Consider the following 54,900-nt stretch of genomic DNA (forward strand, 5'->3'; position numbering starts at 1 on the left):
TGCCCTGGGCCTGTTCCACAACTGTGGCATCCCGCTGATGCTCAAGCGCTTCCCCAACTACATGGCGGTGCTGGAAGAGGCCTATGCCAGCGTCAACGAGCAGGTGCGGGTGGTGGACGTGGAGAACCGGATATTCAACACCAATCACGCCGTGGTGGGCTATTTCATCTCCCGCTCCTGGCGCCTGCCGGAGCACGTCGGCCAGGCCATCGCCAATCACCACAACGCCCAGTCGGTCTTCGACGAGGACTCGACCACCGATATCCAGATCAAGAATCTGCTGGCCCTGCTGAAGATGGCCGAGCACATCTGTGGCTGCTATCGCGCCCTGGGCGGCCAGGACGAGGATCACGAGTGGCAGGCCATCGCCCCGCGGGTGCTGGATCACGTCGGCCTGTCCGAGTACGACTTCGAGTCGCTCAAGGAGACCATCCTTGAGATGGGCAGCGGTCGGATCAATTACTAGATTTGGTTAAAAGGGCCTGCGCTCGGCCAGGCGGCGTTGAAAACCAGCTCGGAATGCTCATTTACCCTTTGTAAACTCCGCTTCCTCGCTGTTTTTCGCCTTGCCTGACCTTCGCTCGGCGCCTTTTAAGCCAAATCTCTGGAATAAGCCTCCTGGATCCTCATGCCCGAATTACCTGAAGTCGAAACCACTCGCCGGGGCATCGCGCCCCATGTCGTCGGTCAGCGCGTGCGCCGGGTCATCGTCCGCGATGGCCGGCTGCGCTGGCCGGTACCCGAGGACCTGGATGTGCGCCTGTCCGGGCAGCGCATCGAGGCCGTCGAGCGACGGGCCAAGTACCTGCTGATCCGCGCCGAGAGCGGCACCCTGATCGGTCACCTGGGCATGTCCGGCAGCCTGCGCCTGGTGCCGGCCGACCAGCCGCCGGCCAAGCACGAGCACGTCGACATCGAGCTGGAATCCGGGCTGTCGCTGCGCTACACCGATCCCCGGCGCTTCGGTGCGTTGCTCTGGACCCAGGATCCCCACGCCCATGTGCTGCTCAGCAAGCTGGGCCCTGAGCCCCTGACCGAGGCCTTCGACGGCGGTCGGCTGTTCGAGCTGTCGCGCGGACGCAGCATGGCGGTCAAGCCCTTCATCATGGACAACGCCGTAGTGGTGGGAGTAGGCAACATCTACGCCGCCGAGGCACTGTTCGCCGCCGGCATCGATCCCCGCCGGGCGGCCGGCAGTGTGTCCCGGGCGCGCTACGAGCGCCTGGCCGAAGAGATCAAGAAGGTGTTGGCGCGCTCCATCGAGAGTGGCGGCACCACCCTGCGCGACTTCATCGGCGGCGACGGCGCGCCGGGCTATTTCAAGCAGGAGCTGTTCGTCTACGGCCGCAAGGGCGAATTCTGCAAGGTCTGCGGGACTGGCCTGCAAGAGATCCGCCTGGGCCAGCGCGCCAGCGTCTATTGCCGGAAGTGCCAGCGATGAAGGGCCTGGCTGGGCTGGCCGTGCTGGCATTGCTCAGTGGTGAACTGGCCTGGGCCGATGCCGACAACGGCCGCAATCTCTTCCTGCGGCGCTGCCACAACTGCCATTCGGTGGGGCCCGGCGCCCAGTCCGGCTTCGGCCCCCAGCTCAACGACCTCTTCGGCCGCCAGGCCGGCAGTCTGGCCGGCTACAACTACTCCGAAGCCATGCGCCAGGCCGGTTTCGCCTGGGATCGCGAGGCCCTGGCGGCCTTTCTGCGTGATCCCGAGCAGAAGGTGCCAGGCACCAAGATGAGATTCTGGGGCATCGGTGACGCCGAGGATCTAGGCGACATCGCCGACTACCTGCAGACCCAGCATCACGCGCCCTAGACCCTGTCCTAGTGGTCGCCACCGCCGGCCCCCGGCTTGGCCGCGAAGGGCGGCTTGGCCAGCCAGATGATCAGGAACAGCCCCATGAAGATCCAGCCGAGCAGGGTAAAGTAGTCCACCGTGGAGAGCATGTAGGCCTGACCTTCCACCACCTTGTCCAACTGCGCATAGGCCTGCTGCGATGGCCCGCCGAGGGCGTCCAGGTAGTGTTGGGTGGCCGAGCTGTAGACGGTGACGTCCTCGGTCAGCTGGGCATGGTGATGGATGGCGCGACGCTGCCACAACCAGGTGGTCAGGGACGAGGCGAAGCTGCCGCCCAGCACTCGCAGGAAGGTCGCCAGGCCGCCGCCATCCGCCAGTTCCGACGGCTTGAGGCTGGACAGCAGGATGCTGGTGGTGGGCATGAAGAACAGCGCCACGCCCAGGCCCATGAAGGTCTGTACCTCGGCGATGTGGCGATAGTCCACCTCGTTGTTGAAGGTGGCGCGCATGAAGCACGACGCCCCGATCACCAGGAAGGAGCCTCCGGCCAGCAGGCGCAGGTCGGTCTTGTGCGCGAACTTCCCTACCAGCGGCGAGAGGATGACCGGCAGGATGCCGATGGGCGCCGCGGCCAGGCCCGCCCACACCGGGGTGTAGCCGAGCTGGGTCTGCAGCCACTGGGGCAGCAGCAGGTTGATGCCGAAGAAGCCCGAATAGCCCAGCACCAGCGCCAGGGTGCCGAAGCTGAAGTTGCGATAGCGGAACAGCCGCAGGTTGACGATGGGATGCTTGTCGGTCAGCTCCCAGATCACCAGGGCGGTGAGGGCCACGGCGGAAAAGGCCGCGCCCAGGCAGATCAGGTTGGATTCGAACCAGTCCAGGTCGTTGCCCTTGTCCAGCACCACCTGCAATACGCCCACACCCAGCACCAGGAGGATCAGCCCGACATAGTCGATGGGCTGGTGCACCAGCTTTTCCGGCTTCTTGCCCAGCTGGCTCCAGACCACCAGGGTGGCAAAGATGCCGATGGGAATGTTGATGAAGAAGATCCACGGCCAGCTGTAGTTGTCGGTGATCCAGCCGCCGGCGATGGGGCCGATGATGGGCGCCACCACCGTCACCATGGCCAGTAGCGCCAGGGCCATGCCGCGCTTGGCCGCTGGAAAGATCGCCAGCAGCAAGGTCTGAGCCATGGGGTAGAGGGGGCCAGCGACGAAACCCTGCATGGCGCGGAAGATCACCAGCTCCGGCATGGAGGTTGCGATACCGCAGAGGAAAGAGGTGATGACGAAGAGCACCACGGCGGCCATGAACAGCTTGACCTCGCCGAAGCGGCGCGCCATCCAGCCGGTCAGCGGCAGGGCGATGGCGTTGCTCACGGCAAAGGCGGTGATGACCCAGGTGCCCTGTTCCGAACTCACCCCGAGGTTGCCGGAAATGGTGGTCAGGGCGACGTTGGCGATGGTGGTGTCGAGCACCTGCATGAAGGTGGCCAGGGACAGGCCCACCGTGGCGAGCAGCAGGCTCGCCGGGCGAAAGGCGTTATCGCTCATGACGGATTACCAGAAGGGGTGGACGGGGAGGCTCGCTGGGAGCCTCCTTGGCTGTCAGCGCTTGGCTACACCGGCGGCGCGGGCGGCTGGACCGTTGTTGTGGACGATCTGCTGGATCAGCTGATCGGCCTCGGCCAGCTGGTGATCGTAGACATCGGTGCTGTAGCGCGGCTGCTGCGGCGTGGTGGTGGGCAGGCGGGCGCCGTCCTGGTCGTGCAGGTCGACGTCGACCACGGTCGACAGGCCGATGCGCAGCGGGTGCTTGTCCAGGTTGTCGCCTTCCAGGCGGATCCGCACGGGCAGGCGCTGGACGATCTTGATCCAGTTACCGGTGGCGTTCTGCGCCGGCAGGAGCGAGAAAGCACTGCCGGTACCCACGCCCAGGCTTTCCACCACGCCACGATAGCGCACGTCGTCGCCATAGAGATCGGAATGGATTTCCACCGGCTGGCCGATGCGCATCTCGGCGAGCTGGGTTTCCTTGAAGTTGGCGTCGATCCAGATCTGGTCCAGAGGCACCACGGCCATCAGCGCCGCACCGGGCTGCACGCGACTGCCGACCTGCACCGAGCGCTTGGCGACATAGCCGCTGACCGGCGCCACCAGGGTGCTGCGGGCATGGTTCAGATAGGCCTGGCGCAGCTGGGCGGCGGCGGCCTTGACGTCCGGGTGCGAGGCGATCTCGGTGTCGTCCACCAGCGCCTGGTTGGTGTCCAGTTGCTGCTGCGCGGAAGTCAGGGAGCTCTGCGCCGACACCAGGGTGTCACGGGCGTGGGCCAGTTCTTCCTTGGAGATGGCGCCGCCCTTGGCCAGCTGCTGGCGGCGGGCGTAGTCGGCGCGGGCCCGTTCGACCTCGACACGCCGGGCGGCCACCTGGGCCTTGTAGCTGTCGACGTTGCTGTACAGGCCGCGCACCTGGCGCACGGTCTTGGCCAGGTTGGCCTCGGCGCTCTGCTGGGACACGGCGGTGTCGCTGGGATCGAATTCCACCAGCGGCTGGCCCTGACGAACGTAGTCGCCATCGTCCACGGCGATGCGGGTCACGGTGCCGACGACCTGGGGCGTGATCTGCACCAGGTTGCCGTTGACGTAGGCGTCGTCGGTGCTGGCATGGAAGCGGCCATAGAACAGGTGGTAGCAGTAGACGCCCACGCCGGCCAGGATCACCACCAGCAGCAGGAGCAGCAGGAAGAGTTTGCGTTTGCCGGAGCGCTGCGGCTTCTGCTCCTGGGCATTGTCGTTGGGGGTTGCGGCGGAATCGGCCATGGTCGGGCTCTCGGTATCAGTGTGTGGCCGCGGCGGCGGGCGCCGGCGGCAGTGTGGACGGTTGGAAGCCGCCACCCAGGGCCTGCATCAGCAGCACGCCGCTGTCGATGCGATCGGCCTGGAGGCTGGCCAGCTGGCGCTCGGCCTGCAGCAACTGCTGCTCGACGGTCAGGGCGTCGAGGTAGTTGCCGATGCCGGCGCCATAGCGCTGCATGGCGATGTCGAAGGAGCTCTTGGCGATGTCGCGGGCCCGTTGCTGCTCGACGATCTGCTGGTCCAGCGAGCGCTGGCGGGTGATGGCGTCGGCGATGTCGCCCAGCGCCTGCACCAGGGTCTGGTTGTACTGGGCCACCGCGAGGTCATAGTCGGCATCGCGGCTGGCGAGATCGGAGCGACGGCGACCGCCATCGAAGATCGGCAGGGACAGCGCCGGACCCACGTTGAAGAAGCGCGCCGGACCGCCGAACAGGGCATCGCCGAGGATGGCCTTGCTGCCGGCGGCCACGGTCAGGTTGAGGTTGGGATAGAAGTTGGTCTTGCTGGCGGCGATGTCCTTGCTCGCGGCCTCCACCCGCCAGCGGGCGGCGATCAGGTCCGGGCGGCGACCGGCCAGTTCGGCGGGCAGCTGGCCGGGCAGATTCACCGCGGCAGGGGCGATCAGCTTGGGTCGGGGAATCTCGGCGCCGCGGTCGGGCCCCTTGCCCAGCAGTACGGCGAGGCGGATCTGCGCCGTACGCACCTGCTGTTCGGCGGCGGTGTGGGCCGCGGCGGAGCTGGCCTCCAAGCTCTGGGTCTGCTGCAACTGGTAGTCGCTGTCGAGGCCGGCGTCCACCCGGCGCTGGGCCAGGTCGAGCATGCCGCGGGTACGCTCCAGGTCCTGCTGAGCCACGTCCATATTGGCATAGGCCAGGCCGAGCTGGTTGTAGGCGCGGCTGACGTCGGCGGCCAGCGTCAGGCGGGCGGCCTGGCGATCCACCTCGCCGGCGCGGGCGCGACCGAGCGCAGCTTCCCAGGCGGCGCGCTGGCCACCCCAGAGATCGAAGCTGTAGCTGCCGCTCACATCGAACTGGCGCAGGGTGCTGTAGCGCTCGCCCTGGCCGACGGGGTCATCCGGCCGTGCCAGGCGCGAGCGGGTCACGCCGCCGTTGGCGTCGATCTGTGGATAGCGATCGGCATCGGCGGCGAGCACGGCGGCATCGGCCTGGCGGCTGCGCGCATCGGCTTCCTGCAGCGAGGGGCTGTCGCGCAGGGCCTCGCGGATCAGGTTGTCGAGTTGCGGATCGCCCAGCCGGGTCCACCAGTCGGCGCTCGGCCACTGGGCGGGAGAGAGGCGATCGCTGGCAAAGGTGGCGTCGCCCTTGAGCGTCGCCGGATCCACGGCGCGTCCCTGGGTGTGCAACCCCTCGGACGACACGCAGCCGGCCAGCAGCAGGGCGGCGCAGAGGGCGGTCAACGGCAGGCGAAAGGTCATGGGTCAGAGGTCTCCAGAGGTCTCCGGCAGCAGGCCGGAGGGGCTGAGCAGGCGGCGCAGCAGGCGTTCGAGGTCATCCAGCTCTTGGCGATCCAGGCAGTGGGTGAGGTCATTGAGGGCATCCACGCCGATCTGCATGAGTTCACTGCTCAGGGCCTGACCCTGGGCGGTCAACTCCAGCCGCACCTGGCGGCGATCGCTCAGGCTGCGCACCCGGCGCAGCAGGCCCTTGGCTTCCAGGCGATCGAGCATGCGGGTCATGGCGCCGCTGTCGAGGGACAGGCAACGACTGAGTTCGGCGGGGGTGTCGGTCTGGTCGCGAGCTAGCAGCAGCAGCACCTTGAACTGGGCAGCGGTGATGTCGTAAGGCGCCAGGTGGCTGTCCAGCACGCGATCCTTGTATTGGTTCGCCAGGTGGATCAGATGACCTACGGAGTTGCGCAATGGAAAGTTGCTACGGTCGAAATGTGACATTGCAGTATCTGCCCAGGCAATCAAGCGCATCCAGAATACTGCCTAGGCAGTGAAATATTCAGACACCTTTGCGCAGGGGAGAGTTGCGCATTTTGAAACAATTGGAAAAGTCTATGGGCGGCCCCTTGTCCCGTGGCGGTCTGGACGCTGATCATGGTGGCAACTTCACCTTGAACCGACCGATGATCTCTTCCTTCGATCTAGACCGACTGCGCGGGACCCTGGTGCCCCTGCACCGCGACCTGCCCGCGGCTGACGACCACCTGGGTTATCGCGCCCATTACCGCCTGGCGGACAGCCGGGCGCGACCCGAGGTGACGGTGGCCTTGGGCGCGCTCGCGGCCGGCGGCTATCAGCTCGCCGTCCAGGGCTGGTGGCCGCGCGAGCCGCGGGGCAGCCTGCTGATGCTGCACGGCTACTACGATCACATGGGCCTCTATGGCCATGTGGTGGACTGGGCCCTGTCGCGGCAGCTGGCAGTGCTGGCCTGCGACCTGCCTGGGCATGGGTTGTCCAGTGGCGCCCGCGCCAGCATCAAGGACTTCGCCGAATACCAGACCGCCCTGACGGCGCTGATCGCCGAGGCCCGGCGCCTGGACCTGCCCCGGCCCTGGCACCTGCTGGGCCAGAGCACCGGTGGCGCCATCCTACTGGACTATCTGCTGCGCGGCGAGCCTGCCCCCGAGCTGGGCGAGACGATCTTGCTGGCGCCTCTGGTCAGGCCCCACGCCTGGCGCCAGAGCCTATGGACCTATCGCCTGGTGAAGCCCTTCGTGCGGGCTCTGCCGCGGCGCTTTTCGGTGAATTCCGGCGATCCGGCCTTTCTCGACTTCCTGCAGCAGGACGGCCTGCAGCCCAGGGAACTGCCGGCCCTATGGGTCGGCGCTCTGGCACGTTGGATTCCGCAACTGGAAGGGGCACCGGCCAGTACCCGTAGCCCGCTGGTGATCCAGGGCGAGCAGGATTTCACCGTCGACTGGCGGCACAACCTGGGGGTGCTGGAGGCCAAGTTCACCCAGCCCGAAGTCTTGCGCCTGCCGGAAGCGCGGCACCATCTGGTCAACGAGACCGAGGCCCTGCGCCAGCGCTACTTCCGCTGGCTGGACGAGCGTCTCGCCTGAGCCGTCTTACTGCCCGCCACTGCCCAGACCGGCGCGCAGCGCGGCCACGGCGGCCCGGTAGTAGGCACTGCCATTGGGCGAACTGGCGAAGTCGGCGAACTGACCGAGTTCGTTGTCGTTCAGAGTGCGGTAGACATAGAGCAGGGTGTTCTCCAGGTCACCGGCATTCATCTGCTGGATGAAACGCTGGCGCTGCTGCTCGATCATGCCGCCGGACTGCTGCTGCCCCATCAGGCCCGGCAGCATCGAACTCAGGCTGTCGGCGGCGAGGCCCGCCAGGGCCACGCTGACCTCAGCGCCGGCTTCACGCACGGGCAGGGCAGTGGCCAAGCGCTTGGCCTGGGCGCGCCGGGCCGGGCTGGCCTGCACCTGGGGGACGCCGTTGGCATGCTTGGCCAGCTGATCACTGCGGGTGGCGGCGATTTCCGCGGCGACCACCTTGCGCCCGACGGGCGACTGGAAGAACTGCAGTGCGGGGCCTTCGGCGGGCAGACTCTGGCGCAGCGCGGCCAGGGCCCGCTGGTCGATGGCCGCGGCGGTATAACGCTTGTTGCTGTTGTCCACCAGGCTCTGGTAGAGCGCCGGCGGCAGGCTGTTCTGATAGCGCTGCTGGGCGGCCTGCAGGGCGTCGCGGAAGTGGCCGCGCTGCTCGGGCCAACCTGCGGCCTGATAGAGACTGACCGTATCGTCGGCCAGGGCGGGCAGGCTGATGGCGAAAAGCAGGGAAGCGAACAGAACGCGCATGGACACCTCGGGCAGCGGCACGGAGCCGGAAAGTCCGCCATTGTCGGCAACCCCAGGCTGGCTGTCGAGGCGCTCATCCCGGGCATTCGTCGCCTGGTCAAGGCAGGCGCGCAGCCGTGGCCGACTTCTCTTACACTCGGCATCCCGCCGGCCTGGTCCGGTTCCTACGGTTCCCGCGATGGCTCTGCACCCCGAGCATCCCCTGCTGCAACGTATCGTCGACGATCTCGCCAGCCATGGCTGGTCGCGGCAGAGCATCTTCCTGCCGCCGGACCTCACCGCCGAGCTGGCCGCCGAATGCCGGCTGCGCCATGCCCGCGGCGAACTGGAGCGCGCCGGCATCGGCCGTGGCGACAGCCCGCTGATCCGTGAGGGCGTGCGTGGCGATCACATCGCCTGGCTGGAACCGGACGATGCCCATCCGGGCGTGCAGCGCTACCTGCACCTGATGGATACCCTGCGCGAGGCCTTCAACCGCACCCTGTTCCTGGGCCTGGAAGACTACGAGAGCCACTTCGCCCTCTATCCGCCGGGGGCCTTCTATGCCCGCCACCTGGATCGCTTCCGCGACGACGACCGGCGCATGGTCTCCCTGGTGCTCTATCTCAACGACGCCTGGTTGCCGGAGCAGGGCGGCGAGCTGCGCCTCTATCTGGACGAGCAGCGCCAGCAGGATGTCCTGCCCCTGGGGGGCAGCCTGGTGTGCTTTCTCTCCGGGCAGTTGCCCCACGAGGTGCTGCCGGCCACCCGCGAGCGGCTGTCGCTGACCGGCTGGTTCCGCCGCCGTGGCGAGAATCCGCTGCAGGCTTAGGGCTTGTCTGAAAAGTCGCCGAGCGAAGGCTAGGCAAGACAAAAATCCGTGAGGATACGGATCGGACTCGCGCTCGAGTTTACGAGTGGTAAATGAGCATTGCGACGGGGCCGCCTAGGCCGGGCTGGCGACCCAGCGGATTTTTAACGCAGCATGGCTGAGCGCAGGCACTTTTCAGACAAAGCCCAGGGCGTAGACTGGCGGCGGACCGGGAGGGTGCATGGAAAAGATACTGGTGAGTCGCTGCCTGCTGGGGCATCGGGTGCGCTATGACGGCGGTGCCCATGGCCCCTTCGATCTGCTGGGCGTCTGGCAGGCGGAAGGGCGCATCGTGCCCCTCTGTCCAGAGGTGGCCGGTGGCCTGCCCACGCCGCGTCCGCCCGCGGAGATCCCCGGCGGCCAGGGCGGGGCGGTGCTGGACGGTCGGCTACCGGTCATGACCGAGACAGGAGAGGACGTCAGCGCCGCCTTTGTCGCCGGTGCCATGGTCGCCCTCGAACTGATTGCGCGCCATGGCATCCGCGTGGCGGTGCTCAAGGCCCGCAGTCCCTCGTGCGGCAATGTGGAAAACTACGATGGCCGCTTCAGCGGCACCCGGGTAGCTGGTGAGGGCGTCACTGCGGCGGCGCTGAAGCGCGCCGGGGTCGCCGTCTTCAACGAGACCGAACTGGCCGAGGCGCAGCGCTTTCTCGCGGCGCTGGACGGTAACCCCTAGAGCGTTTCCGGCTGGCGGCCCAGCAGCATCTGGAAGTGCGCCTTCTGCACGAAGCAGCCCTTGGGAAAGCGCCAGCCGACCAGTTCGCCCGGCTGCTTCTCGAGGTTCTGGGCAAAGACGGTGGCGCCCATGGCGCGCGCCAAGGCGGCATATTCGCGCAGCGGGACCTTAACGACAGGAACATCCGGGCTGATCATGGGCGCTCTGCTGGGTGGGTCGCTCACGATCGAAACGACGATCGTGGCGAGTCCACAGGTGACTTGCCCAGGCTATCGGCACCCCCGCGTGGAACTTCAGCCCGCGGATGAAAAATCGGTCTAGCCAGCGGCTTTGGGCGTCTCCGGCAGGAACCAGTTCATCAGCAGGGCGCACAGGCCGCCGGTGGCGACGCCGGATTCCAGCACCGCTCTCAGGCCCGCAGGCATATGGGCGAGAAATTCCGGCACCTGGGAAATGCCCAGGCCCAGGGCCAGGGACACGGCGATGATCAGCAGCGCGCGTCTGTCCAGTTCGACGCTGGCGAGGATGTTGATCCCCGAGGCGGCGACCGCGCCGAACATCACCATGGCCGCGCCGCCGAGCACCGGCTCGGGCACCGCCTGGATCACCCCGGCCACCGCTGGGAACAGCCCCAGCAGGACCAGGATGGCGGCGATCCACAGGCCGACATGGCGACTGGCGATGCCGGTCAACTGGATCACTCCGTTGTTTTGGGCGAACACCGAACTGGGAAAGGTGTTGAACAGCCCGGCCAGCAGCGAGTTGGCGCCGTTGACCAAGACGCCACCCTTGATCCGCTGCATCCACAGCGGGCCTTCCACCGGTTCGCGGGAGACCTTGCTGGTGGCGGTGATGTCGCCGATGGCCTCCAGCGAGGTCACCAGATAGATCACCAGCAGGGGCACGAACAGCGACCAGGAAAAGCCCAGGCCGAAGTGCAGTGGCATCGGGATCTGCACCCAGGCGGCCTCGTGCATGCCAGTGAAATTCAGCCGGCCCAGCCAGGCCGCCAGGGCATAGCCCAGCAGCAGGGCGACGACGATGGCGCTGCTGCGCAGGCCACGGAGCGGCAGGCGATTGAGCACCACGATGGTGGCCAGCACGGTGCCCGACAGCAGCAGGTTCTCGCCATTGGCGAAGGTACCGTTGCCCAGCGCCGCGAAGCCGCCGCCCATGCTGATCAGGCCGACCTTGATCAGGGTCAGGCCGATCATCAGCACCACGATGCCGGTCACCAGCGGGGTGATGAGGCGCTTGACGAAGGGCAGCACCCGCGACACCCCCATCTCGACGAAGGAACCGGCCATGACCACGCCGAAGATGGCCGCCATCACGGCTTCCACCGGGGTGCCGTTCTTGACCATCAGCGCGCCACCGGCGATCAGCGGGCCGACGAAGTTGAAGCTGGTGCCCTGGACGATCAGCAACCCGGCACCGAAGGGTCCGAAGCGGCGACACTGGACGAAGGTGGCGATCCCCGAGATCACCAGCGACATGGACACGATCAGGTTGGTGTCGCGCGGCGAGACGCCGAGGGCCTGGCAGATCAGCAGACCGGGGGTGACGATGGGCACGATGATCGCCAGCAGGTGCTGGATGGCGGCGAGCAGGGCGATCAGCGGGCGCGGTCGGTCCTGGGGACCGTAGAGCAGTTCGGAGCGGGAAGGCTGGGACATGGCGGAGTCGTCGCGGAAAAAGCGCCGATCTTACCGGATGCCCGCCCCGTGGCGCAGGGTCTTCGGCCTGGAGAAAGCCGCCGACCTGGGGGGCGGCGGCTATGCCTTGCGTCTTACAGGATGAAGCGGGCCACGTCGCGATTGAGATCGGCGGCGTGATGCTGCAGGGAGCGCGACTGACGTTCCGAATCCTCGGCGCCGCTGGCCAGGGTGTCGCCGAGGCCCTTGATGGTGATGACGTTGCGGGTGATCTCCTCGGTGACCGAGGTCTGCTCCTCGGCCGCCGTGGCGATCTGCAGGGACATTTCGGAGATGACGCCGGCGCTATGGGCGATCTCTTCCAGGGCGCTGGAGGCGCGTTCCACGTCGGCGACGCTGCGCTCGGCGATGGCCATGCTGCTGTCCATGCGCTGCACCGCCTGGCGGGTCATCTGCTGCAGGGTGCCGATGGTCTCGTTGATCTCCCGGGTCGAGGCCTGGGTCCGCTGCGACAGCGTCCGCACCTCGTCGGCGACCACCGCGAAGCCACGGCCATGTTCGCCGGCCCGGGCTGCTTCGATGGCCGCGTTCAGCGCCAGCAGGTTGGTCTGCTCGGCGATGCTCTGGATGCTGTCGAGGACCTTGGCGATGGCCTGCGAGTGATGATCCAGCTCGCCGATCACCCGGGTGGCGTCGTCGACTTCCCGGGCCAGGCTGTTGATGGATTCCTTGCTGGTCTGCACCAGCGTCAGACCCTCGGCGGTGCTATCGGAGGATTGGCGAATGGCCGCGGCGGTCTGCTCGGCATTGCGGGCGATCTCCTGGGTGGCCGAGGACATCTCCGTCACGGCGGTGGCCACCAGGGTGATCTCCTGCTGCAGACGTCCCAGCTCCTGGGTAGCCGCGGCGCTGCGCTGCAGGACCTTTTGCGATTCGGCGTCCACGCTCTGGGCATGCTGGCGCACGCCACCGATCAGGCCGTGCAGGCTGGCCACAAACTGGTTGAAGTGGCCGGCCAGGCCGCCGACTTCATCGTTGCTCTGTACGGCAATGCGCCGGGTCAGGTCGCCTTGGCCGTCGGCGATCACCTGCAGACCGTTCGAGACCACACCCAGCGGCCGCAGCAGATAGCTGCACAGCAGGTTGATGAGCAGCAGCGAGCCCCCCAGCACCACGGCCAGGATGACGATGCTGATCCAGAGTTGCCGCTGTAGCGGTGCCAGCAGGACGCCGCTATCGACGATCATCACCAGGGTCTCGCCGTCGCGATTCATGGGCGCGGCATAGAGCCGCTGGCCGGCGTTGGTCTCGATATAGCGCTCGCCTGGCGCCTGGGCCAGCCGCTGGAGGGTGTCCGCGGTGAGCTGGGGATAGAGCTCGGTGAGCGGTTTGGCCAACAGGGCGGTGTTTTCATGCCCCAGCACGATGTTCTGGCCGTTGACCAGTACGGCACTACCGGCACCCGGCAGCTGCACCCGCTTGAGCTGATCGAGGATGTCGCCGATGCTGACGTCGGCGCCGAGGATGGCGCTGGTCTTGCCACCGGACTGCAACGCCCAGCCCAGGGACAGCACGTTCTGCTTGGTCGCCGCCGCCACCGTGGGTATGGAGAAGAACACCTTGCCGGGATTCTGCTGCGCCTGCTGGTACCACAGCCATTGGCGCGGATCGTTGTTGTCCGGCGGCAGCTGGACGCCATTGGCATTGACCTGGCTGCCATCGCCGCGGGCATAGAAGACGTTGTCGAAGCCGCCGGAACGCTTGACCTGATTGAGAGCAGCCGGAAGGTTCGTCTCCTGGGTGTCCGCCGCCAGGGCGCGCAACGCTGCGGCCTTGCCGTCGAACCACTGGCGGACACCGCCGTTGAAGACGAAGCTGACGGTCTTCAGCTGTTCGATCGTGGAAGCTTCGAGGGCCGCACGGGTGTTGAAGAAGTTGATTGTCGTCAGACCTACACCCACCACCAGCACGGCCGCGGTGGCAGACAACGAGAGTTTCTGTTTCAACGACAAGGCAGGCACGTTGTGTAGCTCCGAAATAATTATTCAGGCTTTATCGGTGCAAGTGCGCGATAACTTGAGCGTTTGGCCAGGTCTTTGTCGAAGCAGCGGCGATCCGCCTTTGGGTAGGCTGGCCCAGGGTCTTCCAGGGCGACTGCCGGCTGGAAGACCCAAGATGGCGAGAACGACTAGGCGGCCACCGTCTGGGCGCCGGTCATCAGGGCCACGGCATCGGCCATGGAGTGTTGGCGCGGGTCGATCACCGTCAGCCGGCGACCCAGGCGATGGATGTGGATGCGATCGGCGATCTCGAACACATGGGGCATGTTGTGGGAGATCAGCACGATGGCGATACCGCGGGCCCGCACGTCGAGGATCAGTTCCAGCACCTTGCGCGACTCCTTCACCCCCAGCGCCGCGGTGGGCTCGTCGAGGATGATCACCTTGGAGCCGAAGGCCGCCGCCCGGGCCACGGCGACGCCCTGGCGCTGGCCACCGGACAGGGTCTCCACCGCCTGGTTGATGTTCTGGATGGTCATCAGCCCTAGTTCGGAGAGCTTTTCCCGGGCGATGCGCTCCATTTCCTTGCGGTCCAGGGTGCGGCAGAGGGTGCCCAGCAGCCCCGGCTTGCGCAGTTCGCGACCGAGAAAGAGGTTGTCGGCGATGGACAGCGCTGGCGACAGCGCCAGGTTCTGGTAGACCGTCTCGATGCCGGCGCGGCGCGCGGCGATGGGCGAGGCGAACTGCACCGGCTGCCCCTCGAAGCGGATCTCGCCTTCATCGGGCCGCAGGGCGCCGGAGATGGCCTTGATCAAGGAGGACTTGCCGGCGCCGTTGTCGCCGATCACGGCGAGGATCTCGCCCGGCAGCAGGTCGAAGTCAGCGTGGTCAAGGGCGGTGACGCGGCCGTAGCGCTTCACCAGGCCGCGTGCCATCAGCAGGGGTTCGGTAGTCATCAGCTGGCCGCCTTTCTGATCCATTGGTCGATAGCCACGGCCGCGATGATGAGCGTGCCGATCAGCAGATAGGTCCATTGCACGTCGGTACCCAGCAGGCGCAGGCCCAGGGCGAAGACGCCAACGATGAGGGCGCCAAACAGCATGCCGAGGATCGAGCCGCGGCCGCCGAACAGCGAGATGCCGCCGATCACCACGGCGGTGATGGATTCGATGTTGGCGAACTGGCCGGCGGTGGGCGAGACCGAGCCGATGCGGCCGATCAGCACCCAGCCGGCGAAGGCGCAGATGAGCCCCGACAGGCCGTACACGGTGATCAGCATGCGCCTGACGTTGACCCCGGCCAGCGCCGCGGCCTCGGGATCGTCGCCTACCGCATAGAGATGCCGGCCCCAGGCGGTGTGATTGAGCACGTACCAGAGCAGGGCGACCAGCACCACCAGGGCGATCACGCCATAGGTGAAGACGGCACCGCCCAGGCGGAAGTTGTCACCGAACACCTGCAGCAGCGGCGCGGTCGCGCCGATTTCCTGGGCGCGGATGGTCTCGTTGCGCGAATAGAGGAAGTTGGTCGCGAGCACGATCTGCCACATGCCCAGGGTGACGATGAAGGGCGGCAGCTTGATGCGGGCGATCAGCCAGCCGTTGGCCATGCCGCACAGGGTGCCCACCACCAGGCCGCAGAGGATCGACAGCTCCACCGGCAGGCCATAGCGGAAGGTGAATTGGCCCATGACCACCGAGGACAGCACCATGATGGCGCCTACCGAAAGGTCGATGCCGGCGGTGACCACCACCAGGGTCTGGGCCGCGCCGACGATGCCGGTGATGGCGATCTGTTGCAGGATCAGGGTGAGGGCGAAGGCGGAAAAGAACTTGCCGCCCAGCAGGGCGCCGAAGATGCCCAGCGACAACAGCAGCACCAGCAGCGAGACCGCCGAGGGGCGCGAATGCAGGAAGTGGCGGAATTTGACGAGTGGGCTGCGCTCGTCACTGGCGAAGGAGGCGACCTCCGTGGCGCTGTGCTTGAGCACCTGTTCGAAGGGTTGCCCGGACGGGGAAGGCGAGGTCGGATCGCTCATGGCAATCTCCTGAAAGCGGATCGGCCGAGAGGCGATCGCCCGCGCCGGCACGGCTGGCGGGGCGATCGGTCTGCTCTAGCGTAGACGAGGGGCCATCAGCCCCAGCATTTCTGCAGGGCGGTCTTGCTGTCGATGGACTGGATGCCGGGTACCGGCTTGTCCGTCACCAGTTTCACGCCGGTGTCGACGAAGCTCTTGCCTTCGGTGGCGGTAGGCTTCTTGCCGCTGTCGGCAAAGGTCTTGATCGCCTCGATGCCCAGCGCGGCCATCTGCAGCGGGTACTGCTGGGAGGTGGCGCCGATGACGCCGTCGGCGACGTTGTGCACGCCCGGGCAGCCGCCGTCGATGGAGACGATCAGCACGTCCTTCTCGCGACCCACGGCCTTGAGCGCCTCGTAGGCACCGGCGGCGGCCGGTTCGTTGATGGTGTGCACCACGTTGATGGTCGGGTCCTTCTGCAGCAGGTTTTCCATCGCTGCGCGGCCGCCTTCCTCGTTGCCGTTGGTCACGTCGTGGCCGACGATGCGTGGATCGGTCTCGTCGCCGATGCGGCTCTGATCCTTGGGATCGATGCCGAAACCGAGCATGAAGCCCTGGTCGCGCAGGACGTCCACCGAGGGCTGGGAGGCGTTCAGGTCGAGAAAGGCCACCCGCGCGTCCTTGGCCTTGTCGCCCAGGGTTTCCCGCGCCCACTGGCCGATCAGCTTGCCGGCCAGCAGGTTGTCGGTGGCGAAGGTCATGTCGGCGGCGCTCACCGGATCCAGCGGGGTGTCCAGGGCGATCACCAGCAGCCCGGCTTCGCGGGCCTTCTGCAGATTGGGCACGATGCCCTTGGTGTCCGAGGCGGTGATGAGGATGCCCTTGGCACCGTCGGCGATGCAGGTCTCGATGGCGGCGACCTGGCTTTCGCTGTCGCCGTCGATCTTGCCGGCATAGGCCTTGAGCGTCATCCCCAGCTCCTTGGCCTTGGCGCTGGCGCCTTCCTTCATCTTCACGAAGAAGGGATTGGTATCGGTCTTGGTGATGAGGCAGGCGGAAACGGGTGCTGCCTGGGCGGTGCCGCTGGCGAGGGCGGCAGCCAACAGGCAACCGGCGAAGGACGCGAGGGAGACGGTTCTTTTCATTGTTGTGCGCTCAGGTTCGGAGACAGGAACGCGACCGGCAGCACGCCGGTCGCGGTGAAGCTGTTACCACCACTGCTCGATCTGGAAGCCGATGTTGGAGCCGTGCAGATCGTTGCCGAAGGTGCCGGTGCTCGACAGCGCGGAGCCGGCGTCGAAGTCGTCGGCCGCTTGTTGAGCTGCCCGGTTCCAGGCGGCATAGGTGTAGAACAGGCGGAATTCGGGACGGGTCTTGAATTCCGGGCCCTTGGGCGACCAGGTAGGCGCCAGGGTCAGCTTGGTCAGCTTGCGGGTGCCGCCGGGAGCCTGCACCTGATCATGGCCCAGTTCGGTGGAGAACTTGAACTGGTCGGTGATGCCGTACACCAGGCGGCCACCCAGCGAGGTCCAGCGCAGGTCATTGCCGTTGGGACGTTCGTCCTTCTGGTAGACCGCGGCGATCTGACCACCCCAGTAGCGGCTGATCTGCCAATCGAAGAAGTCGACGACGCGATAGGAGACGTCGGCGCTGCTCAGGGTCGGATCGCCGGTGCTGCCCAGCGCCGTGCCCGGGCCCTGGCCGCGCTGTACGGCAAAGGTGTTCACGCCGCCCCAGCCCATGAAGTTGGCCTGCTTGTGCTGCAGCGTCACGGCTACACCACTGTTGGCATTGGGCTGATTGGTGGGCTTGTCCAGGTAGCTGACGCCGATCTCCAGCGAGCCATTGGGATTGGTGTTGAAACCGGCGACGTTGAAGTCGAGGCGGTTCTGGAAGTCCTTCTGGTTCTGGTTGTCCTTGCGCGAGAAGGCCAGGCTGTACTTGAGACCGCCGATGTTGACGTCCTCGATACCGCCGCCGGTGGCGCTCTGGTTCCAGTAGAAGAAGTCGGAGATGTGGATGTCGTTCCGCTTGTAGTAACGGCGGCCGGCCCAGAGATTACCGCCGTTCAGCGCGGCGATGTTGTTCCAGTAGGCATAGGCCTGGACGGCACGGATCTCGCCATTGTCCCCGTTGAAGGTCGGGGTGCGGTCGTAGCGGTTGAAGAAGCTGCCCATGCCGTATACGCCGACTGCCGAGCCGTCGTTGAGGGTCAGGACGTCCTGCTTGAGTGCCAGTTCGCCGTACTGTTCGCACTCGTTGCCCAGGCGGTACTTGGACTGCGCGCCCTGCAGCTTGAAGCAGCGCATGGAATCGGAACCGGAGGAATCGCCGAGCCCGGTACGGAAGTACCCGATCGTTTCCAGGGCGTGTGCCGAAGGAATCAGCAGGAGGGTGCTCATCAAGGAGGCGACCGAAACCCTGGCCAAGGGCATAGCCTTTTTCTTATTCATTTATGTTCCCTATTTATTGTTGTTGTGTGACGCGTGCCTGGCCTACACCTGACCCGCCGTGCTCCAGCGGAAGATCAGTATAGGTGTGACCATTGGGGCTCAACCTGACTACAAACTTATCGCTGAATCAATTCAGCGGCAGACGGAGGGTAGCCTTTGATCACTCAACGGCCTAGCGGCTCGCTAATCGCGAGGTGTGAGCTGAATCACAGGTTGCGCTTCTACAAAATTAGCAAGCCAAGCAACTGTGGAACCCCTCTGGAATGGGGGTTACCCGCGCGGAGGCTGTAAGGGAGGCAGGGGCAGGCGGAGTGGCGAGGAGAGAGCGTAGCCAGAGGGGTGAAATAGAGCGTGGAGAGCAGAGGGGAGTGATGGAGCGGTGCTGCGAGGCGACGGCAGCTGCCATCGCCTCGCCGTAACGGTCAGCCCAGCAGCGCCTTGTCGCGCACGCCGCCCTTGTCGGCGCTGGTGGCCAGCAGGGCATAGGCCTTGAGCGCGGTGGTCACGCGGCGGGCGCGGGGTTGTGCCGGCTTCCAGCCCAGCTTGTCCTGCTCGATGCGGCGGTGGGACAGCTCTTCGTCGCTCACCAGCAGGTTGATGCTGCGCTGGGGAATGTCGATGAGCACCTTGTCGCCATCCCGCACCAGGCCGATGGCACCGCCCGCCGCGGCTTCCGGCGAGGCATGGCCGATGGACAGGCCCGAGGTGCCACCAGAGAAGCGACCGTCGGTGAGCAGGGCGCACTGCTTGCCCAGTCCCTTGGACTTCAGGTAGCTGGTGGGGTAGAGCATCTCCTGCATGCCCGGACCGCCCTTGGGCCCTTCGTAGCGGATGATGACGATGTCGCCGGCCTTGACCTCGTCGGCCAGGATGCCGCGCACCGCGGCGTCCTGGCTCTCGAAGACCTTGGCATTGCCCTCGAACACATGGATGGATTCATCCACGCCGGCGGTCTTCACCACGCAGCCGTCCAGGGCGATGTTGCCGTAGAGCACGGCCAGACCACCTTCCTGGGAATAGGCGTGCGCGACACTGCGGATGCAGCCCTCGGCGCGGTCGTCGTCCAGGGTGTCGTAGCGAGTCGCCTGGCTGAAGGCTTCCTGGGTCGGAATACCGGCGGGACCGGCGCGGAAGAAGGTCTTCACCGCCTCGTCCTGGGTCAGGGTGATGTCCCACTGCTCGATGGCTTCGCCCAGGGTCCGGCTGTGCACGGTGGGCAGGTCGGTGTGCAGCAGACCGCCACGGGCCAGTTCGCCCAGGATGCTGAAGATGCCCCCGGCGCGATGCACGTCTTCCATGTGGTACTTCTGGATGTTCGGCGCCACCTTGCACAGCTGCGGCACCTTGCGCGACAGGGCATCGATGTCGCGCAGATCGAAGTCCACCTCGGCTTCCTGGGCGGCGGCCAGCAGGTGCAGGATGGTGTTGGTCGAGCCGCCCATGGCGATGTCCAGGGTCATGGCGTTCTCGAAGGCCGCATGGCAGGCGATGTTGCGCGGCAGCGCCGACTCGTCGTTTTCCTGGTAGTAGCGACGGCAGAGGTCGACGATGGTACGGCCGGCCTGCAGGAACAGTTCCTTGCGGTCGGCATGGGTAGCCAGGGTCGAGCCATTGCCGGGCAGGGCCAGGCCGAGGGCCTCGACCAGGCAGTTCATGGAGTTGGCGGTGAACATGCCCGAGCAGCTGCCACAGGTGGGGCAGGCGCTGCGTTCGTATTCGGCGACCTTCTCGTCGCTGGCCGAGCTGTCGGCGGCGATGACCATGGCGTCGACCAGGTCCAGGCCGTGGCTGGCCAGCTTGGTCTTGCCGGCTTCCATGGGACCGCCGGAGACGAACACCACCGGGATGTTCAGGCGCAGGGCGGCCATCAGCATGCCGGGGGTGATCTTGTCGCAGTTGGAGATGCACACCAGGGCGTCGGCGCAGTGGGCATTGACCATGTACTCCACGGCGTCGGCGATGATCTCGCGACTCGGCAGCGAATAGAGCATGCCGTCGTGGCCCATGGCGATGCCGTCGTCCACGGCGATGGTGTTGAATTCCTTGGCCACGCCGCCAGCCTTCTCGATCTCGCGGGCGACCAGCTGGCCCAAGTCCTTGAGATGGACATGGCCCGGCACGAACTGGGTAAAGGAGTTGGCGATGGCGATGATGGGTTTCTTGAAGTCTTCGTCCTTCATCCCGGTGGCGCGCCAGAGCGCTCGGGCGCCCGCCATGTTGCGGCCCTGGGTGGAGGTTTTCGAGCGATAGTCAGGCATGAAGCGTCTCTCCGAGGCGGCTTTCTAGGTCACGGTTCTGGTCATCGTGAGCGCGGACGAGGCACGGTGCAAACGCGAAGTGACGATTGCCGGGCCGGAGGGCAACGACGCCATGCGGGATCTCCACAGGGGTGCCGGGGCTCACGAACCCGCCGGAGGATGCTGGCGGAGGGGAATCCGGATCATACACCCGGGCGCCAGCACTGCACAGCAGCGCGGGCGCCGGTGGATCAGGGCGCTTCCTGTTCGCCGTCGGGAGCGTCTTCCAGGTATTCGTCCATCGGTTCCTGGCCGGCCAGGGTCTTGAGACTCAGGTCCACGGCTTCGGGCAGGGTGATGTCGACGCGCTGCTTGTCGCTGCCTTCCAGCGAGGACTCGTAGCTGAGCGCGTGGCGCAGGTGGCCGTTTTCGAGGATGGCACCCACGCTGGCCAATTGAGCGGCGGCCGGAGCCAGGCGTTCGAGCGCGGCCTTGGGCCAGGTGGCCTCGACGGTCGCATTGCAGGTATAGAAGCCTGCTTCGCCACTGTCCGAGGGTTCTTCCTGGGTCTTGATGTCGACCAGCGAGATCTGGTTGGCCTCCAGCGCGGGCTGGCCGGCGGCGATGTCGTCCGCATAGATCTCGTTGATGGTCTGGGCGTATTGCTGACGAACCAGTTCAGCGGTCTTGGCCGCATCGCAACTGTAGTCATAGCCACCGCAGCCAGTCAGGGAAAGCACCGCAGCTGTGAGTATGAGGTGACGTCTGGACATGCCTGAATTCCTTGGAACGATGGGTAGAGCCTGGCGGCGCTGGCCGTGCCTGCGTCGATCCGCAGTGCAGGACGTCGGCGCAACGTTCATGGATGGCGAGGGCTTAGGGTGCTGCCGCTCGCCGATCCTGTCCATCAGACGCCGCCAGCGTCCGTCAGGACACCCGGCCTGGCTGGCCGGTCAGATCCCCGATCAGGCGCGGTCGGCGCTTTCGCAGGTCTCGAAGTCCTTGCTGTCGACGCGGTTCATGCTGTCGAAGCCGATCGAATAGACCTGCTCCTTGCCGTCTTTATTGAGCACATAGTTGTTGCAGGTACCCGGACGATACTTGCGGGTGTAGGTGCTCGACGGGGTGCCGCCGATACGCAGGACGTCAGCCTTGGCCATACCCTTTTCCACCTGCTTCACCAGCGGCTGCTCGCGAAATTCCACGCGACCCACGGTGTAGTCGGCGGTGTTCTTGACCGAGGAACAGCCCGCCAGCACGGTGCCGGCCAGCAGGGCGGTCGCGACTGCAATCTTCTTGTTCATGGTGTGATCCCTTCAAAGGCGGAAGTGCCTGACACTTCGACGATGACGGCGCCGATAAATTCGCTCTCCGTCGCACTTCTCGCCGTTCGCGCCTTTGACGGGTCGGCTCGCGAGAGCGGCAAGTGACTGTATCTAAAGCTGATTCTGCAAACGAACGCTATGCCCTGGTTTTCTAAGGAATATTTTGTCCGAATGGCAGTTGACAGGGGCCAGGTGGCAGGCGATCTTTAGCGTTATGTTGTAACTTCCCAGCCGTTTCTCGTTTCTCGCGAGGACCCCATGAATCGCCGTCGTCTGCTCAATCTGATCCTGGCTGGCATGACTTTGCCCGTCGGGTTGCCGGCGTTTGCCGCCCGGCAGCAACTCAAGGGTGCCCGGGCCTGGCAGGACGCTGACAAGCTCCGCCTAGTCTTCGATCTCACCGGACCGGTGCGCTACAAGACCTTTACCCTGGTGGCGCCGGATCGCATCATTCTCGATCTCGCCGATACCCAGGCGCCCGCGGTGCTCAACCACCTCGCCCTGCAGGGGTCGCCGGTGCGCGCCGTGCGCAGCGCCCGCTATGGCGCCCAGGACACCCGGGTGGTGCTGGAGCTGGCCCATCCGGTGGAGATGGAGAGCTTCATCCTCGGCCCGGGCGAGGGGGCGTCCAACCGCCTGGTGCTCGATCTCAAGCGCGCCGGGACGCCGGCAGTGGCCGCACGCAAGCCGGTCGACGCCGAGCCGCCCTTGGAGGTCAAGCGCGGTAAGGGCCTGGCCACGGGGCGTGACATCATGGTGGTGGTCGATGCCGGGCATGGTGGCAAGGATCCCGGTGCGCTGAGCGCCCGGGGTGATCGGGAAAAGGACATCGCCCTGATCGTGGCGCAGAATCTGGCGCGGCGCATCAACCTGCAGAAGGGCTTCAAGGCCAAGCTGGTGCGCAACGACGACTTCTTCGTGCCGCTGCGCAAGCGGGTCGAGGTCGCCCGCAGCTACAACGCCGACATGTTCGTCTCGGTGCACGCCGATGCCGCACCGCGGCGTACGGCCTATGGCGCCTCGGTCTATGCCCTGTCGGAGCGAGGCGCGACCTCCACCACGGCGCGCTTCCTGGCCGACAGCGAGAACAACGTCGACCTGATCGGTGCCAACGAGATTCTCAAGGGCCGCGATCCCATGCTGGCCGGCGTGCTGCTGGACATGTCGATGAACGCCACCATCTCGTCGAGCCTGGACCTGGGCCACAAGGTGCTGGGGCAATTGGCGAACATCACCAACCTGCACCAGAAACGGGTGGAGCAGGCGGGCTTCGCTGTGCTCAAATCGCCGGACATCCCCTCGATCCTGGTCGAGACGGGCTTCATTTCCAATGATCGCGACTGCCGGCGCTTGCTCGACAGTCGCCACCAGAAGCAGCTGGCCGATTCGATCTTTGCCGGACTGCATGGCTATTTCCAGGAGCGCCCGCCGCTGGGCACCTACCTGGCCAGCCTCAAGAACACCCAAGGAGTGACATGAGTTTGCAAGACAAGGCGCGTCGTTACTGGCGCGTGGTGGTGCTGGTGATAGGCGCGCTCTGTGTCGTGGCCGGGCTGATCGGCTACGGGCAGGGCGGTGGCGACAAGCAGGGCAGTGCCCAGGAAGGCTTCGTCAACAAGGTCTGGCAGATCAAGACCAGCAACAGCATCGAGCCGGGAATGCTCTATGTCTTTCTCAGCGATGGCACCCTGGTGATGGCCTCGCCGAGCAGCCAGCCCTCCCTGGGCCGCTGGACGCGCACCGAGAAGGGCCTGAATCTGATCGAGGAAGGCATCACCTATCCCACGGAAATCCTCGGTCTCACCCGCGACGAATTCCGTATCCGCAGCCTCAACCCCGGCGATCCGGTGGAGCTGCAGCTGGCCCCCGCCGCACGCTGAGAGAGCCTCAGGCGTCGTCGTCGGAGTAGCGCTGCTCCTGCCAGGGGTCGCCCCGGTCGTGATAGCCGCGCATCTCCCAGAAGCCAGGCGTGTCGCCGACCCGGAAGTCGATGCGCCTGAGCCACTTGGCGCTCTTCCACAGATAGAGGTGCGGGATCAGCGCCCGCACCGGGCCCCCGTGCTCGGCGGTCAGCGGCTGGCCTTCCCAGCTGTGCACCAGCATGGCGCCAGGTGCGGCGAAATCGGCCAGCGGCAGGTTGGTGATGTAGCCGTCGTAGCTGTGCAGGAGCACATGGGTCGCTTCGTCCCGCGGCTGTACCTCGTCCAGCAGTTCGCTTACCGGCAGGCCGATCCAGTGATTGTCATAGCGTGACCAGGTGGTGACACAGTGCATGTCGCTGATGGCCTGGGTGGTCGCCCGCGCCGCGAAGGTCTCCCAGTTCCAGCGCAGCGTCTTGCCGACCGCGCCGGTCACCGCCAGTTGCCAGCGTTCCTGGCTGACTTCCGGGCGTACCCCTAGATCCAGGACCGGCCAGTTGCTGACCCGATGCTGGCCGGGCGGCAGGCGTTCGCTGTCCGGGCGTGCGCCCTGGCCGGTGAGGAAGCGGCCCTCCTGGGCCCAGCGTTCCTTGGAACGGGTCAGCTTGCTTGGCTCATCACTCATCGGTGGATCCTCTTCGCAGTTCTCGGGCTTCTGACCTCAATGATGGCCTTTCGTCGGCACAGGCCGAACCCAGACGGCTGCTCACGCCTCCTATCCTGCAGGCACTCAGAGAGGCGCCTCCTTTTTCTTAACCTGCCGGAGAACCACCATGGTAGATGCAACCCAGATCAAAGAGCATGCGGAAGTTGTCGGTTCGGACGGCCAGCACGTGGGCACCGTCGACCACATGGAGGGCGCCGATCGCATCAAGCTGACCAAGCGCGATCAGGACGCCGATGGCAAGCATCACTACATTCCGCTGAGCTGGGTCCAGTCCGTGGAAGGCAGCCAGGTACGCCTGTCCAAGACCCGTGACGAAGCCGAAAGCGAGTGGCAGGCCGCCTAAGGCACGCCGCCCAACAAAAAGCCCCGCATTGCGGGGCTTTTTGTTGGGCGGCGAATAGGGATCAGTTGATGTATTCGAACAGCTTGACGATGCGCTGCACACCCGAGACGCTCTGGATCAGCTGCACGGCATGGGCGGCTTCCTGCTGGGTCACCAGGCCCAGGAGATAGACGATGCCGTTTTCCGTGACCACCTTGATGCGCGAGCCTGGGATGTCCTGGTCGGCGAACATCTGGGTCTTGATGCGGGTGGTCAGCCAGGAATCGTTGCTGCGCGCCAGCAGCGAGGAGTTACCGGTCACCTGCAGTTCGTTGTGCACGGTCTTGACCCGCTGCACGCTGCGCACCGCCTGTTCGGCCTGGGCCTTGAGATCGGCGCGCGGTGTCTGGCCGGCGATCAGTACCACGCCGTTGTAGCTCACCACCACGATGTGCGAGCTGGCCAGGTCGGCATTGGCCTTGGAGATGTTGACCGCGGCCTTGGTCTCGATCAGGGCGTCATCGACGGTGCTGCCCAGGGTACGGGTGCCGCGGTTGTCGTCGATGGGCTTGTCGCGGCTGGCAGTGACCACGTTGCTGCAGCCGGCGACCGCAAAGGACAGCGCCAGGATGGCGAGCAGAGGAGCTTTCTTCATTCTTCGCTTCCAAACAGTTGCTGATCGATCTGGTCGCACAGGCAGTGGATCACCAGCAGGTGCACTTCCTGGATGCGGGCGGTGACCTTGGCGGGTACGCGGATCTCGACGTCCTCGGGCAGCAGCAGCGAGGCCATGCCGCCGCCATCGCGGCCGGTGAGCGCGACCACGGTCATCTCGCGGTCGTGAGCGGCCTGGATCGCCTGGATCACGTTGGCCGAGTTGCCGCTGGTGGAGATGGCCAGGAGGATGTCGCCGGGCTGACCCAGGGCGCGGATCTGCTTGGAGAACACCTCGTTGTAGCTGTAGTCGTTGGCGATGGAAGTCAGCGTCGAGGTGTCGGTGGTCAAGGCCAGGGCCGGCAGGCTGGGCCGCTCGCGCTCGAAGCGATTCAGCAGTTCCGAAGAGAAGTGCTGGGCGTCGCCGGCGGAACCGCCATTGCCACAGGTGAGAATCTTGCCTTCGTTGAGCAGGGCCGCGACCATGACCTGGCTGGCCAGATCGATATGCGGAATCAGGACTTCCATGGCCTGACGCTTGGTTTCGATGCTGTCCCGGAAGAGTTTCTGGATGCGGGCGTGGGTGTCCATCGCGATATCTTTGACCTGTGCTGTGGAGGGCCTCAGGCCTCGAAGGCCTGTTTGATCCATTCGAGTGCCTGAGGGGATGCGTCGGCCCCGGGGCCGATCGCGATCACGTCGAAACGACAGGGCCGCTTGGCCCAGCGCGCTTCGGATTGCAGAAAGAGGGCGGCGCTGTTGACCAGTCGCTGCCGCTTGCGGGCATCTATGCTTTCCGCGGCGCCGCCCCAGGCGGTGTGCCTGCGGGCGCGTACCTCGACGAATACTACTGTATCGCCGTCGAGCATGACCAGATCGAGCTCACCGCCACGCCAGCGCCAGTTACGGGCGATCAGGCGCAGACCGTGCGTCTGTAGGAACTGCAGCGCACGGTCCTCGCCTTGCTTGCCGCGCTGGAGGTGCGGGGCCTGCTTCACGGCGTGCTGAGCGAGGCCGGCACGCTGGTGGTGGGCAGCGGTGCATTGTTGGCTGGCAGCGGCTGGGCCACGCCGTTGCGGAATTCCGCCCAGGGCAGGTGACGCACCACACGCTGATCGGGCGCCACGCTCAGATTGCCGGACAGGCCGGGCAGCTCGGAGTTGGGCAGGGCCTTGAGCTGCTGCAGGTGCAGCGCCAGCAGGTAGGCATCGGCGCCCATGGCATAGAGGCGACCGATGCTGGTACCGGCCTGGGGCCACTGGGCGGTGATCTTGGCGCGCAGCGGATTGCTCGGGTCCAGCAGCCAAGGCGTTTCGCAGAACAGGATGCCGTTGAGATCCTGGTTGACGCCGGGTTCGTTGACCCCGCTGTTGAGGTTGGAGGTGGCGTACACCGGCAGATCGCGGGCGTTCTGGTAGACCAGGATCGGCTTGATCTGGCGGGCCTGCGCCGGCGTCGAGGCGAGGAAGATGAAGTCCATGCCCTGGCGCATCTGCAGGAGGCTGGTGATGCGGTTGGCGATCTCGACCGGCTGGCCGATGCGCTCGGCGGCGACCAGGCGACCACCCAACTGCTGCCACTCGTTCTGGAAGGCGGCCAGCACGCGGGTACCCCAGTCGCCCTGGGGCACCATGGCACCGGCGCTGCGCTTGCCATCGGCCCAGGCACGGCGGGCGGCTTCACGGGCCTCGTCCTCGGCGGCCAGGCCGAACTGGAAGAGCTGCGGCGGCTGGGCGCCCTGGCTGTCGCCATAGTTCAGCGCCAGGGTGTTGAGCGGCAATTGCGGGCGATCGCTCAGCTGCTTGACCAGATTCTTTTCCAACGGGCCGACCACCAGCTGGATGCCGGCGGCCTGGGCCTGGCGGTAGAAGACGTCCAGCGAGCCCATCTGGGTACTGTCGTAGACGGTCACGGCCGGGGCGGTCTGGCCCGCAGCCAGGGCCTCGTAACGGGCGGCCATGAAGCCGTCCTGCAGCGCGCGGGAGACGCCGGCGAGCTGGCCCTGCAGGGGCAGCAGCAGGGCGACGCGATTGAGTGGCTCGCGCGCCAGGGTCTTCAGGCGTTCCAGGTCATCGGGCAGATTGCGCGCGGCGGGATGGCCGGGGTGCTGCTGCTGCCATTCCTCGATGGCCGACAATTGCTGGTCCAGCGCCAGGTTGCCGCGGGTGATGGCGGCCAGGGCCAGCCAGCCATTGAGATCGGCATCCTTCACGCTCTGGCGCAGTTGCGCATCCGACAGGCTGGTCACCAGCTGCCAGATCTGCTCGCGGTTGTCGTGGGCGGCATCGCCTTCGAGCAGCGGCCCCAGGAAGATGCGCTCCTGGGCGGCGGCGAGCGGCTGGCCATTGGCGGCCTGGGCCTCGGCCTTGGTCAGGCCGCTGCGGATCTGCTGCTGGGCCGGCAATTCGCCCAGTTGGGCGAAGCTGGGATGGTCGAAACGCTTGAGCGCCTGGGCCGGCTGCTTGTCGAGCAGATCAAGCTGGGCCAGCAAGGTCTGGGCGAACATCTGCTGCGCCGGCTTCAAGCCTTCCAGATTGATGGAGCCCAGGATCTGCCGCGCTTCGCGGGCGTTCTGCTGGGCATAGGCCTTGTCCGCGGCGGTCAGACGCAGCAGATTGGCCTGCTCGGACTGACTGGAGCCGGCCTGGTTCAGCAGTTGCTCGATGCTGGCCTGGCTGGGCTGAGGCAGCGCCCCGAGGCTGCTCGTGGTGGGCGAGCTGCTGCAGGCGGCGAGCAGGGCGAAGGCGGTGGCGCAGATCAGCGGACGCAGGCGGAACTTCATGCGGTGGTTCCTGAGCAGAGTTCGGAAAGGGGCGATTGTCTCACAGCACCCAGGCGCTGCGAACGCCGAGGGCGAGAGCGGCGTACACTGTTGGGCTATTTCCAGTCCGTCAGGTTTCATCATGATTTCGCCGGGTACTCTTTATGTGGTTGCCACCCCCATCGGCAACCTGGACGACATCACCACCCGTGCCCTCAAGGTCCTGCGCGACGTGGCCCTGATCGCCGCCGAAGACACCCGTCATTCGGCGCGCCTGTTGCGCCATTTCGGTATCGAAACGCCACTTGCCGCCTGTCACGACCACAACGAGCGCGATGCCGGAGGTCGCTTCATCACCCGCTTGCTGGCGGGAGAGGACGTCGCCCTGATCTCCGATGCGGGCACGCCGCTGATTTCCGATCCGGGCTTTCACCTGGTGCGCGCCGCGCGCGCCCAGGGCATCCGGGTCTCGCCGATTCCCGGTGCCTGCGCGCTGATCGCGGCGCTGTCGGCGGCCGGGCTGCCTTCGGACCGCTTCAGCTTCGAGGGCTTCCTGCCAGCCAAGGCGGTGGGCCGGCAGGGGCGGCTGGCGGCCCTGCGCGAAGACCCGCGCACCCTGATCTTCTACGAGGCGCCCCATCGCCTCGACGACTGCGTGGCCGACATGGTGAGCACCTTCGGGCCCGAGCGGCACATCGTGCTGGGGCGCGAGCTGACCAAGACCTTTGAGACCCTGCGCGGCCTGCCCGCGGGCGAGCTGCAGGCCTGGATTCGCGAGGATCTGGATCAGCAGCGCGGCGAGTGCGTGTTGCTGGTGGCCGGCTGGACCGCGCCGGAAGACGCCGAGGTCGATGCCGAAACCCTGCGCATCCTCGATCTGCTGCTGGCCGAGCTGCCGGTCAAGCGCGCTGCCGCCCTGGCTGCCCAGATCACTGGCGCGCGCAAGAACCTGCTCTACCAGCTAGCGCTGGAGCGCAAGGGCGAGTAGGGCGAATTAGTGGGCATCTTTCCTTGTTATCCGCCCCCAGTCTCTATACCCTTGCGCCGCGAGAGCCGACCGGGCAGTCGCTGTCGTGATCCGCAAGGGTCGCGAGGGAGGAAAGTCCGGGCTCCATAGGGCGAGGTGCCAGGTAACGCCTGGGAGGCGTGAGCCTACGGAAAGTGCCACAGAAAATAACCGCCTAAGCGCGCAAGCGCCGGTAAGGGTGAAAAGGTGCGGTAAGAGCGCACCGCACGGCTGGCAACAGTTCGTGGCTAGGTAAACCCCACCTGGAGCAAGACCAAATAGGAATCCATAGGCGTGGCCCGCGCTGGATTCGGGTAGGTCGCTAGAGGCAATCAGCGATGGTTGTCCCAGAGGAATGACTGTCCTCGACAGAACCCGGCTTACAGGTCGGCTCTCGCACTCCCTCCCTCCCGGGCCTCTACGCCTGGGGTCTGAGACCTCTTCTTAAGACATCACTTTAATCAATTGAGCCAATCAATTGACTTCATTTCCGTTTGTCGGAAATCGATGTCGTTCGTCTTGGTCGTGAACTCGTGCAATTTGCTCGAAATCCGCGTCCCACGCGGCCTGGGAACCCCCTCGCTTACCTTGACTGAAAGCGGCCCTCCTCAATATAGTGGCGGCCGGTGGTACGAAGTGGGGCGAAGTGGGATTTAATGGCAAGGACAGCCTATTAGAGGACGCGAAATTGTTCCGGGGAGCGAACGCCATCAGTCTCGACGCCAAGGGGCGCGCCGCGATGCCGAGCCGGTATCGTGACGAGCTGCTGGAGCGTTGTGCCGGCCAGCTCATCGTGACGATCGATGCCGTCGACCCCTGCCTTTGCGTCTATCCACTCCCGGAATGGGAAATCATCGAAAGCAAGCTGCGGCAGTTGCCCTCGCTACGCGAGGAGACTCGCCGCTTGCAGCGCTTGCTGATCGGCAATGCGGTGGATCTGGAACTCGACGGCAGTGGCCGTTTCCTGGTTCCGCCGCGCCTGCGTGAATACGCCAAGCTGGACCGGCGCGTGATGCTGGTCGGGCAGCTCAACAAGTTCCAGTTATGGGATGAGGATGCCTGGAGTGCCGTGTGCGACGCGGATCTCCTGGCGATTAAGGAACCCGGCGGTATGCCGGATGAAATGCGCGATTTGATCCTGTGACCATGAACCCAGTCTTCCACCACGTCTCCGTTCTCCTGGACGAGGCCGTACAGGCATTGGCGATCCAGCCTGCCGGCCGTTATCTGGACGGCACCTTCGGCCGCGGCGGACACAGCCGGGCCGCGTTGCGCCTGCTGGGTGGGGAAGGGCGGTTGCTGGGTTTCGACAAGGACCCCCAGGCGATCGCCGCCGGCCAGGCCCTGGCCGCGGAAGATCCGCGTTTCGAGATCGTCCAGCGCAGCTTCGCCGAGCTGGGCGATGAACTCGTCAGCCGTGGCTGGTCCGGCCAGGTCGATGGCGTGTTGCTGGATCTGGGCGTCTCCTCGCCCCAGCTCGACGATCCCGAGCGCGGTTTCAGCTTCATGCAGGACGGTCCCCTGGACATGCGTATGGATCCGAGCCGCGGCCAGAGCGCCGCCGCCTGGATCGCCACGGCTGCCGAGGCCGATATCGCCCAGGTGTTCAAGGAATTCGGCGAAGAGCGCTTCGCCAAGCGCATGGCGCGCGCCGTGGTGCAGCGCCGTGAGGTCCAGCCCTTCGAACGCACCGGCGATCTGGCCAAGGTGCTCACCGAGGCCAATCCGGCCTGGGAAAAGGGTAAACATCCCGCCACCCGCGCCTTCCAGGGGCTGCGTATCTACATCAACCGCGAACTGAGCGATCTGGAGCAGGGCCTGCAGGCCGCCTACGAGCAGTTGGCGGTGGGTGGCCGGCTGGTGGTGATCAGCTTCCACTCCCTGGAAGATCGCATCGTCAAGCAATTCATGCGCCGACTGGCCAAGGGCGAGGCCGACCAGCTGCCGCGCGACCTGCCGATCCGCGCCACGGTCTTCGAGCCTTCGCTGCGCCTGCTGGGCAAGCCGGTCTATGCCAGCGAAGCCGAACTGGCCGCCAATCCCCGCGCCCGCAGCGCCGTGATGCGCGTTGCCGAGAAGCTGAAATGAGCCGGCTCTTCGTCAAGAAACTGCCCCTGGGCAGCAGCGTCATGCTGGTGCTGTTCGCTGGCGTGCTGCTGTCGGCGGTAGCCGTGGCCTATAGCGCCCACTGGAATCGCCAGCTGCTCAATACCCTCTATGGCGAGATGGCCATCCGCGACAAGGCCCAGGCCGAGTACGGTCGGCTGCTGCTGGAGCAGAGCACCTGGACCGCCCACAGCCGCGTCGAGGCCCTGGCCAGCGGTCAGCTGCAGATGCGCATTCCCGATCCGACCGAAATCCGGATGGTCAATCCGTGAAAGGCCTGATCGCGCGCCTGCCCTGGCGCTTCAGCCTGATTATCGGGCTGTTGCTGGTCATGGTCGGCACCATCATCTGGCGCATCGTCGATCTGCACGTGATCGACCGGGCCTTTCTCAAGGGGCAGGGTGATGCGCGCAGCGTGCGCACCATTCCCATCCCGGCGCACCGTGGCCTGATCACCGATCGCAATGGCGAACCCCTGGCCGTGAGTACGCCGGTCACCACACTGTGGATCAATCCCAAGGAGCTGCTGGGCGCCGAGGATCGCTGGCCGACCCTGGCCGATGCCGTCGGCCAGCCGCGTGCGGAACTGGCCAAACGCATCGAGCAGAACGCCAGCAAGGAATTTCTCTACCTGGCCCGCGGCCTGACGCCCGAGCAGGGCGAAGCGGTGATGAGCCAGGTCAAGGCGCACAAGATTCCTGGTGTCTACGACATCGAGGAATTTCGGCGTTTCTATCCGGCGGGTGAGGTGGCGGCCCATGTGGTCGGCTTCACCGATATCGACGATCACGGCCGCGAAGGCATCGAACTGGCCTTCAACGAATGGCTGTCCGGCGTGCCGGGTCGTCGCCAGGTGGTCAAGGATCGTCGCGGTCGGCTGATCCGCGATGTGCAGGTCGCCAAGAACGCCAAGCCGGGCAATACCCTGGCGCTGTCCATCGACCTGCGTCTGCAGTATCTCGCTGCCCGCGAGCTGCGCAATGCCCTGACCCAGTTCGAAGCCGAGGCCGGCAGCCTCACCATCGTCGACGTCAAGACCGGCGAAGTCCTGGCGATGGTCAACATGCCCACCTACAACCCCAACAACAGACGCAGCCTCGAACCGGCCGCTATGCGCAACCGGGCGATGATCGACGTCATGGAGCCCGGCTCGGTGATGAAGCCGATCTCCATGACCGCAGCGCTCGCCAGCGGTCGCTGGAAGCCCACCGACAAGGTCAACGTCTATCCCGGTTCGCTGCAGATCGGTCGCTACACCATCAAGGACGTCTCCCACAGCGATGGCGCCCTGGACCTGACCGGCATCCTCATCAAGTCCAGCAACGTCGGCATGAGCAAGATCGCCTTCGACGTCGGTGGCGAGAACATCTACAACGCCATGCGCGCCGTGGGCCTCGGCCAGGACACCGGTCTGGGCTTCCCCGGCGAGCGGGTCGGCAATCTGCCCAACCACCGCACCTGGCGTCCGGCCGAGACCGCGACCCTGTCCTATGGCTACGGCCTGGCGGTGACCGCCGTGCAGCTGGCCCATGCCTATTCGGTGCTGGCCAACGACGGGCGCTCGGTACCGCTGTCCATGGTGCGCCTGGATAAGGCTCCGGCCAGCGACCAGGCGGTGGACGAGCGCGTCGCCAAGACCCTGCAAGGCATGCTGCAACAGGTCGTGGAAGCTCCCGGTGGTGCCTTCCGCGCCCAGGTGCCGGGCTACCACGTCGCCGGCAAGAGCGGTACCGCGCGCAAGACCAGCACCGGTACCCGGGGCTATGCCGAAAATTCCTATCGCTCGCTGTTCGCCGGCTTCGGCCCCACCAGCAATCCGCGCCTGGCCGCGGTGGTGGTGATCGACCGTCCCAGCAAGGGCGGCTACTACGGTGGTGTGGTGTCGGCGCCGGTGTTCAGCCGCGTGATGTCCGGCGCTCTGCGCCTGATGAACATCCAGCCGGACAATCTGCAGCCGCTGCCGGTGCAGCAGGCCCAGGCCCAGGCCCAGGCTGCCGCCAAGCCGCTGCTGGTCGGGGAGCGTGATCGATGAGCCGTCTGCTGACCGAACTCCTGTCTGAAGCCAGCGCTGCCGTCGACATCGACGGCCTGGCGCTGGACAGTCGCGACGTTCGGCCGGGCTCGCTGTTCCTCGCCATTCCCGGCTTGCACAGCGATGGCCGTACCCATATCGCCAGTGCCGCCGAACGGGATGCCGCAGCCATCGCCTACGAGGTGAAGGACGCTCCCGCGCTGCCGAACCTGGACATCCCTCTGATCGCCGTCGAAGGGCTGGCCGGCAAGCTTTCCGCCATCGCCGGTCGTTTCCATGGCGAACCCAGCCAGCGCCTGGCGCTGGTCGGCATCACCGGCACCAACGGCAAGACCAGTGTCAGCCAGCTGATCGCCCAGGCCTGCGACCTGCTCGGTCAGCGCTGCGGCATCGTCGGCACCCTGGGTAGCGGCTTCCATGGCGTCCTCGCCGAAGGCCGTCACACCACCCCGGATGCCCTCAAGCTGCAGGCGACCCTGGCAGAACTGGCCGAGGACGGCGCCACTACCGTCGCCATGGAGGTCTCTTCCCATGGCCTGGTCCAGGGCCGGGTGGCAGCGCTGGCCTTCAAGGTCGCGGTCTTCACCAATCTGTCCCGCGACCACCTCGATTACCACGGCACCATGGCCGCCTATGGCGAAGCCAAGGCCCAGTTGTTCGCCTGGCCCGGGCTCGGCACCCGCGTCCTCAATATCGATGATGCCTTTGGCCGCGAGCTGGCAGCTCGCCCCAGCCCGGCAGCGACCCTGACCTACAGCCTGAGCGATCCGGCTGCCAGCATCCATTGCCAGGCTGTCCAGTTCGACGACCACGGCGTGCGCGCCCAGCTGGTCACCGCCCAGGGCACCGGCGAGCTGCGCAGCCAGCTGATCGGACTCTTCAACCTGAGCAATCTGCTGGCCGCCATCGGTGCGCTGCTGGGCTTGGGGCATGGCCTCGACGCCATCCTTGCCATCCTCCCGCAGCTGCAGGGCCCGGCCGGACGCATGCAGCGCCTGGGCGGCGCCGGGCGGCCGCTGGTGGTAGTGGACTATGCACATACCCCCGACGCCCTGGACAAGGTGCTCACTGCCCTGCGGCCCCATGTCGGTGCCCAGGGTCGATTGGTCTGCGTGTTCGGCTGTGGCGGCGATCGCGATCGCGGCAAGCGGCCGGAGATGGCCGCGGTGGCTGAGCGCCTGGCCGACCAGGTGGTGGTGACCGACGACAACCCCCGTACCGAGGATCCGGCCGCCATCGTCGCCGACATTCGCGCGGGCTTCGCGCAGCCCGAGCAGGTGAGCTTCGCCGGCCGGCGCGAGGTGGCAATCGCCCAGGCCGTGGCCGCGGCGACCGCCCAGGACATCGTGGTGCTGGCCGGCAAGGGCCATGAGCCCTACCAGGAAATCGCCGGTGTCCGCCATCCCTTTTCCGATCTCGACCAGGCCGAGCGGGCCCTGACCGCCTGGGAGCGACAGCATGCTTAGATCCTTCACCCTCACCGAAGTGGCCGAGGCCCTGACCGGCAACCTGCTGGGCGCCGATGCCCTGTTCGATGGCGTCGGCACCGACAGTCGCAAGGCCGTGGCCGGACAACTCTTCGTCGCCCTGAGCGGGCCGCGCTTCGATGGTCATGCCTATCTGGCCGACGTGGCCGCCCAGGGCGCCGCGGCAGCCCTGGTGGAGCGCGCCGTGCCCGAGGTTCATCTGCCCCAACTGGTGGTAGCCGACACCCGCCTGGCGTTGGGTCGCCTCGGCGCCTTCAATCGTGATCTGTTCCAAGGCAAGCTCGCCGCCGTGACCGGCTCCAGCGGCAAGACCACGGTCAAGGAACTGCTCGCCGCCATCCTGCGTCAGCAGGGTGCCACGCTGGCCACCCAAGGCAATCTGAACAACGAACTCGGCGCACCCCTGACCCTGCTGCAACTGGCCGCCGAGCACGCCTTCGGCGTCATCGAGCTAGGCGCTTCCCACGTCGGGGACATCGCCTATACCGTGAGCCTGACACGCCCGGATGTCGTTATCATTACCAACGCCGGCCAGGCCCATGTGGGCGAGTTCGGCGGCGTCGATCGTATCGTCGAGGCCAAGGGCGAGATCATCGAAGGCGTGGGCGAGGCGGGCACCGTGGTGCTCAACCGCGATGACGCCGCCTTCGAGACCTGGCAACGCCGTGCGGCCGGGCGCCAAGTCATCGCCTTCGGCCTGGATGCCCGCGCCGATGTCCGCGCCACCGAGGTTAGCCTGGATAGCCAAGGTCGTCCGAGCTTCACCCTGCACACTGCCCAAGACGACGTACGCATCACCCTGCAACTGCTGGGTGCCCACAACGTCGGCAATGCCCTGGCCGCCGCCGCGGCCGCCCTCAGCCTGGGCCTGGACCTGACCACCGTCGCCCGTGGCCTGGCCACAGCGGCACCGGTCCAGGGTCGCACCCTGACCCGCACCAGCCAGCGCGGCGCCCAGGTCATCGACGACAGCTACAACGCCAACCCCGCCTCGGTGAAGGCCGGGATCGATCTGCTGGCTGCCTTGCCGGGCCGTCGGGTGGTGGTCCTGGGCGACATCGCCGAGCTGGGCGAATGGACCGAACAGGGCCATCGCGACGTGGGCGAGCATGCCCGCGGCAAGGTGGACGCCTTCTACAGCGTCGGTCCTTCGATGGCCCATGCGGCCCGCGCCTATGGCGCCGAGGCTCGACATTTCGCCGATCGCGAACAACTGATCGAGGCCCTGGCGGACGAGGACCGGGCCGGAACCACCCTGCTGATCAAGGGATCCCGCAGCGCCGCGATGGACAAGGTCGTCGCCGCGCTCTGCGCTCTCAACACCGAGGAGAAACACTGATGCTGCTGCTGTTGGCGGAGTTCCTGCAACAGTTCTACAAGGGCTTCGCCGTCTTCCAATACCTCAGCCTGCGCGGCATTCTGGGCGTTCTGACCGCCCTGATGCTGTCGTTGTGGCTCGGCCCCTGGATGATCCGCACCCTGCAGATCCGCCAGATCGGCCAGGCCGTACGCAACGATGGCCCCCAGTCGCACCTCTCCAAATCCGGCACTCCCACCATGGGTGGTGCCCTGATCCTGACCACCATCGGCATCAGCACCCTGCTGTGGGCCGATCTGCACAACCGCTATGTCTGGACCGTGCTGGGGGTGACCTTCCTGTTCGGCGCCATCGGCTGGGTCGACGACTATCGCAAGGTGATCGAGAAGAACTCCCGGGGCCTGCCCAGTCGCTGGAAGTACTTCTGGCAATCGGTATTCGGCCTGGGGGCGGCGATCTTCCTCTACATGACGGCCAAGGCCCCAATCGAAACCACCTTGATCCTGCCGCTGCTGAAGAACATCGAAATCCCGCTGGGGATTTTCTTCGTTGTGCTGACCTACTTCGTCATCGTCGGCTCCAGCAACGCGGTCAACCTCACCGATGGCCTCGACGGCCTGGCGATCATGCCCACCGTAATGGTCGGCGGCGCCCTGGGCATCTTCTGCTACCTGTCGGGCAACGTGAAATTCGCCGACTACCTGCTGATTCCCTATGTGGAAGGCTCCGGCGAGCTGATCGTCTTCTGCGGCGCCCTGATCGGGGCGGGTCTGGGCTTCCTCTGGTTCAACACCTATCCGGCCATGGTCTTCATGGGTGACGTCGGCGCCCTGGCGCTGGGCGCTGCTCTCGGCACCATCGCCGTGATCGTCCGCCAGGAAGTGGTGCTGTTCATCATGGGTGGCGTCTTCGTCATGGAGACCCTCTCGGTGGTCATCCAGGTCGCCTCCTTCAAGCTGACCGGCAAACGCGTCTTCCGCATGGCGCCGATCCACCACCATTTCGAATTGAAGGGCTGGCCCGAACCGCGGGTCATCGTGCGCTTCTGGATCATCACCGTGATCCTGGTGCTGTTCGGTCTCGCCACCCTGAAACTGAGGTAATCGCAGTGCTCATCGCTTCCGACCAGTTCCGTATCGTCGTCGGCCTCGGCAAGAGTGGCATGTCGCTGGTGCGCTTTCTCGCGCGCCGGGGCGTGCCCTTTGCCGTGGCCGACACGCGGGAACAGCCGCCGGAACTGGAAACGCTGCGCACCCAGTATCCCGGGATCGAGGTGCGTTGCGGTGAGCTGGATGCCGACTTCCTCTGCCGCGCGGCCGAACTCTATGTGAGCCCTGGCCTGGCTCTGGAAACGCCGGCGCTGCGAGAGGCCGCTGCGCGTGGCGTGCGGCTGTCCGGCGACATCGATCTGTTCGTGCGTCACGCCAAGGCGCCCCTCGTCGCCATCACCGGTTCCAACGCCAAGAGCACCGTCACGACCCTGGTCGGCGATATGGCCCGGCGTGCTGGCAAGCGCGTCGCCGTGGGCGGCAACCTGGGCACTCCGGCGCTGGATCTGCTGGCCGACGACGTCGAGCTCTATGTGCTGGAGCTGTCGAGCTTCCAACTGGAGACCTGCGAGCGGCTCGACGCCGAGGTGGCCACGGTGCTCAACCTCAGCGAAGACCATATGGATCGCTACAGCGGCATGCCGGCCTATCACCAGGCCAAGCACCGCATCTTCCGCGGCGCCCGCCAGGTGGTGGTCAATCGTGACGATGCCCTGTCGCGGCCGCTGATCGGCGAGGGCGTGCCCTGCCTGACCTTTGGCCTGGGACGTCCGGATTTCCGTGCCTTCGGCATTCGCGAGGAGGAGGGCCATCGCTATCTGGCGCTGGCCTTCGACAACCTGCTGGATGTCGAGGAACTCAAGATCCGTGGTACCCACAACCACAGCAATGCCCTGGCCGCATTGGCACTGGGTCAGGCTGCCGGCTTGCCGCTGGCGCCCATGCTGGAGGCGCTACGCGCCTTCCCGGGGCTGGAGCATCGCTGCCAGTGGGTGGGCGAGGTCGCGGGGGTCAACTACTACAACGATTCCAAGGCCACCAACGTCGGCGCTGCCCTGGCGGCGGTCGAAGGCCTGGGTGACGACATCGCCGGGCAACTGGTGCTGATCGCTGGTGGCGACGGCAAGGGCGCCGATTTCAGTGCCCTGCGCGAACCCATCGCGCGTCACTGTCGCGCCGTGGTGCTGCTGGGGCGCGATGCGGCACGGATCGCCGAAATCTTGCCGGCTACCGTGCAACAGGCGCGTGTCACCACCCTGGAAGAAGCCGTGGCCGAGAGCCACCGGCTGGCCCAGCCAGGCGACGCCGTGCTGCTGTCGCCGGCCTGCGCCAGTCTCGACATGTTCCGCAATTTCGAAGAACGCGGACGGCTGTTCGCCCAGGCCGTGGGAGCTTTGGCATGATCCTCAGCCTACTGCGCCCCTATCCCTCGCCGCTGGCCAGCCGCCACGGCATCGACCTGGACTTCCCGCTGCTGGCGGGTTGCCTGCTGCTGCTCGGCCTCGGCCTGGTGATGGTGACTTCGGCTTCCTCCGAGGTGGCCGCTGCCCAGTCGGGCAATCCGCTGTACTTCATGTACCGCCACCTGGTCTACCTGGCGATCGGCTTCGTCTCCTGCGGCGTGGTGATGCTGATTCCCATGGCCACCTGGCAGCGCTTCGGCTTTCCGTTGCTGATCATCGCCTTCCTCCTGCTGGTAGCGGTGCTGGTGCCCGGCATCGGCCGCGAGGTGAACGGTTCCCTGCGCTGGATCGGCTTCGGCATCTTCAACGTGCAGCCCTCGGAGATCGCCAAGGTCTTCGTGGTGCTCTATCTGGCCGGTTACCTGGTTCGTCGTCAGCATGAGGTGCGCCACACCTGGGCCGGCTTCTTCAAGCCCTTCATCGTGCTCCTGCCGATGGCCATGCTGCTGCTGCGCGAACCCGACTTCGGTGCCACCGTAGTGATGATGGGCGCCGCCGGTGCCATGCTGTTCCTTGGCGGCGTCGGTCTGTTCCGCTTCCTGATGATGGTCGCCCTGGCCGTGCTGGCGGTGTTCGTGCTGGTGCAAACCCAGTCCTACCGGATGCAGCGACTGATCACCTTTACCGATCCCTGGGCCGACCAGTTCGGCTCCGGCTACCAGCTGACCCAGGCGCTGATCGCCTTCGGTCGTGGTGGCTGGACCGGTCTCGGCCTGGGCAACAGCATCCAGAAGCAGTTCTATCTGCCCGAAGCCCATACCGACTTCCTCTTCGCCGTGCTGGCCGAAGAGTTGGGACTGATCGGTGCCATGGCCACGGTCGGCCTGTTCCTCTTCGTCTGCGTGCGCGGGCTGTTCATCGGTCACTGGGCCGAGCAGTCCAAGCAGTTCTTCTCGGCCTATGTGGCCTACGGCCTGTCGATGCTCTGGATCGGCCAGTTCCTGATCAACATCGGCGTGAACGTCGGCCTGCTGCCGACCAAGGGCCTGACCCTGCCGTTCCTCAGCTATGGCGGCAGCTCCCTGGTGATCTGCTGCGTGAGCATGGGTCTGCTGCTGCGCATCGAGTGGGAGAGACGCACCCTGGTCGATACCGAGGATGTGGAATTCACCGAAGAGGATTTCGCCGATGTCCGCTAACGTCCTCATCATGGCCGGCGGTACCGGCGGGCACGTCTTCCCGGCCCTGGCCTGCGCCCGTGAATTCGAAGCCCGCGGCTATACCGTGCATTGGCTGGGTACGCCACGTGGCATCGAGAACGACGTGGTGCCCAAGGCCGGCATCAGCCTGCACCACATTCCGGTCACCGGCCTGCGCGGCAAGGGCGTGCGCTCCCTAGTGAAGGCGCCGCTGCAACTCAGCGGTGCGCTCTTGCAGGCCATGGGGCTCATGCGCCGGCTCAAGCCGGTCTGCGTGCTGGGCCTGGGTGGCTTCGTCACCGGTCCCGGTGGCCTGGCCGCCAAGCTGTGCAACATCCCACTGGTGATCCATGAACAGAACGCCCATGCCGGCACCGCCAACCGCCTGCTGGTGCCCATGGCCGCCCGCGTCTGCGAAGGCTTTGCCGACACCTTTCCGGCGTCCGCCAAACGCCTGTCCACCGGTAATCCGGTGCGCGCCGAACTCTTCGCTCCGGTGACCCGCGCACCGCTGGAAGAGCGCGCCGCCAACCTGCTGGTATTGGGCGGCAGCCTGGGCGCCGAGCCGCTCAACAAGCTGTTGCCCGACGCCCTGGCCCAGCTCCCCGCGGGCCTGCGACCCAATGTGCGCCACCAGGCCGGCCGCCAGCATGCCGAGGTGACCGCCGAGCGCTACGCCAACGTCGCCGTGGAGGCCGATGTCCAGCCCTTCATCGCCGACATGGCCGCCGCCTATGCCTGGGCCGATCTGGTGATCTGCCGGGCCGGCGCCCTGACCGTCGCCGAGCTGACCGCCACCGGTCTGCCGGCGCTGCTGATTCCCCTGCCGCACGCCATCGACGACCACCAGACCAGCAATGCCCGCTTCCTGGAGCGCGCCGGTGCCGGTGTGGTGCTGCCGCAACATTCCACCCGCCCGGCGGATCTCGCCGCGCAGCTTACCGAGGTCCTGATGCATCCCGAACGTCTTGCCGGCATGGCCGCTCGCAGCCGTGCCCTGGCCAAACCCGATGCCACCCGTGCAGTCGTCGACGCCTGTCTGGAGGTTGCCCGTGGTTAAGTCGCAAAGTGCCATTCAGGCCGAAGTTCGGCGCATGCGCAGCATCCGCCGCATCCACTTCGTCGGTATCGGCGGCGTCGGCATGTGCGGCATCGCCGAGGTGCTGCTGAACCTGGGCTATGAGGTCTCGGGTTCGGACCTCAAGGAATCCGCGGTGACCGCGCGCCTGCAGCAATTCGGCGCGCGTATCTACATTGGCCACCGCGCCGAGAACCTGGATCAGGTCGACGTGCTGGTGGTGTCCAGCGCCATCAACAGATCCAATCCGGAAGTCTCCGCCGCCCTCGAGCAGCGCATTCCCGTGGTGCCCCGCGCCGAGATGCTCTCCGAGCTGATGCGCTATCGCCACGGCATCGCCGTCGCCGGTACCCATGGCAAGACCACCACCACCAGTCTGATCGCCTCGGTATTCGCGGCCGAAGGCCTGGACCCGACCTTCGTCATCGGCGGCCGCCTCAATGCCGCCGGTACCAATGCCCAGCTCGGCACCAGCCGCTACCTGATCGCCGAGGCCGACGAGAGCGACGCCAGCTTCCTGCATTTGCAGCCCATGGTTGCCGTGGTCACCAACATCGACGCCGACCACATGAGCACCTACGAGGGTGACTTCAATCGGCTCAAGCGCACCTTCGTCGACTTCCTGCACAACCTGCCGTTCTATGGCCTGGCCGTGCTCTGCGTCGACGATCCGGTGGTGCGCGAGATCATTCCCCAGGTCGCCCGGCCCACCGTCACCTACGGCACCGCCGAGGACGCCGACGTCCGGGCCGTGGACATCCGCCAGGACGGCATGCGCACCTATTTCACCGTGCTGCGCGAGGGCCGCGCGCCCCTGGCGGTCTCGGTCAACATGCCGGGCGTGCACAACGTGCTCAACGCCCTGGCCACCATCGCCATCGCCACCGACGAAGGCGTCAGTGACGAGGCCATCCTCAATGGCCTGTCCGGCTTCCAGGGGGTAGGGCGGCGCTTCCAGGTCTACGGCGAACTGCCGGTCGCCGGTGGCAGCGTCATGCTGGTGGACGACTACGGTCACCACCCGCGCGAAGTCGCCGCGGTGATCAAGGCCGTGCGCGGTGGCTGGCCCGAGCGCCGGCTGGTGATGGTCTATCAGCCGCACCGCTTCAGTCGCACTCGCGATCTCTACGAAGACTTCGTCCAGGTGCTAGCCGATGCCAACGTCCTTTTGCTGATGGAAGTCTATCCGGCCGGCGAAGAACCCATTCCTGGAGCCGACAGCCGCCAGCTCTGCCACAGCATCCGCCAGCGCGGTCAGCTCGATCCCATCTATGTGGAGCGCGGCAGCAACATCGCCCCGCTGGTCAAGCCGCTGCTGCGCCCGGGCGACATCCTGCTCTGCCAGGGCGCGGGCGACATCGGCGCACTGGCACCGCAACTGCTCAACCACCCGCTGTTCGCCACCGCCGCGACCGCCGGGAGTTCGGCATGAGCCGTCATCCGTACAACCCCTTGCCGGCAGCCGCTGTTGCCGGCGCGCACGTGGAGGGCTGAACCTTGGTCGCCACCCTACGTCACAACCAGCCCGGCTTCGGTCGGTCGCGCAACGTCGAGCAACGCGGAGCCAGTCGTCTGGTCGCCGAAGAGCCGCTGTCGACGCGCCTGCCGCGTCCCAGCCTGGGTCTGCTCAAGCGCATCCTCTGGCCGTTCCTGCTGCTGGGGCTGGGCTTCGGCACCTATGAAGGCGCCCAGCGGCTGCTGCCCTATGCCGACCGGCCGATCGCCAAGGTCAGCGTCAAGGGCGATCTCTCCTACATCAGCCAGGCGGCGGTGCAGCAACGGATCGCGCCCTTCGTCGGCACCACCTTCTTCCAGGTCGACCTGGCCGACATGCGCCATGAACTGGAAACCATGCCGTGGATCGCCCATGCCGAGGTGCGCCGCGTCTGGCCGGACGAGATCAGCATCCGCCTGGAAGAGCAGATGCCCATCGCCCGCTGGGGCGACGAGGCGCTGCTGAACAACCAGGGTGAGGCTTTTGCCCCGCAGGATCTGGCCAACTATGACAATCTACCGCGGCTGTACGGCCCCAAGCGGGCCCAGCAGCAAGTGATGCAGCAGTACCAGATGTTCAGCCAGATGCTCCGGCCGCTCGGTTACACCGTGGCGCGTCTGGAAATGCACGAGCGTGGCAGCTGGTACCTCACCACCGGTCAGGGCCTGGAACTGGTGTTCGGCCGCGACCAGCTGGTGGAAAAGATGCGGCGCTTCATGCGCCTGTACGATCAGGTGCTCAAGGCACAGATGGACAATATCGCGCGGATCGATCTGCGTTATCCGAACGGTCTGGCCGTGGCCTGGCGTGATCCCGCTGTCGCCGCCACCCCCGTGACCGAACCGGCCAAGCATTGAGGAGAAGTTTTTTACTATGGCAAGCGTGCAAAGCGGCAAGATGATCGTCGGCCTCGACATCGGCACTTCCAAGGTCGTGGCTCTGGTCGGCGAGGTGTCTTCCGATGGTCAGATCGAGATCGTCGGGATCGGCACCCATCCGTCGCGCGGGCTCAAGAAGGGCGTGGTGGTCAACATCGAGTCCACCGTCGCCTCCATCCAGCGGGCCATCGAAGAAGCCCAGCTGATGGCCGGTTGCCGGATCCACTCGGCCTTCGTCGGCATTGCCGGCAATCACATCCGCAGCCTGAATTCCCACGGCATCGTGGCGATCCGCGATCGTGAAGTGAGCCCTGCGGACATCGAGCGGGTGCTCGATGCCGCCCAGGCGGTAGCCATTCCCGCCGACCAGCGCGTACTGCACACCCTGGCCCAGGACTATGTGATCGACAACCAGGAAGGGGTACGCGAGCCCCTGGGCATGTCCGGCGTGCGCCTGGAAGCCAAGGTTCATGTGGTGACCTGCGCCGTCAACGCCGCGCAGAACATCGAGAAATGTGTTCGCCGTTGCGGCCTGGAAGTCGACGACATCATTCTGGAACAGTTGGCCTCGGCCTATTCGGTACTGACCGACGACGAAAAGGAACTGGGCGTCTGCCTGGTGGATGTCGGTGGCGGCACTACCGACATAGCCATCTTTACCGAAGGCGCCATCCGCCATACGGCGGTAATACCCATTGCTGGCGACCAAGTCACAAATGACATTGCCATGGCCTTGAGAACCCCGACGCAATATGCCGAAGAAATCAAGATTCGGTATGCTTGTGCCTTGGCGAAACTGGCTGGACCGGGCGAAACCATCAAGGTGCCCAGTGTAGGTGATCGTCCGCCGCGAGAATTGTCGCGTCAGGCCCTCGCGGAAGTGGTCGAGCCCCGTTACGATGAGCTATTCACACTGGTGCAAGCGGAACTGCGCCGCAGTGGTTACGAGGATCTGATCCCCGCTGGGATCGTACTCACCGGTGGTACTGCGAAGATGGAAGGCGCGGTCGAACTGGCGGAAGAGATTTTCCATATGCCGGTACGCCTGGGGGTGCCCCAGACGGTCAAGGGTCTGACTGACGTAATCAGCAACCCGATCTATTCCACAGGCGTCGGCCTGTTGCTCTATGGTCTGCAAAAGCAGACCGATCCTTTGCCGGTTGTTTCTGGCGGATATAGCAGCGAAACCAAATCCACAGTCCTGGAACGCATGAAGCGTTGGGTCCAGGGCAACTTGTAATTCACAATTAAACCGCGGCAGTAGGCGAAGATCCGAAAGGAAGAGAGGGGACCATGTTCGAACTCGTAGACAACATTCCACAAAGCGCCGTGATCAAAGTCATCGGCGTGGGCGGTGGCGGTGGCAACGCCGTCAACCACATGGTCAAAAGCGGTGTTGAAGGCGTCGAATTCATCTGTGCAAATACCGACGCCCAGGCCCTGAAGAACGTCACATCCCGTACCGTGCTGCAACTCGGCCCAGGCGTCACCAAGGGTCTGGGTGCCGGCACCAACCCGGAAATCGGCCGCCAGGCGGCCATGGAAGATCGTGAGCGCATCGCCGAAGTCCTCGAAGGTGCCGACATGGTCTTCATCACCACCGGCATGGGCGGTGGCACTGGTACCGGTGCCGCGCCGATCATCGCTGAAGTGGCCAAGGAAATGGGTATCCTGACCGTTGCCGTGGTCACCCGTCCGTTCCCCTTCGAAGGCCGCAAGCGCATGCAGGTCGCCGACGAAGGCATTCGCTCCCTGTCCGAATGTGTCGACTCGCTGATCACCATCCCCAACGAGAAGCTGCTGACCATTCTGGGCAAGGACGCCAGCCTGCTGGCCGCCTTCGCCAAGGCTGACGACGTCCTCGCCGGCGCCGTTCGCGGTATCTCCGACATCATGCAGCGTCCCGGCCTGATGAACGTCGACTTCGCCGACGTCAAGACCGTGATGGGCGAGATGGGCATGGCCATGATGGGTACCGGCCACGCCAGCGGTCCGAACCGTGCGCGCGAAGCCACCGAAGCCGCCATCCGCAATCCGTTGCTGGAAGACGTCAACCTGCACGGCGCTCGCGGCATCCTGGTCAACATCACCGCTGGCCTGGATCTGTCCCTGGGTGAATACGCCGCCGTCGGCGAGATCATCGAGGACTTCGCCTCCGAACACGCCACCGTCAAGGTTGGCGCGGTGATCGATCCGGAAATGCGCGACGAGCTGCACGTCACCGTGGTCGCCACCGGCCTGGGCGCGCGCATCGAGAAGCCGGTCAAGGTGGTGGACAACACCGCTCAGACCCTGGCCGCTGCCCGTCAGGAAACCGCTCCCGTCAATTACGACGACCTCAAGTACCCGACCTCGATGCGCTCCGGTCGTGGCAGCCAGCAGCATGGCGGCTCGGCAGCGGCGACCAAGGTCAATCCCAACGACGACCTGGATTACCTGGACATCCCGGCCTTCCTGCGTCGTCAGGCTGATTGATCGGGTATATCACAAGCCAGGGTGTGATTAGTGGGCATCGATTTTCGCTTCTGCTATCATCGCGACTTCGTTGAACACCATTCGCACCCTGCGACCGAGCGGCCCTGGCATGATTAGACAACGCACCCTCAAGAACACCATTCGCGCCACCGGCGTCGGCCTGCATTCCGGGGAGAAGGTGTACCTGACCCTGAAGCCGGCTCCCGTCGATACGGGGATCGTGTTCCGTCGCACCGATCTCGATCCGGTCGTGGAAATCCCGGCCTGGGCCGAGAACGTGGGTGAAACCACCATGTCGACCAACCTGTTCAGTGACAGTGGCGTCAAGGTTGGTACCGTTGAACACCTGCTGTCGGCCATGGCCGGTCTGGGTATCGACAACGCCTACGTCGAGCTGTCCGCGGTCGAAGTGCCGATCATGGACGGCAGCGCCGGTCCCTTCGTGTTCCTGATCCAGTCCGCGGGTCTGCAGGAACAGGAAGCGGCCAAGCAGTTCATCCGCATCAAGCGTGAAGTGAGCGTCGTCGACGGTGACAAGCGCGCCACCTTCGTGCCCTTCGATGGCTTCAAGGTGACCTTCGAGATCGACTTCGATCACCCGGTGGTCAACAACCGTACCCAGAAAGCCTCGGTGGATTTCTCGAGCACCTCCTTCCTCAAGGAAGTCAGCCGTGCCCGTACCTTCGGCTTCATGCGTGACCTGGAATTCCTGCGTTCGCACAATCTGGCCCTGGGTGGCAGCGTCGACAACGCCATCGTGGTGGACGAGAAGGGTGTGATCAACGAAGACGGTCTTCGCTACGAAGACGAATTCGTCAAGCACAAGATCCTCGACGCCATTGGCGACCTCTACCTGCTCGGCAAGAGCCTCATTGGCGAATTCCGCGGCTACAAGTCCGGCCATGCCATGAACAATCGCCTGCTGCGTGCGCTGCTGGCTGATCGTGATGCCTGGGAAGTGGTGACCTTCGAAGACTCCGGTCTGGCACCCATTTCCTATATGAGACCCGCGGCTGCCGTCTGAGCCTGGTCCCAAGCAAAAGCCCTGCATTCGCAGGGCTTTTTTTATGATCGCCGAAAGGTCTAGCGACGCGTCAGGGGCTCGCCCTGAAAGCTCACGCCGGCCAGGCCCTGGGCGACGAGGGCGCGGATGTTGGCGTGATCGCTGCCCTCCGGCGTCTGCAGCACGCTGCGGTAGTGCTCGCCAAAGGCCAGCAGGGCTTCCTCATCGCTCAGGCCTTCGAGCCTGGCCAGACCCAGGGTCTTGCAGGAGCCTTCGTTCTGGCCCGCGGCATTGTCCACCCCGCCGTTGCGAAAGGCGGTGGGCTGGTAGTGGTAGTGCTCGGCGACGAAGACCAGGGTGTCGGCGAAGGCGTGATCGCCCTGGGCCAGGCTGGCGCGAAAGCGGGAGAGGTCGCTCATTTGCGCTGCTGCTCCTGGAAGGCCGCGGCCTGGGTCGGGGAGGCCTCGGTCTGATGCTGGGCTTTCCAGTCCGCGTAGGGCATGCCGTAGACGACTTCGCGGGCGTCATCGAGACTCAGCTCCAGACCCTTGTCGTCGGCTGCGGCCTTGTACCACTTGGACAGGCAGTTACGGCAGAAGCCGGACAGATTCATCAGGTCGATGTTCTGCACATCGGTACGCTTGCGCAGGTGCTCGACCAGGGTGCGGAAGGCGGCGGCCTCCAGTTCCAGGCGGTCTTGTTCGGTCATGACTGATTCCTCTTGCTAGCGACGGCCATGGCGCAGGTGGCGCCCGCCGTTGACGGTGAAGGTGCTGCCGGTCGCGTATTGGGTCGACAGCAGATAGAGCACGGTATCCACGATGGGGTCGGCGCCGGGTTCGAAATCCAGCAGCGCCTTGTCCAGGGTCGCCTGGCGATAGGCCTCGTCGGCGCCTTCCTTGAAGATCAGCAGCCCTGGCGCGATGGTGTTGACCCGCACCGTGGGGGCAAGGGCCTCGGCAAAGGACAGGGTCAGATTGTGCAGGGCGGCCTTGGTGGCGGCGTAGCCGATGTGATTGCGGCTGCCACGGGTCGCGCTGTCGTCGCCGATATGGATGATGTCGGCCCGGGGTGCGGCCAAGAGCAGATCTTGCAGGCCCAGGTTGAGATGGTAGGGCGCTTCCAGATGCAGGCGATAGAGCAGCCGCAGATTGTCCAGGCCATCTTCAGCCCAGACCGAGGCGTTGTGCACGATACCGCGCAGTGCGAGGTGACGTTCATGGAGCTGCTGCAGCAGGGTGTCACGCTGCGCCTCTTCGGTCAGATCGACCTGATAGGCTTCGAGCTCGAGGTCACGCAAGGGGCCGGGATCGTCGCGATAGACGGCAATGACGGGTTGGCCCTCGGCCAGCAGCCGGCGGGTCAAGGCGAGACCGACGCGGCGATTGGCGCCGGTGACCAGAAGGGGAAGGGTTGCGGACATGAAAGGTACCCGATCCTGATGAGCGAAGCGGTCATGAGGCTGGCTGCTATTGTACGCATTCGACTCGTCAGGATGCAGGCTGATCCGCTATCGACCTAGCGAGCGCTGCCCCGCCAGCCGTTGGCCCGCGACGAGGCGTTGTGCAGCCAGCCCTTCAACGCCCGGGTGATGAGGGGAATGAAGACGCAGACCATCACCGGCGTAAGGATCAGGGTGCTCAGCAGGATGCGTGGCAGCAACGGCAGATGCGCCAGGTAATCGCCAAAGGCGGCATTGAACAGCAGGGAGATGGGAAAGAACGCCAGCCAGACGGCAATGCTCTGCTTCCAGCGCGGCGGCGGCTGGAGGCCGGCACCGAACCAGTCGTCCATGCCCTGAGCCCGTCGTGCCTGGGGCGCTTCGAACAGGCCCTGGCCACGCTCCAGCCAGAGGCGCCGGGTGTCCGAGTGTTCCCACTCGTCCAGGGTCTGGGGGCAGGCGAAGCGAAAGATGATCTGCACCAGGTTGTCGCCCGGTGGCGGGGTCAGGACACCCGAGCCGAGATAGCCGGGATACCCGGTGGCCAGGGCTTCGCCTTCGCGCAGCCAGACCAGAAAGGCGTCGTATTGGCCGGCCGCGACGCGCCGCGCGACCATGAGGGTAACAGGCTGATTCATGCTTCAACTCCGGGCGATCGGGCCGGATAGGCCGGATGCCATCACGCCGCCGGGTAGGCGGGCAGGTGGCGAAAACGCCTGGGGTAGCAGGCGGCGCTAGCATAACAAGCCTTGAGACCCTTGGCTGCAGCGGGGGTTGCCAGCGGAGGCGTCTTGCTGACGGAGCGCCAAGCCCTGCCGGGCCAGGCATACTGGGCGGGATTCCACGCAAGAGGTCCGTATGAAAGTCGCACTGTTGAATGGCTCGGTCTATGGCACCGCGGAAGATATCGCCCGTCAGGTGAAGGCGCGGCTGAGCGCGGCAGGCCATGAGGTCTGGCACCAGCCCAATGCCGATCTCGCCAGCCTGGAGGCCTTCGCACCCGAAGCCTTGCTGGCCATTACCTCCACCACCGGCATGGGCGAACTGCCCGCCAATCTCGAGTCGCTGTATTTCCAGCTGCGCGATCGGCTGCCGCCCTGGTCCGGACGGCCCGGCGCCGTGCTGGCCCTGGGTGATTCCAGCTATGGCGACACCTATTGCGGCGGCGGCGAGCTGATGCAGGAGTTGTTCGCCGAGCTGGGGCTGCGCGAACTGCTGCCCATGCTGCGCATCGACGCCAGCGAAACGGTGACGCCGGACGAAGATGCCGAGCGCTGGGTCGCCGAGGTCATCGCCGCGCTGGGCTGATCTTGCCCGGGCGGCAAAGCTGCTTTACCCGTCCAGATCCCGCCACCTGGCCCGGTTTGCTGTCCTCGTCCCCTCAGCCTCGGTATCCTTGAGCGCCTGATGACTGTTTGAGATGGAGCCCTGGGTGAATAGATATCTGCGCCTGGCTCTGGAGCTGTGCGGATTGGGCGCGCTGTGGGGCGTGGGTACCTGGCTGGCGACCTCCTTCGTCTTGCCGGTACCGGGCGGTGTGGTAGGGCTGGCCATGCTGCTGTTGCTGCTGGCCGCGCGCCTCGTCGAGCCGGAATGGTTGCAGGGTGGCGTGCGTCTGCTGCTGGGTGAGATGCTGCTGTTCTTCATTCCCGCGCTGTTGAGTCTGCTCGACTATGGCCCGCTGCTGCGGCAGGAGGGCGTGCGCATCCTGCTGGCGATCCTGCTCAGCACCGTGCTGACGATGGTCGCCACCGCCTATACCGTGGACTGGATGTTCCGCCGCCGGGGGCGTCGCGATGCTTGATCTGCCCGGACTCTTCTGGCTGCTGCTGACGGTGGCGGGCTATGTGGTGAGTCGACTGCTCTATGCCCGGTTGCGCTGGTATGTGGTCAGTCCGATCATCTTCGTCACGGTGCTGCTCTATGCCGCCACCCTCTGGCAGCAGGTGAGCTATGCCGAATACGCCCACTACAGCCACTGGCTGATCACCCTGCTGGGACCGGCGACGGTGGCCTTCGCCGTGCCGATCTGGCAGCAACGCCGCTTGCTGGCGCGCTACTGGCAGGCGCTGCTGGCCGGACTCTGCGTCGGCAGCGGTGTGGCCATCGGCAGTTCCTGGCTGCTGGCCCGGCTGCTGCTGCTCGACGACCGGGTGCTGCTGTCCATGTTGCCGCGCTCCATCAGCACCCCCTTCGCCATGCCGATGTCCGCGACCGTCGGCGGCGTCCCCGAATTGACCGCGGCCTTCGTGATGATCACCGGACTGGGTGGGGCCATCCTCGGCAGCCTGCTGATCAAGCTGCTGCCGCTCAAGTCGGCGCTGGCCCGTGGCGCCCTGTTCGGCATGGGCGCCCATGGCGTGGGCACCAGCAAGGCCTACGAGGTCGGCCTGGAAGAGGGCACTGTGGCCGGCCTGGTCATGGTACTGGCCGGCCTGAGCAATCTGCTCGGTGCGCAGCTGGTGCTCTGGCTGTTACGCGGCTAGTGCAGGGTGGCGGAAGGGGCGCTCAATTGCTCCAGCCGCCGCCGTACCTGCTCGCGTTCGGCATCGTCTTCGCTAATCAGCAGGGCGTGCTGCAGGTCGTAGCGCTCGGCCTGGGGACAGTCGAGTTGGCGGTACAGATCGGCGCGCGCCAGATGATCGATGACCCCGACCGCTCCCAGTTCGATGACGCGCTGGGCATCCTTGAGCGCGGCCAGCGGCTGGTCGCTCTGGCGATGCAATTCACGCAGATTGCGCGAGAGACGCTGCATCATCTGCCGCGGTCCCAGGGGCGCCAGGTAGCTGGCCTGCAATTGTGCGGTGGGGCCGAATTGATCCACCAGGAGTTGGCGGCAGTCGTTCATGTACAGGCGTCGCCCGCCGAAGGGTTCGAGCAGATGATCCGCGCCCGGCACGCGCAGCAGGAAATGGCCGGGAAAACCGATGCCCTGCAGGACGATCTCCAGGCGTCGGGCCAGTTCCAGGGCCACCAAGGCGATCGACAGGGGTTGGCCGCGCCGTCGCGCCAGAACCTCATCGAGCAGGGCGGCGGTGGGATTCAGGGGCCACTCGGCGGCGCGAAAGCCGGCATCGCACAGTTGCCGTAACAAGGCCTGGGCACGCTCGGCGTGACTGGCATCGCCATCCAGGGTGGCGACCAGACGCAGGGCCAGCTCATCCAGCGAGTGCAGCAGGGCGGAGGGATCGATCTGTTCATGGTGCTCGGCCGCGATCCACAGGGCGGCTTCCAGCAGCCGGGGATCGGGCCGGTCCAGGCAGGCGAGGCAGAATAGACGCGCGTCCACAGCAGACTCCAGGGCCCTTGGGGCCTTTTCCTCAGGTTTTAGCCTGCCAGTGCGTGGTCGTCCAGTCTGCGACAGTTGTGCACTGGTCGGCGGTCCGGCTTCCCGCTATAAGAACGGCTGGTGCCAGAGCAATCTTGAGAGTGGGAATTCCAGCATGGACGAATCTTCGAATGGACGTCTTCACCCTTGTGCAGGGAGCAGCTGGCCATGAAGTGGGCAGACAGCGGTCGCAAACGCATGCACGACGGGGCGAACTCCCTTGGCAACCTGATGGTGGAAGGTTTCCACTACTTCGGCCTGTTCGCCATCGGCGCGGCCACGGCCTGGGCCTCGGTGATGGCCTTCATGGGCATGGTCGACAAGGGCCAGGCGAGCATCGATGACATTCTCCTGCTCTTCATCTACCTGGAATTGGGTGCCATGGTCGGCATCTACTTCAAGACCAACCACCTGCCCATCCGCTTTCTGCTCTACATCGCCATCACTGCCCTGACCCGCTATCTGATCGGCGATGTCTCGCACCATCGGCCACCGGATGCTGGGCTGCTGTATCTCTGCGGCGGGATCTTTCTGCTGTCGCTCTCGGTACTGGCGGTCCGCGTCGCCTCGAACAAGTTTCCTTCCAGCAAGGTGCTCGATGCCACGGGGGATGTGGTGGGCGAGGGCGACAAGTAGCTTGCGCAGTCCCTATCCGCTTCGCTCCTGGCGACGCGGCTGGCCGAGCCAGGTGCCGCGCCGTCAGGATGACCAGCCGGTCGGGGCCTAGCGATCCAGTGGCGCCAGCAGCTGGGCCAGGTCACTTTCGGTCAGACGCCAGTCGCCGCTGTTCTCGCTGAGGATGCCCGCGCTCAGGCGCGCCTTTTCCTGTTGCAGCTGCTGAATGCGTTCTTCCAGGGTGCCGCGGGCGATCAGCTTGTAGACGAACACCGGCCGGTCCTGGCCGATACGGTAGGCGCGGTCGCTGGCCTGCTGCTCGGCGGCCGGATTCCACCAGGGATCGAAGTGGATCACGGTATCCGCCGCGGTCAGGTTGAGACCGCTGCCGCCGGCCTTGAGGCTGAGCAGGAACACCGGTACCTCGCCATTCTGGAAGCGTTGCACCGGGGTGCGCCGATCCCGCGTCTCGCCGGTCAGGGTGACGTACTCGATGCCGCGCTGATCGAGGTCGGCGGCGATGAGATCGAGCATGCTGGTGAACTGGGAGAACACCAGGACCCGGCTGCCGCCGGGCAGCAGGGCGTCGAGTCGTTCGTTCAGCGCCGCCAGTTTCGCCGAGGGCTTGGCCACGCTGTCGTCTTCGTTGGGCACCAGGCGCAGATCGCAGCAGACCTGACGCAGCCGTAGCAGGGCATCGAGGATCAGCAGTTGGCTGCGGCCGATGCCCTGGCGGGCGATCTCGGCGCGGACGCGTTCGTCCAGCAGCAGCCGCAGGTCTTCGTAACGCTCGCGTTGCGCCGTGCTGAGTTCCACCAACTGGATGATCTCGGTCTTGGGCGGCAACTCGCTGGCGACCCGCTGTTTGGTACGGCGCAGCATGAAGGGCCGCACCCGTGCCTTGAGCGCCGCCAGGCGTTGCACATCGCCTTCGCGCTCCACCGGAATGCGATAGGCCTGCTTGAAGCCCTTCTCGTCCCCCAGCCAGCCAGGCATCAGGAAGTGGAATTGCGACCAGAGTTCGCCCAGGTGGTTTTCCAGCGGCGTGCCGGTCAGGCAGAGGCGATGGCGGGCGCGCAGGTGACGTGCGGCCTGGGCGGCCTTGGTGGCGGCGTTCTTGATCGACTGGGCTTCGTCCAGTACCTGCAGGTGAAAGTCGTAGCTGGCCAGGCGCTCGGCATCACGGGGCAGCAGCGCATAGGTGGTGAGCACCACGTCGTGCTCGGGAATGCGCTCGAAGCGACTGCTGCGAGCGCTGCCCTGCAGGGTCAGCACGCGCAGACCAGGGGCAAAACGGGCGATCTCGTCCTGCCAGTTGGGGATCAGACTGGTCGGCATGACGATCAGCGCCGGCGCGGTCAGGCGGCCGGCGGCCTGTTCGACGAGAATGTGCGCCAGGGTCTGCAGCGTCTTGCCCAGGCCCATGTCGTCGGCGAGGATGCCGCCGACGTCCAGTTCGCGCAGGGCCTGCAGCCAGGCCACGCCTTCGCGCTGATAGGGGCGCAATTCGGCATGCAGGGTGTCCGGCAGGACCACTGGCTCGGCGGCATAGCTGCGCAGGCGCTCGGCGAAGCTTCTCAGGCGTTCGCCGCCTTCCCATTCCAGCGGCAGGCGCTCGTCCAGTTCGGCCAGGCGCGCGGCGTCCAGGCGCGGCAGGCGCAGGGCACGGTCCTGGCTGAGACGGTCGGTGGCATAGAGTTCACCAAGGATCTGCAGGATCGGCTTGAGTCGCCCCAGGGGCACGGCGACCCGTTGCACCCGGCCCTGCTGGCCGGTAACCCGCGGAGGATCGATGCGCAGCAGCACGGGTTCGTCGTCGGCGCGTTTGGCCAGCATCGCCGGTTCGTACTGCGAGGGTTCGCGGCGGATGGCGTCGATCAGCAGCGGAATCAGACTGACGCGGCGCTGGCCCAGGCGGATGCCCAGCTCGACATCGAACTGAGCATCGGCGGCGGTGTGGCCCTGCACCTCTTCGAGGTGGCCGTACCAGCCTGCCACCGGCGTCAGATCGAAGGTGAATTCGGGCTGGGCTTCGATCTGCCAGCCGGCTTCGCGCAGGCCGGGGATGACCTGCTGCACGAATCTGAGCCAAGCGGGGTCGTCCGGCAGTTCGAACATCTCGCCACTGTCCTCGGGCAGCGCAGCGCTGCGGCGGGTCGCCAGGCGCAGCCCGTGATCGAGCAGCGTCTGCCGCCAGCGTTGTTCGGCCTGCAGCTGGCGAGTGGGATAGCTGGCATCGGGGGTGCGGGGCAGGGCGCCGAACAGCCGCCGTGGGCCATAGGCGAAGGCCAGGGCGGCGCGATGGCGCACCGTGGGCCTCATCTTGCCGATATGGCGGTCGTAATCGATTTGGGTATGGCTGCCGAGGGTCAGCACCGGTTGCGGCAGCTCCGGATTGGCGACCGGCATGGCCGGCAATTCGGCCTCACTGCGTTGCAGCCGTTCGAGCTCGATGAGGGCGGCGGCGGCATGCTTGCAGTTGCGGCCGACCGGACAGGTGCAGCGGGCGTCGACCCGCCAGGCGGTCTCGCCCGCGCGCAGGCTGATCGCCTGCCGATAGGCCGGCCCGGCCGGGCTGTGGCACTCGGCATAGAGCTGGCCCTTGGCGGCCGAGCGCAGTTGCACCAGGCCGTCGAGCGCCAGTCGCCGACCACGCTCGTAGTTGCGCTCCGTGAAGGCGCCTTTCCAGTCCTGCCACTTGAGCCGTTCGAAACGTAACGCCATCGTTCACCCAGGCTGTTCGCACCAAACCGGCTATTCTGCCACAGTCGGCCGGACGCTCGTCGGACTCCCTTGATCTATGTGAGAATGAGAATATAGTGCATTTAACGGGGTGAGGAGCGAGATGATGCGTGAACAACCGTTAGCCAGCGTAGCCCTGATCAAGGCCAGCCGCCTGGAGGCCCGACGGGAAGGGCGCTTGCGCTCGTTGCAGCGTGGCATCCTGATCGCTTGCAGCCTGGGCGTGCTCGGCGCGGCCGCCTTGCACCTGGCGTACCTCGCCCTGGGCGGTTTCTAGGCCAGCCAG

General features: G+C 65.8%; 56 protein-coding genes, 1 other RNA gene and 1 pseudogene (1 of these 58 only partly in view). 31 read left to right on the forward strand and 27 right to left on the reverse strand.

Annotated elements, in window-relative coordinates; genetic code table 11:
• The 3 genes from NRG74_RS22150 to NRG74_RS22160 all read left to right on the forward strand — a co-directional run.
• A protein-coding gene (locus tag NRG74_RS22150; RefSeq protein WP_173149192.1) for an HDOD domain-containing protein crosses the window boundary here: on the forward strand, positions 1-466 show its 3' portion. 359 nt of this gene lie to the left of the window's left edge; the window shows 466 of its 825 coding nt (coding positions 360-825); the start codon falls outside the window, past its left edge; the stop codon is at positions 464-466.
• Between the two features lie 162 nt (positions 467-628).
• Positions 629-1,441, forward strand: coding sequence for a bifunctional DNA-formamidopyrimidine glycosylase/DNA-(apurinic or apyrimidinic site) lyase (gene mutM, locus NRG74_RS22155; protein ID WP_257705372.1), 813 nt, complete (start codon positions 629-631; stop codon positions 1,439-1,441).
• Positions 1,438-1,812, forward strand: a complete 375-nt coding sequence (locus NRG74_RS22160; RefSeq protein ID WP_017640745.1) for a c-type cytochrome — start codon at positions 1,438-1,440, stop codon at positions 1,810-1,812. The genes mutM and NRG74_RS22160 overlap by 4 nt, the downstream gene beginning before the upstream one ends.
• 8 nt (positions 1,813-1,820) lie before the next feature.
• Here NRG74_RS22160 and NRG74_RS22165 read toward each other — a convergent pair whose 3' ends face one another.
• Genes NRG74_RS22165 through NRG74_RS22180 form a run of 4 tightly spaced genes read right to left on the reverse strand, consistent with a single transcriptional unit; the run spans position 1,821 to position 6,558 of the window.
• Positions 1,821-3,347 carry a DHA2 family efflux MFS transporter permease subunit gene (locus NRG74_RS22165; protein ID WP_257705373.1) on the reverse strand — a complete coding sequence of 509 codons (1,527 nt, stop codon included), beginning with the start codon at positions 3,345-3,347 and terminating at the stop codon, positions 1,821-1,823.
• Positions 3,348-3,401: 54 nt separating this feature from the next.
• Positions 3,402-4,613, reverse strand: coding sequence for an efflux RND transporter periplasmic adaptor subunit (locus tag NRG74_RS22170; protein ID WP_257705374.1), 1,212 nt, complete (start codon positions 4,611-4,613; stop codon positions 3,402-3,404).
• Between the two features lie 16 nt (positions 4,614-4,629).
• On the reverse strand, positions 4,630-6,084 hold the full coding sequence (locus NRG74_RS22175) for an efflux transporter outer membrane subunit (protein ID WP_160923832.1): 1,455 nt from the start codon (positions 6,082-6,084) through the stop codon (positions 4,630-4,632).
• A gap of 3 nt (positions 6,085-6,087) precedes the next feature.
• Positions 6,088-6,558, reverse strand: coding sequence for a MarR family transcriptional regulator (locus NRG74_RS22180; RefSeq protein WP_017640741.1), 471 nt, complete (start codon positions 6,556-6,558; stop codon positions 6,088-6,090).
• 182 nt (positions 6,559-6,740) lie between these two features.
• Here NRG74_RS22180 and NRG74_RS22185 point away from each other — a divergent pair, with 182 nt between their 5' ends.
• A complete protein-coding gene (locus NRG74_RS22185; RefSeq protein WP_257706631.1) occupies positions 6,741-7,679 on the forward strand; it encodes an alpha/beta hydrolase in 939 nt (312 codons plus the stop codon).
• A gap of 6 nt (positions 7,680-7,685) precedes the next feature.
• Here the strand turns inward: NRG74_RS22185 and NRG74_RS22190 are convergent, their stop codons facing one another.
• Positions 7,686-8,423, reverse strand: coding sequence for a DUF2059 domain-containing protein (locus NRG74_RS22190; protein ID WP_017640739.1), 738 nt, complete (start codon positions 8,421-8,423; stop codon positions 7,686-7,688).
• 178 nt (positions 8,424-8,601) lie between these two features.
• Between NRG74_RS22190 and NRG74_RS22195 the strand changes: the two genes are divergently transcribed.
• Both NRG74_RS22195 and NRG74_RS22200 read left to right on the forward strand, forming a co-directional pair.
• Entirely contained in the window at positions 8,602-9,234 is a 633-nt protein-coding gene (locus tag NRG74_RS22195) for a 2OG-Fe(II) oxygenase (RefSeq protein WP_064307892.1), read from the forward strand.
• A gap of 220 nt (positions 9,235-9,454) precedes the next feature.
• Positions 9,455-9,949, forward strand: coding sequence for a DUF523 domain-containing protein (locus NRG74_RS22200; RefSeq protein WP_068383397.1), 495 nt, complete (start codon positions 9,455-9,457; stop codon positions 9,947-9,949).
• Here the strand turns inward: NRG74_RS22200 and NRG74_RS22205 are convergent.
• The 11 genes and pseudogenes from NRG74_RS22205 to osmE all read right to left on the reverse strand — a co-directional run bounded on the left by NRG74_RS22205 (position 9,946) and on the right by osmE (position 21,615).
• The gene (locus NRG74_RS22205; RefSeq protein WP_064307894.1) at positions 9,946-10,146 is read right to left on the reverse strand and encodes a hypothetical protein; all 201 of its coding nucleotides are present in this window, start codon (positions 10,144-10,146) and stop codon (positions 9,946-9,948) included. The two genes, NRG74_RS22200 and NRG74_RS22205, sit on opposite strands and share 4 nt — an antisense overlap.
• 120 nt (positions 10,147-10,266) lie before the next feature.
• Positions 10,267-11,625 (reverse strand): nucleobase:cation symporter-2 family protein, encoded by a 1,359-nt coding sequence (locus NRG74_RS22210; protein ID WP_064307895.1) that lies wholly within the window; start codon positions 11,623-11,625, stop codon positions 10,267-10,269.
• Between the two features lie 113 nt (positions 11,626-11,738).
• Entirely contained in the window at positions 11,739-12,443 is a 705-nt protein-coding gene (locus NRG74_RS24795; protein WP_437181205.1) for a methyl-accepting chemotaxis protein, read from the reverse strand.
• Between the two features lie 201 nt (positions 12,444-12,644).
• Positions 12,645-13,625 (reverse strand): annotated as a pseudogene (locus tag NRG74_RS24800) (cache domain-containing protein); the annotation flags it as partial.
• A gap of 167 nt (positions 13,626-13,792) precedes the next feature.
• Positions 13,793-14,560 carry an ATP-binding cassette domain-containing protein gene (locus NRG74_RS22220; RefSeq protein WP_042137188.1) on the reverse strand — a complete coding sequence of 256 codons (768 nt, stop codon included), beginning with the start codon at positions 14,558-14,560 and terminating at the stop codon, positions 13,793-13,795.
• A complete protein-coding gene (locus tag NRG74_RS22225; RefSeq protein ID WP_257705376.1) occupies positions 14,560-15,642 on the reverse strand; it encodes an ABC transporter permease in 1,083 nt (360 codons plus the stop codon). The genes NRG74_RS22220 and NRG74_RS22225 overlap by 1 nt, the downstream gene beginning before the upstream one ends.
• 95 nt (positions 15,643-15,737) lie before the next feature.
• Positions 15,738-16,766, reverse strand: a complete 1,029-nt coding sequence (locus NRG74_RS22230; protein WP_257705377.1) for a sugar ABC transporter substrate-binding protein — start codon at positions 16,764-16,766, stop codon at positions 15,738-15,740.
• A gap of 63 nt (positions 16,767-16,829) precedes the next feature.
• A complete protein-coding gene (locus NRG74_RS22235) occupies positions 16,830-18,023 on the reverse strand; it encodes a maltoporin (RefSeq protein ID WP_231356057.1) in 1,194 nt (397 codons plus the stop codon).
• Between the two features lie 473 nt (positions 18,024-18,496).
• On the reverse strand, positions 18,497-20,332 hold the full coding sequence (gene ilvD, locus NRG74_RS22240; protein ID WP_017640727.1) for a dihydroxy-acid dehydratase: 1,836 nt from the start codon (positions 20,330-20,332) through the stop codon (positions 18,497-18,499).
• A 230-nt stretch (positions 20,333-20,562) separates the two neighbouring features.
• A complete protein-coding gene (locus NRG74_RS22245) occupies positions 20,563-21,084 on the reverse strand; it encodes a hypothetical protein (protein WP_017640726.1) in 522 nt (173 codons plus the stop codon).
• A 192-nt stretch (positions 21,085-21,276) separates the two neighbouring features.
• Positions 21,277-21,615, reverse strand: a complete 339-nt coding sequence (osmE, locus tag NRG74_RS22250; RefSeq protein ID WP_017640725.1) for an osmotically-inducible lipoprotein OsmE — start codon at positions 21,613-21,615, stop codon at positions 21,277-21,279.
• A 279-nt stretch (positions 21,616-21,894) separates the two neighbouring features.
• Between osmE and NRG74_RS22255 the strand changes: the two genes are divergently transcribed.
• Both NRG74_RS22255 and NRG74_RS22260 read left to right on the forward strand, forming a co-directional pair.
• Positions 21,895-23,115: an N-acetylmuramoyl-L-alanine amidase gene (locus tag NRG74_RS22255; protein ID WP_231356059.1), complete on the forward strand. Its 1,221-nt coding sequence runs from the start codon at positions 21,895-21,897 to the stop codon at positions 23,113-23,115.
• Positions 23,112-23,516 (forward strand): hypothetical protein, encoded by a 405-nt coding sequence (locus NRG74_RS22260; RefSeq protein WP_017640723.1) that lies wholly within the window; start codon positions 23,112-23,114, stop codon positions 23,514-23,516. The genes NRG74_RS22255 and NRG74_RS22260 overlap by 4 nt, the downstream gene beginning before the upstream one ends.
• Positions 23,517-23,523: 7 nt before the next feature.
• Here NRG74_RS22260 and NRG74_RS22265 read toward each other — a convergent pair whose 3' ends face one another.
• Entirely contained in the window at positions 23,524-24,180 is a 657-nt protein-coding gene (locus NRG74_RS22265) for a sulfite oxidase-like oxidoreductase (RefSeq protein WP_064307901.1), read from the reverse strand.
• A gap of 148 nt (positions 24,181-24,328) precedes the next feature.
• Between NRG74_RS22265 and NRG74_RS22270 the strand changes: the two genes are divergently transcribed.
• Positions 24,329-24,565 (forward strand): DUF2171 domain-containing protein, encoded by a 237-nt coding sequence (locus NRG74_RS22270; RefSeq protein WP_017640721.1) that lies wholly within the window; start codon positions 24,329-24,331, stop codon positions 24,563-24,565.
• A 61-nt stretch (positions 24,566-24,626) separates the two neighbouring features.
• On the opposite strand, the gene NRG74_RS22275 is transcribed toward NRG74_RS22270, so the two are convergent.
• From NRG74_RS22275 to NRG74_RS22290, 4 genes are read right to left on the reverse strand one after another with little or no spacing between them, the layout of a single operon-like run.
• Positions 24,627-25,199 (reverse strand): BON domain-containing protein, encoded by a 573-nt coding sequence (locus tag NRG74_RS22275; RefSeq protein WP_017640720.1) that lies wholly within the window; start codon positions 25,197-25,199, stop codon positions 24,627-24,629.
• A complete protein-coding gene (locus NRG74_RS22280; RefSeq protein ID WP_007162067.1) occupies positions 25,196-25,789 on the reverse strand; it encodes a phosphoheptose isomerase in 594 nt (197 codons plus the stop codon). Before NRG74_RS22280 ends, NRG74_RS22275 begins: the two co-directional genes overlap by 4 nt.
• A gap of 32 nt (positions 25,790-25,821) precedes the next feature.
• Complete coding sequence (locus tag NRG74_RS22285; protein ID WP_017640719.1) at positions 25,822-26,196, reverse strand: YraN family protein; 375 nt, start codon at positions 26,194-26,196, stop codon at positions 25,822-25,824.
• On the reverse strand, positions 26,193-27,980 hold the full coding sequence (locus tag NRG74_RS22290) for a penicillin-binding protein activator (RefSeq protein ID WP_257705378.1): 1,788 nt from the start codon (positions 27,978-27,980) through the stop codon (positions 26,193-26,195). Before NRG74_RS22290 ends, NRG74_RS22285 begins: the two co-directional genes overlap by 4 nt.
• A 124-nt stretch (positions 27,981-28,104) precedes the next feature.
• Between NRG74_RS22290 and rsmI the strand changes: the two genes are divergently transcribed.
• From rsmI to lpxC, 17 genes are all read left to right on the forward strand, one after another.
• Positions 28,105-28,947 carry a 16S rRNA (cytidine(1402)-2'-O)-methyltransferase gene (gene rsmI / locus NRG74_RS22295; RefSeq protein ID WP_371913897.1) on the forward strand — a complete coding sequence of 281 codons (843 nt, stop codon included), beginning with the start codon at positions 28,105-28,107 and terminating at the stop codon, positions 28,945-28,947.
• A gap of 61 nt (positions 28,948-29,008) precedes the next feature.
• Positions 29,009-29,364, forward strand: an RNA gene (rnpB, locus tag NRG74_RS22300) — RNase P RNA component class A.
• Positions 29,365-29,653: 289 nt separating this feature from the next.
• Positions 29,654-30,109, forward strand: a complete 456-nt coding sequence (mraZ, locus tag NRG74_RS22305; protein WP_007162063.1) for a division/cell wall cluster transcriptional repressor MraZ — start codon at positions 29,654-29,656, stop codon at positions 30,107-30,109.
• 2 nt (positions 30,110-30,111) lie between these two features.
• Positions 30,112-31,053, forward strand: coding sequence for a 16S rRNA (cytosine(1402)-N(4))-methyltransferase RsmH (gene rsmH, locus NRG74_RS22310; protein ID WP_231356063.1), 942 nt, complete (start codon positions 30,112-30,114; stop codon positions 31,051-31,053).
• Positions 31,050-31,343 (forward strand): cell division protein FtsL, encoded by a 294-nt coding sequence (gene ftsL, locus NRG74_RS22315; protein WP_017640714.1) that lies wholly within the window; start codon positions 31,050-31,052, stop codon positions 31,341-31,343. The genes rsmH and ftsL overlap by 4 nt, the downstream gene beginning before the upstream one ends.
• 59 nt (positions 31,344-31,402) lie before the next feature.
• Positions 31,403-33,103, forward strand: a complete 1,701-nt coding sequence (locus tag NRG74_RS22320) for a peptidoglycan D,D-transpeptidase FtsI family protein (protein ID WP_371913898.1) — start codon at positions 31,403-31,405, stop codon at positions 33,101-33,103.
• Positions 33,100-34,569 (forward strand): UDP-N-acetylmuramoyl-L-alanyl-D-glutamate--2,6-diaminopimelate ligase, encoded by a 1,470-nt coding sequence (locus NRG74_RS22325; protein WP_257705383.1) that lies wholly within the window; start codon positions 33,100-33,102, stop codon positions 34,567-34,569. The genes NRG74_RS22320 and NRG74_RS22325 overlap by 4 nt, the downstream gene beginning before the upstream one ends.
• The gene (locus NRG74_RS22330; RefSeq protein WP_068383385.1) at positions 34,562-35,929 is read left to right on the forward strand and encodes a UDP-N-acetylmuramoyl-tripeptide--D-alanyl-D-alanine ligase; all 1,368 of its coding nucleotides are present in this window, start codon (positions 34,562-34,564) and stop codon (positions 35,927-35,929) included. Before NRG74_RS22325 ends, NRG74_RS22330 begins: the two co-directional genes overlap by 8 nt.
• Entirely contained in the window at positions 35,929-37,011 is a 1,083-nt protein-coding gene (gene mraY, locus NRG74_RS22335) for a phospho-N-acetylmuramoyl-pentapeptide-transferase (protein WP_017640710.1), read from the forward strand. Before NRG74_RS22330 ends, mraY begins: the two co-directional genes overlap by 1 nt.
• A gap of 59 nt (positions 37,012-37,070) precedes the next feature.
• Positions 37,071-38,360 carry a UDP-N-acetylmuramoyl-L-alanine--D-glutamate ligase gene (gene murD / locus NRG74_RS22340; RefSeq protein WP_257706632.1) on the forward strand — a complete coding sequence of 430 codons (1,290 nt, stop codon included), beginning with the start codon at positions 37,071-37,073 and terminating at the stop codon, positions 38,358-38,360.
• Complete coding sequence (ftsW, locus tag NRG74_RS22345) at positions 38,360-39,559, forward strand: putative lipid II flippase FtsW (protein WP_133862632.1); 1,200 nt, start codon at positions 38,360-38,362, stop codon at positions 39,557-39,559. The genes murD and ftsW overlap by 1 nt, the downstream gene beginning before the upstream one ends.
• Complete coding sequence (murG, locus tag NRG74_RS22350) at positions 39,549-40,619, forward strand: undecaprenyldiphospho-muramoylpentapeptide beta-N-acetylglucosaminyltransferase (protein ID WP_257705385.1); 1,071 nt, start codon at positions 39,549-39,551, stop codon at positions 40,617-40,619. Before ftsW ends, murG begins: the two co-directional genes overlap by 11 nt.
• A 34-nt stretch (positions 40,620-40,653) precedes the next feature.
• On the forward strand, positions 40,654-42,069 hold the full coding sequence (murC, locus tag NRG74_RS22355; RefSeq protein ID WP_017640706.1) for a UDP-N-acetylmuramate--L-alanine ligase: 1,416 nt from the start codon (positions 40,654-40,656) through the stop codon (positions 42,067-42,069).
• Positions 42,070-42,134: 65 nt separating this feature from the next.
• Positions 42,135-42,989: a cell division protein FtsQ/DivIB gene (locus tag NRG74_RS22360; RefSeq protein WP_017640705.1), complete on the forward strand. Its 855-nt coding sequence runs from the start codon at positions 42,135-42,137 to the stop codon at positions 42,987-42,989.
• 16 nt (positions 42,990-43,005) lie between these two features.
• Positions 43,006-44,250, forward strand: coding sequence for a cell division protein FtsA (gene ftsA / locus NRG74_RS22365; RefSeq protein ID WP_017640704.1), 1,245 nt, complete (start codon positions 43,006-43,008; stop codon positions 44,248-44,250).
• 53 nt (positions 44,251-44,303) lie between these two features.
• Entirely contained in the window at positions 44,304-45,485 is a 1,182-nt protein-coding gene (gene ftsZ, locus NRG74_RS22370) for a cell division protein FtsZ (protein ID WP_017640703.1), read from the forward strand.
• Positions 45,486-45,594: 109 nt separating this feature from the next.
• On the forward strand, positions 45,595-46,509 hold the full coding sequence (gene lpxC, locus NRG74_RS22375) for a UDP-3-O-acyl-N-acetylglucosamine deacetylase (protein ID WP_017640702.1): 915 nt from the start codon (positions 45,595-45,597) through the stop codon (positions 46,507-46,509).
• 59 nt (positions 46,510-46,568) lie between these two features.
• On the opposite strand, the gene NRG74_RS22380 is transcribed toward lpxC, so the two are convergent.
• From NRG74_RS22380 to NRG74_RS22395, 4 genes are all read right to left on the reverse strand, one after another.
• Complete coding sequence (locus tag NRG74_RS22380) at positions 46,569-46,907, reverse strand: HopJ type III effector protein (protein WP_257705390.1); 339 nt, start codon at positions 46,905-46,907, stop codon at positions 46,569-46,571.
• Entirely contained in the window at positions 46,904-47,197 is a 294-nt protein-coding gene (locus NRG74_RS22385; RefSeq protein ID WP_160923821.1) for a DUF1244 domain-containing protein, read from the reverse strand. Before NRG74_RS22385 ends, NRG74_RS22380 begins: the two co-directional genes overlap by 4 nt.
• A gap of 15 nt (positions 47,198-47,212) precedes the next feature.
• Entirely contained in the window at positions 47,213-47,911 is a 699-nt protein-coding gene (gene folM / locus NRG74_RS22390; RefSeq protein ID WP_017640699.1) for a dihydromonapterin reductase, read from the reverse strand.
• Between the two features lie 95 nt (positions 47,912-48,006).
• Entirely contained in the window at positions 48,007-48,567 is a 561-nt protein-coding gene (locus NRG74_RS22395; RefSeq protein ID WP_026083804.1) for an antibiotic biosynthesis monooxygenase, read from the reverse strand.
• Between the two features lie 220 nt (positions 48,568-48,787).
• Here NRG74_RS22395 and NRG74_RS22400 point away from each other — a divergent pair, with 220 nt between their 5' ends.
• From NRG74_RS22400 to NRG74_RS22410, 3 genes are all read left to right on the forward strand, one after another.
• On the forward strand, positions 48,788-49,237 hold the full coding sequence (locus NRG74_RS22400) for a flavodoxin (RefSeq protein WP_017640697.1): 450 nt from the start codon (positions 48,788-48,790) through the stop codon (positions 49,235-49,237).
• 112 nt (positions 49,238-49,349) lie between these two features.
• Entirely contained in the window at positions 49,350-49,733 is a 384-nt protein-coding gene (locus NRG74_RS22405; protein ID WP_257705393.1) for a CidA/LrgA family protein, read from the forward strand.
• On the forward strand, positions 49,726-50,415 hold the full coding sequence (locus NRG74_RS22410) for an LrgB family protein (RefSeq protein WP_017640695.1): 690 nt from the start codon (positions 49,726-49,728) through the stop codon (positions 50,413-50,415). Before NRG74_RS22405 ends, NRG74_RS22410 begins: the two co-directional genes overlap by 8 nt.
• On the opposite strand, the gene NRG74_RS22415 is transcribed toward NRG74_RS22410, so the two are convergent.
• The gene (locus NRG74_RS22415; protein WP_257705398.1) at positions 50,412-51,218 is read right to left on the reverse strand and encodes a SirB1 family protein; all 807 of its coding nucleotides are present in this window, start codon (positions 51,216-51,218) and stop codon (positions 50,412-50,414) included. The two genes, NRG74_RS22410 and NRG74_RS22415, sit on opposite strands and share 4 nt — an antisense overlap.
• A 201-nt stretch (positions 51,219-51,419) precedes the next feature.
• On the opposite strand from NRG74_RS22415, the gene NRG74_RS22420 reads away from it, so the two are divergent.
• On the forward strand, positions 51,420-51,893 hold the full coding sequence (locus tag NRG74_RS22420; RefSeq protein WP_026083802.1) for a phosphate-starvation-inducible protein PsiE: 474 nt from the start codon (positions 51,420-51,422) through the stop codon (positions 51,891-51,893).
• Between the two features lie 87 nt (positions 51,894-51,980).
• Here NRG74_RS22420 and NRG74_RS22425 read toward each other — a convergent pair whose 3' ends face one another.
• Entirely contained in the window at positions 51,981-54,596 is a 2,616-nt protein-coding gene (locus tag NRG74_RS22425; RefSeq protein ID WP_257705399.1) for a DEAD/DEAH box helicase, read from the reverse strand.
• 121 nt (positions 54,597-54,717) lie between these two features.
• Between NRG74_RS22425 and NRG74_RS22430 the strand changes: the two genes are divergently transcribed.
• The gene (locus NRG74_RS22430) at positions 54,718-54,891 is read left to right on the forward strand and encodes a hypothetical protein (protein WP_173148919.1); all 174 of its coding nucleotides are present in this window, start codon (positions 54,718-54,720) and stop codon (positions 54,889-54,891) included.
• Positions 54,892-54,900 lie beyond the last annotated feature (9 nt).

Origin of the sequence: Pseudomonas oryzihabitans, from assembly GCF_024652905.1 — a bacterium.
In the GTDB taxonomy this organism is placed as follows: domain Bacteria; phylum Pseudomonadota; class Gammaproteobacteria; order Pseudomonadales; family Pseudomonadaceae; genus Chryseomonas; species Chryseomonas benzopyrenica.

Coding starts and splice junctions, on each gene's coding strand:
- osmE (WP_017640725.1), bottom strand. CDS start 21,615: ATGAACAAGAAGATTGCAGTCGCGACCGCCCTGCTGGCCGGCACCGTG.
- NRG74_RS22225 (WP_257705376.1), bottom strand. CDS start 15,642: ATGAGCGATCCGACCTCGCCTTCCCCGTCCGGGCAACCCTTCGAACAG.
- NRG74_RS22290 (WP_257705378.1), bottom strand. CDS start 27,980: ATGAAGTTCCGCCTGCGTCCGCTGATCTGCGCCACCGCCTTCGCCCTG.
- NRG74_RS22220 (WP_042137188.1), bottom strand. CDS start 14,560: ATGACTACCGAACCCCTGCTGATGGCACGCGGCCTGGTGAAGCGCTAC.
- murC (WP_017640706.1), top strand. CDS start 40,654: ATGCGCAGCATCCGCCGCATCCACTTCGTCGGTATCGGCGGCGTCGGC.
- NRG74_RS22255 (WP_231356059.1), top strand. CDS start 21,895: ATGAATCGCCGTCGTCTGCTCAATCTGATCCTGGCTGGCATGACTTTG.
- NRG74_RS22205 (WP_064307894.1), bottom strand. CDS start 10,146: ATGATCAGCCCGGATGTTCCTGTCGTTAAGGTCCCGCTGCGCGAATAT.
- NRG74_RS22160 (WP_017640745.1), top strand. CDS start 1,438: ATGAAGGGCCTGGCTGGGCTGGCCGTGCTGGCATTGCTCAGTGGTGAA.
- murG (WP_257705385.1), top strand. CDS start 39,549: ATGTCCGCTAACGTCCTCATCATGGCCGGCGGTACCGGCGGGCACGTC.
- NRG74_RS22260 (WP_017640723.1), top strand. CDS start 23,112: ATGAGTTTGCAAGACAAGGCGCGTCGTTACTGGCGCGTGGTGGTGCTG.
- NRG74_RS22280 (WP_007162067.1), bottom strand. CDS start 25,789: ATGGACACCCACGCCCGCATCCAGAAACTCTTCCGGGACAGCATCGAA.
- NRG74_RS22200 (WP_068383397.1), top strand. CDS start 9,455: ATGGAAAAGATACTGGTGAGTCGCTGCCTGCTGGGGCATCGGGTGCGC.
- rsmH (WP_231356063.1), top strand. CDS start 30,112: ATGAACCCAGTCTTCCACCACGTCTCCGTTCTCCTGGACGAGGCCGTA.
- NRG74_RS22170 (WP_257705374.1), bottom strand. CDS start 4,613: ATGGCCGATTCCGCCGCAACCCCCAACGACAATGCCCAGGAGCAGAAG.
- NRG74_RS22230 (WP_257705377.1), bottom strand. CDS start 16,766: ATGAAAAGAACCGTCTCCCTCGCGTCCTTCGCCGGTTGCCTGTTGGCT.
- NRG74_RS22275 (WP_017640720.1), bottom strand. CDS start 25,199: ATGAAGAAAGCTCCTCTGCTCGCCATCCTGGCGCTGTCCTTTGCGGTC.
- NRG74_RS22185 (WP_257706631.1), top strand. CDS start 6,741: ATGATCTCTTCCTTCGATCTAGACCGACTGCGCGGGACCCTGGTGCCC.
- ftsA (WP_017640704.1), top strand. CDS start 43,006: ATGGCAAGCGTGCAAAGCGGCAAGATGATCGTCGGCCTCGACATCGGC.
- NRG74_RS22190 (WP_017640739.1), bottom strand. CDS start 8,423: ATGCGCGTTCTGTTCGCTTCCCTGCTTTTCGCCATCAGCCTGCCCGCC.
- NRG74_RS22425 (WP_257705399.1), bottom strand. CDS start 54,596: ATGGCGTTACGTTTCGAACGGCTCAAGTGGCAGGACTGGAAAGGCGCC.
- ftsL (WP_017640714.1), top strand. CDS start 31,050: ATGAGCCGGCTCTTCGTCAAGAAACTGCCCCTGGGCAGCAGCGTCATG.
- NRG74_RS22210 (WP_064307895.1), bottom strand. CDS start 11,625: ATGTCCCAGCCTTCCCGCTCCGAACTGCTCTACGGTCCCCAGGACCGA.
- folM (WP_017640699.1), bottom strand. CDS start 47,911: ATGTCCGCAACCCTTCCCCTTCTGGTCACCGGCGCCAATCGCCGCGTC.
- NRG74_RS22380 (WP_257705390.1), bottom strand. CDS start 46,907: ATGAGCGACCTCTCCCGCTTTCGCGCCAGCCTGGCCCAGGGCGATCAC.
- NRG74_RS22180 (WP_017640741.1), bottom strand. CDS start 6,558: ATGTCACATTTCGACCGTAGCAACTTTCCATTGCGCAACTCCGTAGGT.
- NRG74_RS22385 (WP_160923821.1), bottom strand. CDS start 47,197: ATGACCGAACAAGACCGCCTGGAACTGGAGGCCGCCGCCTTCCGCACC.
- NRG74_RS22265 (WP_064307901.1), bottom strand. CDS start 24,180: ATGAGTGATGAGCCAAGCAAGCTGACCCGTTCCAAGGAACGCTGGGCC.
- NRG74_RS22325 (WP_257705383.1), top strand. CDS start 33,100: ATGAGCCGTCTGCTGACCGAACTCCTGTCTGAAGCCAGCGCTGCCGTC.
- NRG74_RS22165 (WP_257705373.1), bottom strand. CDS start 3,347: ATGAGCGATAACGCCTTTCGCCCGGCGAGCCTGCTGCTCGCCACGGTG.
- NRG74_RS24795 (WP_437181205.1), bottom strand. CDS start 12,443: ATGTCCTCGGCCACCCAGGAGATCGCCCGCAATGCCGAGCAGACCGCC.
- NRG74_RS22245 (WP_017640726.1), bottom strand. CDS start 21,084: ATGTCCAGACGTCACCTCATACTCACAGCTGCGGTGCTTTCCCTGACT.
- NRG74_RS22430 (WP_173148919.1), top strand. CDS start 54,718: ATGATGCGTGAACAACCGTTAGCCAGCGTAGCCCTGATCAAGGCCAGC.
- lpxC (WP_017640702.1), top strand. CDS start 45,595: ATGATTAGACAACGCACCCTCAAGAACACCATTCGCGCCACCGGCGTC.
- murD (WP_257706632.1), top strand. CDS start 37,071: ATGTCGCTGGTGCGCTTTCTCGCGCGCCGGGGCGTGCCCTTTGCCGTG.
- ilvD (WP_017640727.1), bottom strand. CDS start 20,332: ATGCCTGACTATCGCTCGAAAACCTCCACCCAGGGCCGCAACATGGCG.
- NRG74_RS22195 (WP_064307892.1), top strand. CDS start 8,602: ATGGCTCTGCACCCCGAGCATCCCCTGCTGCAACGTATCGTCGACGAT.
- NRG74_RS22330 (WP_068383385.1), top strand. CDS start 34,562: ATGCTTAGATCCTTCACCCTCACCGAAGTGGCCGAGGCCCTGACCGGC.
- ftsZ (WP_017640703.1), top strand. CDS start 44,304: ATGTTCGAACTCGTAGACAACATTCCACAAAGCGCCGTGATCAAAGTC.
- NRG74_RS22405 (WP_257705393.1), top strand. CDS start 49,350: ATGGAGCCCTGGGTGAATAGATATCTGCGCCTGGCTCTGGAGCTGTGC.
- NRG74_RS22395 (WP_026083804.1), bottom strand. CDS start 48,567: ATGAATCAGCCTGTTACCCTCATGGTCGCGCGGCGCGTCGCGGCCGGC.
- NRG74_RS22400 (WP_017640697.1), top strand. CDS start 48,788: ATGAAAGTCGCACTGTTGAATGGCTCGGTCTATGGCACCGCGGAAGAT.
- NRG74_RS22320 (WP_371913898.1), top strand. CDS start 31,403: ATGGTCGGCACCATCATCTGGCGCATCGTCGATCTGCACGTGATCGAC.
- NRG74_RS22270 (WP_017640721.1), top strand. CDS start 24,329: ATGGTAGATGCAACCCAGATCAAAGAGCATGCGGAAGTTGTCGGTTCG.
- NRG74_RS22175 (WP_160923832.1), bottom strand. CDS start 6,084: ATGACCTTTCGCCTGCCGTTGACCGCCCTCTGCGCCGCCCTGCTGCTG.
- NRG74_RS22410 (WP_017640695.1), top strand. CDS start 49,726: ATGCTTGATCTGCCCGGACTCTTCTGGCTGCTGCTGACGGTGGCGGGC.
- mraY (WP_017640710.1), top strand. CDS start 35,929: ATGCTGCTGCTGTTGGCGGAGTTCCTGCAACAGTTCTACAAGGGCTTC.
- NRG74_RS22235 (WP_231356057.1), bottom strand. CDS start 18,023: ATGAGCACCCTCCTGCTGATTCCTTCGGCACACGCCCTGGAAACGATC.
- mutM (WP_257705372.1), top strand. CDS start 629: ATGCCCGAATTACCTGAAGTCGAAACCACTCGCCGGGGCATCGCGCCC.